This window comes from Methylobacterium sp. 2A, assembly GCF_009806555.1.
Taxonomy (GTDB): Bacteria; Pseudomonadota; Alphaproteobacteria; order Rhizobiales; family Beijerinckiaceae; genus Methylobacterium.
In genome coordinates, this window is the sequence record NZ_VUOK01000040.1 from 1 (window position 1) to 57,671 (window position 57,671).

The 57,671-nt window shown below is 70.0% G+C and carries 47 protein-coding genes (1 of these 47 running past the window's edge); 17 read left to right on the top strand and 30 right to left on the bottom strand.

Translation table 11 applies throughout. The features are described 5' to 3' along the window. Positions 1-712: 712 nt before the first annotated feature. Entirely contained in the window at positions 713-2,737 is a 2,025-nt protein-coding gene (locus tag FVE89_RS18500) for a M23 family metallopeptidase (RefSeq protein ID WP_160535498.1), read from the top strand. A 10-nt stretch (positions 2,738-2,747) separates the two neighbouring features. Here the strand turns inward: FVE89_RS18500 and gluQRS are convergent, their stop codons facing one another. Genes gluQRS through FVE89_RS18515 form a run of 3 tightly spaced genes read right to left on the bottom strand, consistent with a single transcriptional unit; the run spans position 2,748 to position 5,967 of the window. Next, the gene (gene gluQRS, locus FVE89_RS18505; protein ID WP_342389609.1) at positions 2,748-3,611 is read right to left on the bottom strand and encodes a tRNA glutamyl-Q(34) synthetase GluQRS; all 864 of its coding nucleotides are present in this window, start codon (positions 3,609-3,611) and stop codon (positions 2,748-2,750) included. Then, the gene (locus FVE89_RS18510; protein WP_160535502.1) at positions 3,608-3,889 is read right to left on the bottom strand and encodes a hypothetical protein; all 282 of its coding nucleotides are present in this window, start codon (positions 3,887-3,889) and stop codon (positions 3,608-3,610) included. Before FVE89_RS18510 ends, gluQRS begins: the two co-directional genes overlap by 4 nt. 41 nt (positions 3,890-3,930) lie before the next feature. After that, positions 3,931-5,967 carry an ATP-binding protein gene (locus FVE89_RS18515; RefSeq protein ID WP_160535503.1) on the bottom strand — a complete coding sequence of 679 codons (2,037 nt, stop codon included), beginning with the start codon at positions 5,965-5,967 and terminating at the stop codon, positions 3,931-3,933. 181 nt (positions 5,968-6,148) lie between these two features. Between FVE89_RS18515 and FVE89_RS18520 the strand changes: the two genes are divergently transcribed. Both FVE89_RS18520 and FVE89_RS18525 read left to right on the top strand, forming a co-directional pair. Continuing rightward, positions 6,149-7,792 (top strand): GMC family oxidoreductase, encoded by a 1,644-nt coding sequence (locus tag FVE89_RS18520; protein ID WP_160535505.1) that lies wholly within the window; start codon positions 6,149-6,151, stop codon positions 7,790-7,792. A gap of 779 nt (positions 7,793-8,571) precedes the next feature. Then, positions 8,572-9,510 (top strand): LysR family transcriptional regulator, encoded by a 939-nt coding sequence (locus FVE89_RS18525; protein WP_160535507.1) that lies wholly within the window; start codon positions 8,572-8,574, stop codon positions 9,508-9,510. 9 nt (positions 9,511-9,519) lie between these two features. On the opposite strand, the gene FVE89_RS18530 is transcribed toward FVE89_RS18525, so the two are convergent. Further along, entirely contained in the window at positions 9,520-11,001 is a 1,482-nt protein-coding gene (locus FVE89_RS18530; RefSeq protein WP_160535948.1) for a DUF2252 domain-containing protein, read from the bottom strand. Between the two features lie 238 nt (positions 11,002-11,239). Between FVE89_RS18530 and FVE89_RS18535 the strand changes: the two genes are divergently transcribed. From FVE89_RS18535 to FVE89_RS18560, 6 genes are all read left to right on the top strand, one after another. Continuing rightward, positions 11,240-12,892, top strand: a complete 1,653-nt coding sequence (locus tag FVE89_RS18535; protein WP_160535509.1) for an acetolactate synthase large subunit — start codon at positions 11,240-11,242, stop codon at positions 12,890-12,892. 43 nt (positions 12,893-12,935) lie between these two features. After that, positions 12,936-14,111, top strand: a complete 1,176-nt coding sequence (locus FVE89_RS18540) for an iron-containing alcohol dehydrogenase (protein ID WP_160535510.1) — start codon at positions 12,936-12,938, stop codon at positions 14,109-14,111. 178 nt (positions 14,112-14,289) lie between these two features. Continuing rightward, on the top strand, positions 14,290-15,120 hold the full coding sequence (locus tag FVE89_RS18545; RefSeq protein ID WP_160535512.1) for a poly(R)-hydroxyalkanoic acid synthase subunit PhaE: 831 nt from the start codon (positions 14,290-14,292) through the stop codon (positions 15,118-15,120). Continuing rightward, positions 15,113-16,243 carry a class III poly(R)-hydroxyalkanoic acid synthase subunit PhaC gene (gene phaC, locus FVE89_RS18550; RefSeq protein ID WP_160535514.1) on the top strand — a complete coding sequence of 377 codons (1,131 nt, stop codon included), beginning with the start codon at positions 15,113-15,115 and terminating at the stop codon, positions 16,241-16,243. Before FVE89_RS18545 ends, phaC begins: the two co-directional genes overlap by 8 nt. A 246-nt stretch (positions 16,244-16,489) precedes the next feature. After that, the gene (locus FVE89_RS18555) at positions 16,490-18,517 is read left to right on the top strand and encodes an acyl CoA:acetate/3-ketoacid CoA transferase (RefSeq protein ID WP_160535516.1); all 2,028 of its coding nucleotides are present in this window, start codon (positions 16,490-16,492) and stop codon (positions 18,515-18,517) included. Beyond that, a complete protein-coding gene (locus tag FVE89_RS18560) occupies positions 18,510-19,982 on the top strand; it encodes an NAD-dependent succinate-semialdehyde dehydrogenase (RefSeq protein WP_160535517.1) in 1,473 nt (490 codons plus the stop codon). Before FVE89_RS18555 ends, FVE89_RS18560 begins: the two co-directional genes overlap by 8 nt. A gap of 380 nt (positions 19,983-20,362) precedes the next feature. Here the strand turns inward: FVE89_RS18560 and FVE89_RS18565 are convergent, their stop codons facing one another. The 6 genes from FVE89_RS18565 to FVE89_RS18590 form a co-directional block, all read right to left on the bottom strand. Continuing rightward, a complete protein-coding gene (locus tag FVE89_RS18565) occupies positions 20,363-20,647 on the bottom strand; it encodes a hypothetical protein (protein WP_160535519.1) in 285 nt (94 codons plus the stop codon). Between the two features lie 58 nt (positions 20,648-20,705). After that, positions 20,706-21,662, bottom strand: coding sequence for an HlyD family secretion protein (locus tag FVE89_RS18570; protein WP_160535520.1), 957 nt, complete (start codon positions 21,660-21,662; stop codon positions 20,706-20,708). After that, positions 21,659-21,868 (bottom strand): DUF1656 domain-containing protein, encoded by a 210-nt coding sequence (locus FVE89_RS18575; protein ID WP_160535522.1) that lies wholly within the window; start codon positions 21,866-21,868, stop codon positions 21,659-21,661. The genes FVE89_RS18570 and FVE89_RS18575 overlap by 4 nt, the downstream gene beginning before the upstream one ends. Next, positions 21,865-23,898, bottom strand: a complete 2,034-nt coding sequence (locus tag FVE89_RS18580; protein WP_160535524.1) for an FUSC family protein — start codon at positions 23,896-23,898, stop codon at positions 21,865-21,867. The genes FVE89_RS18575 and FVE89_RS18580 overlap by 4 nt, the downstream gene beginning before the upstream one ends. Then, positions 23,895-24,404, bottom strand: coding sequence for a MarR family transcriptional regulator (locus FVE89_RS18585; RefSeq protein ID WP_160535526.1), 510 nt, complete (start codon positions 24,402-24,404; stop codon positions 23,895-23,897). Before FVE89_RS18585 ends, FVE89_RS18580 begins: the two co-directional genes overlap by 4 nt. A gap of 346 nt (positions 24,405-24,750) precedes the next feature. Continuing rightward, the gene (locus tag FVE89_RS18590) at positions 24,751-25,410 is read right to left on the bottom strand and encodes a response regulator transcription factor (protein ID WP_160535528.1); all 660 of its coding nucleotides are present in this window, start codon (positions 25,408-25,410) and stop codon (positions 24,751-24,753) included. Here FVE89_RS18590 and FVE89_RS18595 point away from each other — a divergent pair. Continuing rightward, entirely contained in the window at positions 25,384-25,743 is a 360-nt protein-coding gene (locus FVE89_RS18595) for a hypothetical protein (RefSeq protein ID WP_160535530.1), read from the top strand. The two genes, FVE89_RS18590 and FVE89_RS18595, sit on opposite strands and share 27 nt — an antisense overlap. Positions 25,744-25,777: 34 nt before the next feature. On the opposite strand, the gene FVE89_RS18600 is transcribed toward FVE89_RS18595, so the two are convergent. Together FVE89_RS18600 and FVE89_RS30770 are read right to left on the bottom strand one after the other, a co-directional pair. Beyond that, the gene (locus tag FVE89_RS18600; protein WP_160535532.1) at positions 25,778-27,244 is read right to left on the bottom strand and encodes a methyl-accepting chemotaxis protein; all 1,467 of its coding nucleotides are present in this window, start codon (positions 27,242-27,244) and stop codon (positions 25,778-25,780) included. Continuing rightward, positions 27,241-27,612 carry a hypothetical protein gene (locus FVE89_RS30770; RefSeq protein WP_210254063.1) on the bottom strand — a complete coding sequence of 124 codons (372 nt, stop codon included), beginning with the start codon at positions 27,610-27,612 and terminating at the stop codon, positions 27,241-27,243. The genes FVE89_RS18600 and FVE89_RS30770 overlap by 4 nt, the downstream gene beginning before the upstream one ends. A 518-nt stretch (positions 27,613-28,130) precedes the next feature. Here FVE89_RS30770 and FVE89_RS18610 point away from each other — a divergent pair. Continuing rightward, positions 28,131-29,285: a serine hydrolase gene (locus tag FVE89_RS18610; RefSeq protein ID WP_342389611.1), complete on the top strand. Its 1,155-nt coding sequence runs from the start codon at positions 28,131-28,133 to the stop codon at positions 29,283-29,285. Here the strand turns inward: FVE89_RS18610 and FVE89_RS18615 are convergent. Continuing rightward, a complete protein-coding gene (locus FVE89_RS18615) occupies positions 29,282-30,181 on the bottom strand; it encodes a LysR family transcriptional regulator (RefSeq protein WP_160535536.1) in 900 nt (299 codons plus the stop codon). The genes FVE89_RS18610 and FVE89_RS18615 overlap by 4 nt on opposite strands. A gap of 94 nt (positions 30,182-30,275) precedes the next feature. Here FVE89_RS18615 and FVE89_RS18620 point away from each other — a divergent pair, with 94 nt between their 5' ends. Continuing rightward, a complete protein-coding gene (locus tag FVE89_RS18620) occupies positions 30,276-31,271 on the top strand; it encodes an aldo/keto reductase (RefSeq protein WP_160535538.1) in 996 nt (331 codons plus the stop codon). A gap of 177 nt (positions 31,272-31,448) precedes the next feature. Here FVE89_RS18620 and FVE89_RS18625 read toward each other — a convergent pair whose 3' ends face one another. The 3 genes from FVE89_RS18625 to FVE89_RS18635 form a co-directional block, all read right to left on the bottom strand. Continuing rightward, positions 31,449-32,600 carry a M20 family metallopeptidase gene (locus FVE89_RS18625; RefSeq protein WP_160535540.1) on the bottom strand — a complete coding sequence of 384 codons (1,152 nt, stop codon included), beginning with the start codon at positions 32,598-32,600 and terminating at the stop codon, positions 31,449-31,451. 87 nt (positions 32,601-32,687) lie between these two features. Continuing rightward, on the bottom strand, positions 32,688-34,514 hold the full coding sequence (glmS, locus tag FVE89_RS18630) for a glutamine--fructose-6-phosphate transaminase (isomerizing) (protein ID WP_160535542.1): 1,827 nt from the start codon (positions 34,512-34,514) through the stop codon (positions 32,688-32,690). Positions 34,515-34,662: 148 nt separating this feature from the next. Beyond that, the gene (locus FVE89_RS18635; protein ID WP_160535544.1) at positions 34,663-35,595 is read right to left on the bottom strand and encodes a bile acid:sodium symporter family protein; all 933 of its coding nucleotides are present in this window, start codon (positions 35,593-35,595) and stop codon (positions 34,663-34,665) included. 483 nt (positions 35,596-36,078) lie between these two features. On the opposite strand from FVE89_RS18635, the gene FVE89_RS18640 reads away from it, so the two are divergent. After that, on the top strand, positions 36,079-38,436 hold the full coding sequence (locus FVE89_RS18640; RefSeq protein WP_160535546.1) for an EAL domain-containing protein: 2,358 nt from the start codon (positions 36,079-36,081) through the stop codon (positions 38,434-38,436). A 117-nt stretch (positions 38,437-38,553) separates the two neighbouring features. On the opposite strand, the gene glmU is transcribed toward FVE89_RS18640, so the two are convergent. Then, a complete protein-coding gene (gene glmU / locus FVE89_RS18645) occupies positions 38,554-39,930 on the bottom strand; it encodes a bifunctional UDP-N-acetylglucosamine diphosphorylase/glucosamine-1-phosphate N-acetyltransferase GlmU (protein ID WP_160535548.1) in 1,377 nt (458 codons plus the stop codon). 73 nt (positions 39,931-40,003) lie between these two features. After that, on the bottom strand, positions 40,004-41,575 hold the full coding sequence (rpoN, locus tag FVE89_RS18650; RefSeq protein WP_160535550.1) for an RNA polymerase factor sigma-54: 1,572 nt from the start codon (positions 41,573-41,575) through the stop codon (positions 40,004-40,006). 430 nt (positions 41,576-42,005) lie between these two features. Here rpoN and FVE89_RS18655 point away from each other — a divergent pair, with 430 nt between their 5' ends. Beyond that, positions 42,006-42,722 (top strand): Crp/Fnr family transcriptional regulator, encoded by a 717-nt coding sequence (locus tag FVE89_RS18655; RefSeq protein ID WP_160535551.1) that lies wholly within the window; start codon positions 42,006-42,008, stop codon positions 42,720-42,722. 673 nt (positions 42,723-43,395) lie between these two features. Then, positions 43,396-43,704 carry a hypothetical protein gene (locus FVE89_RS18660; RefSeq protein WP_160535553.1) on the top strand — a complete coding sequence of 103 codons (309 nt, stop codon included), beginning with the start codon at positions 43,396-43,398 and terminating at the stop codon, positions 43,702-43,704. Here the strand turns inward: FVE89_RS18660 and FVE89_RS18665 are convergent. The 4 genes from FVE89_RS18665 to FVE89_RS18680 form a co-directional block, all read right to left on the bottom strand. Continuing rightward, on the bottom strand, positions 43,674-44,036 hold the full coding sequence (locus FVE89_RS18665; RefSeq protein WP_160535555.1) for a hypothetical protein: 363 nt from the start codon (positions 44,034-44,036) through the stop codon (positions 43,674-43,676). The genes FVE89_RS18660 and FVE89_RS18665 overlap by 31 nt on opposite strands. Positions 44,037-44,040: 4 nt before the next feature. After that, a complete protein-coding gene (locus tag FVE89_RS18670; RefSeq protein ID WP_160535556.1) occupies positions 44,041-44,271 on the bottom strand; it encodes a hypothetical protein in 231 nt (76 codons plus the stop codon). Positions 44,272-44,370: 99 nt separating this feature from the next. Beyond that, positions 44,371-45,957: a glucan biosynthesis protein gene (locus tag FVE89_RS18675; protein ID WP_160535558.1), complete on the bottom strand. Its 1,587-nt coding sequence runs from the start codon at positions 45,955-45,957 to the stop codon at positions 44,371-44,373. 88 nt (positions 45,958-46,045) lie between these two features. Further along, the gene (locus tag FVE89_RS18680) at positions 46,046-46,711 is read right to left on the bottom strand and encodes an SCO family protein (RefSeq protein ID WP_160535560.1); all 666 of its coding nucleotides are present in this window, start codon (positions 46,709-46,711) and stop codon (positions 46,046-46,048) included. Positions 46,712-46,921: 210 nt separating this feature from the next. Here FVE89_RS18680 and FVE89_RS18685 point away from each other — a divergent pair, with 210 nt between their 5' ends. Then, a complete protein-coding gene (locus FVE89_RS18685) occupies positions 46,922-47,824 on the top strand; it encodes an MBL fold metallo-hydrolase (protein WP_160535561.1) in 903 nt (300 codons plus the stop codon). Between the two features lie 9 nt (positions 47,825-47,833). Here FVE89_RS18685 and FVE89_RS18690 read toward each other — a convergent pair whose 3' ends face one another. Continuing rightward, positions 47,834-48,232, bottom strand: a complete 399-nt coding sequence (locus FVE89_RS18690; RefSeq protein ID WP_160535563.1) for a helix-turn-helix domain-containing protein — start codon at positions 48,230-48,232, stop codon at positions 47,834-47,836. A 107-nt stretch (positions 48,233-48,339) separates the two neighbouring features. Between FVE89_RS18690 and FVE89_RS18695 the strand changes: the two genes are divergently transcribed. Then, positions 48,340-49,086, top strand: a complete 747-nt coding sequence (locus tag FVE89_RS18695; RefSeq protein WP_160535565.1) for a glucose 1-dehydrogenase — start codon at positions 48,340-48,342, stop codon at positions 49,084-49,086. Positions 49,087-49,144: 58 nt separating this feature from the next. Here the strand turns inward: FVE89_RS18695 and FVE89_RS18700 are convergent, their stop codons facing one another. The 7 genes from FVE89_RS18700 to FVE89_RS18730 all read right to left on the bottom strand — a co-directional run. Continuing rightward, entirely contained in the window at positions 49,145-50,734 is a 1,590-nt protein-coding gene (locus tag FVE89_RS18700; protein ID WP_160535567.1) for an EAL domain-containing protein, read from the bottom strand. A gap of 281 nt (positions 50,735-51,015) precedes the next feature. Further along, a complete protein-coding gene (locus FVE89_RS18705; RefSeq protein ID WP_160535569.1) occupies positions 51,016-51,978 on the bottom strand; it encodes an NAD(P)/FAD-dependent oxidoreductase in 963 nt (320 codons plus the stop codon). Positions 51,979-52,002: 24 nt separating this feature from the next. After that, positions 52,003-53,277 carry an O-antigen ligase family protein gene (locus tag FVE89_RS18710; RefSeq protein WP_246730992.1) on the bottom strand — a complete coding sequence of 425 codons (1,275 nt, stop codon included), beginning with the start codon at positions 53,275-53,277 and terminating at the stop codon, positions 52,003-52,005. Positions 53,278-53,371: 94 nt separating this feature from the next. Next, the gene (locus FVE89_RS18715; RefSeq protein ID WP_160535573.1) at positions 53,372-54,892 is read right to left on the bottom strand and encodes a lipopolysaccharide biosynthesis protein; all 1,521 of its coding nucleotides are present in this window, start codon (positions 54,890-54,892) and stop codon (positions 53,372-53,374) included. Then, complete coding sequence (locus FVE89_RS18720; RefSeq protein WP_202130925.1) at positions 54,889-56,112, bottom strand: glycosyltransferase family 4 protein; 1,224 nt, start codon at positions 56,110-56,112, stop codon at positions 54,889-54,891. Before FVE89_RS18720 ends, FVE89_RS18715 begins: the two co-directional genes overlap by 4 nt. A 110-nt stretch (positions 56,113-56,222) precedes the next feature. After that, on the bottom strand, positions 56,223-57,602 hold the full coding sequence (locus FVE89_RS18725; RefSeq protein WP_342389612.1) for a glycosyltransferase family 4 protein: 1,380 nt from the start codon (positions 57,600-57,602) through the stop codon (positions 56,223-56,225). Further along, positions 57,583-57,671, bottom strand: partial view of a glycosyltransferase family 1 protein gene (locus FVE89_RS18730; protein ID WP_160535576.1) — the final stretch only. It continues 1,048 nt past the right edge of the window; 89 of the gene's 1,137 nt are visible here — the last part of the coding sequence; the start codon falls outside the window, past its right edge; its stop codon occupies positions 57,583-57,585. The genes FVE89_RS18725 and FVE89_RS18730 overlap by 20 nt, the downstream gene beginning before the upstream one ends.

A 57,671-nucleotide genomic window follows, 5' to 3' on the forward strand; every position in this document is an offset into this window, starting at 1 on the left:
CCCAACGCTTCACAGCGCCAAAATACCCGTCGGTGAGCTCAAAAGAGAAACGACAGATCAGCACAAGTCTACTCACGCCAGGTCTCTCGACCCGGCCGCAAGGACAAACGCCGCCCGCGTCTCCCTTCCTCAATCACAACTTGTCAAAGAACGCCTCAGTCGCCCGAGGCTTGCGCCGGCAACAGATCATCCCGGCTTGCGCCTGAACCGACCCTTGCTCGACTGGAGGAACCGTGATACCGGACCGACCATTCGGTGGTCCGCCTCAGCGGTGGAGGGCGTCTAAAGCCCGCCGATCCCCCTGTCAACCCCGCCCCGGAACCGCCGAAGCGACCCGTCCGCGGAGCCGGCCTCAAACGACAAACAGACGATCGCCCGGCTACCCAGCCGGCCAATCCCGCTGCTTGTCAGAAGATGCCTCAGCGCCCGGTCCACTCTCGCGGCCGGCGCCGATGAACCGGGGTATACGGACCCGACTGATCCGCGTCAACTGCCTTTTTGCGGATTGTCGGTCGCACCCATCGCGCGCCGAACCGGCACCGTTTTTCCCAGGGCGCCTTGCCGTGGAATGGCGCGCGCCTCAATCTCGACATGCTGCGTCGTGAGATGGACGCGCCGGCCGCGCATACCGTTTCCGGTCCGGCAGAGCCCGGCTCGGATCCTCGGATCCCGCCCGGCGCGCCGTACGCCATCGTCTTCTCAGGGCCTGCGAGTGAAGCGCCAGCGACTCAAGATCGGCGATGTGGCCGCCTTCTCCGGGCGTGGATTCCAGGCGCCGCTCGATCAGCTCGGCTCGACCGCGACTCAGATCGACCGACGCGCGGTCAACCTGCGCTGGCTCTGCGCCAGCACCTTGACCGGCCTGACCGGGGCCGCGCTCATCGCGGCGGCCCTGCATGTCTCCCTTCAGGGGGACGCCTCCTTCGCGGCCATCCCGGAGCGCGCCACCGTCGTGCCTCGGCCGCAGCCGAGCGAGAGAGGGGCCAATCTCGCCCGCAAGGGCGACCGGCTGGTGCGCAACCTGATGATCGCCTCGGCCAAACAGAGCTTCCGGGCCCCGGTGACGGTCAGGCTGGGGGATCGCGAGATCATCAAGGCGAAGGCCTTCGTGCGCCTCACCACGCCGCTGTCGATGACGACCGGCGTCTATGCGGGCGAACCGCCGCGCTTCGATCCCATGAAGTTCGTGTCCGACGAGCCCCCCGAGCGCGCGCCCGATGCCGCTGCCGACGCGCCGGGCGCTGAGGTTACCGTCGTCAAACGCGACCTCACGGATGTCGCCGACGCCGCCACTGCACCCGCGCTCACCGACGACGACGTCACGGCGCAGGTCGAGGAGGAGCGCCGCATCGCCGCCGAGGCGGGCCGCCGGGCCGCGATCCCGATCGCGCCGCAGATCATGCTGTCGCGGACCCTCCAGCAGGGCGCCGCGGCCGATGGGGATGCGGCCGCGCCGAAGGAGGCCAATCCGTTCAAGTCCATCGAAGTGCTCGTCGTCCCGGAGAACGTCACCAAGGTCGCCAAGGTCGAGCTGAAGCCCAACGAGACGCCGCTCGTGGAAGAGCGCGATCTCGCGCTCAAGCGCGGCGAGTCCCTCGAGAGCACGCTCAAGGCCACCGGCTTCGCCGGTGACGACGCGATCCGCGGCATCGTGGCGGCGCTCGGCGGCAAGGCGCGTACCGCCGCCCTCAATGAGGGCCAGCCGATGCGCGTGCAGATCGCGCCCGGCCCCCGTCCCGGTGACCCGCGTCAGGTCACCCGCGTGGTGCTCTACGGCGAGGCCGGTATCGAGGGGATCGCCGCCTTGAACGACCGGGGCGCCTTCGTCTCGGTGGCGCCCCCCGCCGAGGAGGCCCCCTCCCCCAAGCCGCCGCCCCAGGCCGAGGCCGGCGACGACGAGGATGCCGATTCGGGCTCGGGGCCGCGCCTGTATCAGAGCCTCTACGAGACCGCCGCGCGCCACGGTCTGCCCCGGGCCACCGTCGAGGACCTCGTCCGGGTGTTCAGCTACGACCTCGATTTCCAGCGCCGCATCGTCAGCGGCGACGACATCGATGTGTTCTACAGCTACGACGACGACGCCAATGCCGACCGTCCGGATCTTCTCTATGCGGCGTTCACCCTCGGCGGCGACACCCATAAGGTCTACCGCTTCCAGTCCCCCGACGACGGCACGATCGATTACCTCGACGAGCAGGGACGGTCACTCAAGAAGTTCCTTCTGCGCAAGGCGATCGCTGACGGGATCATGCGCTCGGGCTTCGGCTATCGCCGTCATCCGATCCTGGGCTACGCGCGGCTCCATACCGGCGTCGACTGGGCCAATCCGATCGGCACGCCGATCATGGCCACGGGCAACGGCGTGGTCATCCGGGCCGAGATGACCTCCGGCGGTTACGGCAACCGCGTCGAGATCCAGCACATCAACGGCTACGTGACGACCTACAATCACATGCAGCGGTTCGGCCGCGGCATCCGGGAGGGCGTCAAGGTCCGGCAGGGCCAGATCATCGGCTATCTCGGCTCCACGGGGCTGTCGACCGGACCGCACCTCCACTACGAGGTGATCATCAACGGCCACTTCGTCGATCCGATGAAGATCCGCGTTCCCCGCGGCCGCGAACTCGACGGGCGCCTGCTGGCCGAATTCAAGCGGCAGCGCGAGCAGATCGACGCGACCATGCTGAAGTCGAAGAGCGCCACGGCGCTCGCTCAGCGCGACGCGATCGTGCGCTGAGGCCGGGCCGTCAGCCGAAGCCGAGCTGCGCGCGGATCTGGGCCGGCGTAATGCCGGATTCCCGGAGATCGGCGAGCGATTGCGAGCCCCGCGACTTGGCGAGTTTCTCGCCCGTGGCGTCGAGGAGCAGCGGGTGGTGCCGGTAGAGCGGCGTGGGCAGTCCGAGCAGCGCCTGCAGGAGCACGTGGAGGTCGGTGGCCGCCTCCAGGTCGCGGCCGCGGACCACATGGGTGATCCCCTCCCCCGCGTCGTCGGACACCACGGAGAGATGATAGCTCGTCGGGACGTCGCGGCGGGCGATCACCGCGTCGCCCCAGCGAGCGGGATCGGCGGCGATCCACCGCTCGCCGGTTTCGTCGAAGGCGATGTAGCCGTGATCCGGCCCGGCGCAGCGGAGCGCGGCTGCCATGTCGAGGCGCCACGTGTGCGGCTCGCCCCGGGCGAGGTTTTCGGAGACGCGGGCGGGGTCGAGGCTCCGGCAGGTGCCGGGATAGAGAGGCACGCCGTCCGGATCGCACGCGGTCCCGCCGCCTGACTCCACGCGGGCCCGGATCTGACCCCGCGAGCAGAAGCACGGATAGGCGAGCCCCCGATCGATCAGGCCGTCGCGGACCGCGCGATACGCCGCCATGTGTTCGGATTGGCGCCGGACGGGTTCGGGATAGCGCAGCCCGAGCCAGGCGAGATCCGCGACGATCGCCTCGATCAGCGCCGGCTTCGAGCGCTGCGGGTCGATATCCTCGATCCGCAGGCGGCAGATCCCGCCCATCCTTTCGGCGAGATCGGCGTTCAGCAGCGCCGAATAGGCGTGGCCGAGATGGAGACGTCCGTTCGGGCTCGGCGCGAAGCGGAGGACCGGGGCGCCCGCGCTCACCCGTCGGCGCGGCGCAGGCAGTGCGGCGCGGCGGGCTGGCAGGCGATGCCCGGGAGCGAGCAGGCCGGCCCCTCGGGAAGGCGCTGACAGACCTGACAGCCGTCGGTCCATTCGAGACAGGCCGGATCCTCGGCGACGGAGCGCGCCGGTGCCGGATGACGGGCCGGAAGAAGCGCGCCGAGCAGAACCGTTCCGACGACGAGGGCCGCGATGCCCCAGGCGGCGAGCGCGCCGCTCGACGCGCGCGGTTCGGGCGATGGATGCGTGGCTGCCGACATGGAATCCTGTTGGCGTGGGAGGGGCTGGCCTGTCAACGCGCTCACGCCGCCCGCGCCGTGCGGCGCTCCAGCAGGGCCGGAAGGAGCTTCAGGTTGAGCGGCTTGGCCAGGAACCCGTCGAACCCGGCGGCCCGGGCGGCGGCCTCGTCCTCGCGGCCGACATTGGCGGTGAGCGCGACCAGATGGAGCCGGCCGGTGCCGGCCGATTCGGCGGCGCGGATCCGGCGGGCCGTCTCGTGTCCGTCGAGGCGCGGCATGCGCACGTCGATCAGGGCGAGATCGAACGGGCCGTTCGTGTCGAGCTGTTCCAGCGCCGCGATCCCGTCGACCGCGTGGACCACCTCGGCACCGAGGCGCTCCAGGGCGCGGGTCGCCAGCAGGGCGTTGATCGGGTTGTCCTCGGCCAGCAGGACGCGCATCCCGACGCCTGCTTGCGGTGTTGCGGCCGGCGGGGCGGCCTGGATCTCGGCCGGATTTGGTGGCGCCAGCAGGCGCTCGATCAGGGACCGCTCGCGGACGGGCTTGATCAGGTATCCGTCGAAACCCGCCGCGCCCGGTGCGCCGAAGCCCCGCCGGTCGAAGGGCGAGAGCAGCACGAGGCTGCAGCCCACGCCGCAGGCGCGGGCCGCATCGGCGAGCTGCCGCACGGCGGCGTCACCGAGCGCACGATCGGCCAGCATGCCGTCGAAGGCGGCGCCCGACAGGGCGTCGAGGCCGGATTCCAGCGTGTCCACGATCACCGTGGCCGCGCCGGCCCGGGACAGGCATCGGGCGAGATAGGGCGCCTGAAACGGCGAATCGGCCACGATCAGGCAGCGCTGCCCATCGAGGCGCGGCAGCGGATCGGGACCCGATGACGCGATCGCCTCGACCTCCGGCAGCGGCAGCAGCACCCGGAAGGTCGTGCCCCGCCCGACCTGCGAGGCCGCCTCGATCCGGCCGCCCATCCGGGACACGAGGCGCCGGGTGATGGCGAGGCCGAGCCCCGTGCCCTCGTGGCTGCGGCTCGCGCTGCCATCCCCCTGCTCGAACTCCTCGAACAGGATCGGCAGACGCTCCTCCGGGATCCCCGGGCCGGTATCGGCGACGGCGAGAACCACCTCGCCGGGCCCGGTCTCGGCGCCCGAGAAGGCGAGGCTGACGCCGACCCCGCCCCGCTCCGTGAACTTGATGGCGTTGCCCGCCAGATTGATCAGGATCTGCCGCACCCGGTCGGCATCGCCCAGGAGGCGCGCGGGAAAGCCCTCGGCGACATCCAGGGCGATCTCGATCCCCTTGTCCTGGGCCCGGGGGGCCAGGAGTTCGACCACGCCTTCGGCCACCGACGGCAGGCTGAACGGCTCGGCGGCGAGGTCCAGGCGGCCGGCCTCGATCCGCGAGAAGTCGAGGACGCCGTCGATCAGGCCGAGCAGCGCCTGACCGCTCGTGCGCACCGCCTCGACATAGGTGCGCTGCTCCGGGTTGAGTTCCGTTCCGAGCACGAGGTCGGCCATCCCCAGGATGCCGTTGAGCGGCGTGCGCATCTCGTGGCTCACCGTCGCCAGGAAGCGGGATTTCGCGACGCTCGCCGATTCCGCCCGCTCCAGGGCGGCGTCGCGGCTGCGGATCGCCTCGACCCGGGCGGTCACGTCCCGGCCCGCGCGCAGCCAGTGCATCGCGTCGCCATGCGCCACCGGCATCTCCACGAAGGCGAACCAGCGGACGCGGCCGTCGACCGAGCGGACCTGCGCCTCCATGCGGCGCACCCCGTCCGCGCCGATCTCGACGTCGCTGCGGTCCAGGTATTCCAGATCGATCTGCGCGCCGAGCAATTCGATCGGTTCGCGCCCGAGGAGTTGGGCGTAATCCTCGTTGACATAGGTGATGCGGCCCCGGGCGTCGCGCTGCACGATCACCTCGGTGGTCGCCGCCACGAGGGCACGGTAGCGGTCCTCGCTCTCGCTGATCCGCCACAGGCGGTCGTGCATCCGCTCGGCTTCGCCCTCATCCGACGCGGCCCGCCGCCCGCGCCAGCGATCGGCCGCCAGGGCGGCGGCGACCACGAGCGCCAGAACCAGCGCGATGTCCTCGACGACCATCGATGCCTCCCCGGCAGGAGGCCGGTCCGTCGCAGGATCGCAGCCGAAGCTGAAGGCCGTGTTGGGAAATGCGCTTAACCGGCGGTTGCGGCGGTCGAGCAAGGGAAACGATGCCGCAGCGCGATCCGAACGGCCCGTCGCGAGTTGCCTGCCAGGATAACGGCCCGGACGGAGAGACCGCATGCCCGGTGAGCACTACGACGTCATCATCGTCGGATCCGGCCCCGGAGGCGGGACGATGGCGTGGCGCCTCGCCCAGACCGGCAAGCGCATCCTGCTGATCGAGCGCGGCGACTACCTCCTGCGCGAGCCGCGCAACTGGGACAGCCAGGCGGTGATCGTCGACGGGTACTACCAGGCCAAGGAGACGTGGTACTCCTCGGACGGCAAGAGCTTCCATCCCGGGCTGCATTACTACGTCGGCGGGAACTCGAAATTCTACGGCTCGATCCTCTTCCGCCTCCGCGAGAAGGACTTTTCCGACATTCGCCACGCGGACGGGATCGCGCCGGCCTGGCCGGTCGGCTACGACGAATTCGAGCCCTATTACCAAGCCGCCGAGGAGCTGTTCCACGTCCATGGCCTGCGCGGCGAGGACCCGACCGAGCCCTGGTCGAAGAAGCCCTACGCCCATCCGCCGGTGGCGAACGAGCCGCGGATCCAGGAGCTGTTCGACAACCTGAAGCGGGCCGGCCACCATCCGTTCCACCTGCCGGTGGGCGTGCGCCTCGTGGAGAAGGACGGCCGCGCCATCTCGACCTCGCCCTGCATCAAGTGCGAATCCTTCGACGGCTTCCCCTGCCCGACCAACGGCAAATCCGACGCGCAGACCATGGTGGTCGATCCGGCCCTGCGGGATTGCCCGAACCTGACGCTGCTCACCCGGACCTATATCGAGCGCCTCGTCACCGATCCGGCCGGCCGGACCGTCACCGGCGTGGTCGGGACCCGCGACGACGCGCCCTTCGAGGCCTCGGCCGACCTCGTGGTCGTGGCCTGCGGCGCCCTCTCGTCCGCGCTTCTGATGCTCCGCTCGGCGAGCGACCGGCATCCGACCGGCCTCGCCAACGGCTCCGATCAGGTCGGGCGCAACTACATGCGCCACAACAACTCGACCGTCCTGGCGATCTCGAAGACGCCGAACCCGACCAAGTTCCAGAAGACCCTTGGAGTCAACGACTTCTATTTCGGCGACCCGGATCCGAAGGACGACTGGGATTTCCCGCTCGGCCATATCCAGATGGTCGGCAAGTCCGACGGCGCCCAGATCCACGGCGAGGGCCTGCCCGGCTTCCTGCAATGGTTTCCCAACAAGCCGTTCGACTGGATCGCCAAGCACTCGGTCGATTTCTGGCTGACCTCCGAGGATATCCCGCTCGCGCAGAACCGGATCTTCTACAAGGACGGGAAGGTCCATCTCGACCTCACCGAGACCAACGTGGAGGCGCACAAGCGGCTGCGGCAGAAGCTGCAGGAGATCTGCAGCTTCACCGACATCCACCCGCACCTGTTCGACCGCTCGCTCTACCTCGGCAAGAACGTGCCGATCGGCGGCACGGCCCATCAGGCCGGAACGCTGCGCTTCGGCGACGACCCGGCGACCTCGGTCCTGGACCGGAACTGCAAGGCGCATCAGCTCGACAACCTGTACGTGACGGATGCGAGCTTCTTCCCGTCGATCGGCGCCGTGAACCCGACGCTCACGATCATCGCCAACGCCCTGCGGGTCGCCGACCATCTCGTGGCGCGGATGGGGGCCAAGGACGAGATTCCCGCGCCGCGCCTCTACGACTACACCGAGCCGCGGGAGCCGATGCCGGCGTGATCGGATCCGCGCGTCCGGACATGCGTCATGGTCCCCGCGCGCCTGCGGCGCCGGGGGCATGGCCCAGGAAGCAAACCACACGAGGGACGCGGGACGCCGCGGGAACCCAGGTGGTGACATGACGCGCGGGATCCGGTCCCCGCGGCGTCCCGCGGCATCGACCGGGCGTGGTCCCCGACCGCTGCCGTCTTGTCGTCGCGGTGTCTGTGCGACGGTCCCGACCCTGCGACATCCCGGAAGACGGTCTCGGACGCGGTGACACGCACCGCCGGAACCCGCAAAGGATCGTGGCCTTCCAGCCAGTGCCCGCCTCTTGGTGGGCGGGTCCGCAGGAGACTCAGGGTCGGCCCAGAAGCGGGTCGGCGCGGAGGGCATTTCCTCCCCCCGCCGGGCGAGGCCCGGTGTTTCTCACGCCCGCATCCGAGGCACGCCCCGTATCGGTCCGCCGCCCGGGGCGATGGCGGCTGAGAGCCACCGACGCGGGCACCGCCCTGTCCGGCACGCCCGCCCGGTCAGCCACCGGGCGGACCCCCGAAGAGCGGTGCCGGATCACCCCGAAGGGTCACCCCGGCAGCGCCGCGGACAGGTGGCGGCTAATGAGCACAAAATAGGAACATTGTCAAGGGATGGGCGGCGCCGCGCGCCTCCCTCCCCCGCAAAGGGGGAGGGAGAGCGGCGGTGCCCTTCGTGCGCATCCTCCACCAGGACAAGGATCGCAAGACACCAATCCCGGTGGATCTTGCTATAGCGCGACACGACGCCAACAGACCGATTCGCCCGTGGCCATCGACCATATCGACCTCAGCCGGATCGACCTGAACCTGCTGGTCGCCCTCGACGCGCTCCTCGACGAGCGCAGCGTCACCCGCGCGGCCGCCCGGGTCGGCATCGGCCAGTCGGCGATGAGTTCGAGCCTGGCCCGGCTGCGCCGCCTGTTCGATGACGAACTCCTGACCCGCGCCCCGGACGGGATGCGCCCGACGCCCCGGGCGCTCAAGATCGCCGAGCCCCTGCGCGCCACCCTCCGGCAGGTCCAGGCCCTGGTCCACCGCGAGGAGCGGTTCGATCCGGCGACCGTCGCGCGCAGCTTCACGATCAGCCTGCCCGACAGCGTCGAGGTGCTGCTCGGGCCCCGCCTCATCGCGCAGCTGCGCCGGGAGGCGCCCGGGATCCGGCTGCTGCTGCGCTCGGTCGAGCGGTCGCGGATCCTCGACGAGCTCGACGCCGACCAAGTGGACATCGCCATCGGGTTGTTCTCGGAGGGACAGATCCACCACAAGCAGCGGCTGCTCTATCGCGACAGCTACGTCGTGCTGTTCAACGCCGAGCTGATCGGCCTGGAGCCGCCGATCGGCCTCGACGATTATCTGCGCTTCCCCCACGTCCTGACCTCCCTGAAGGAGACCGCCCACGGGGTGGTGGACGACGCGCTCGCGCTGATCGGCCGGTCGCGGACGCTCGCGGTGACCACGCCGCGCTTCCTGGTCGTTCCCTTCCTGGTGCGCGCCGCGCCGGTGATCGCCACGATGCATGCGCGGCTCGCCACCTCCTTCGCCAACGCGCTGGCGCTGAGTGTCAGCCCGGTCCCGGTGGCGCTGGAGGATGTCGCCGTCTCGATGCTCTGGCACGCCTCCTACGACAACGACCCGGCCCATCGCTGGCTGCGGGACCTGCTGGTGCGGCTGGCCCACGAGCCGCCGCCGCCCGGCATCATCTGACCACCCACCTCACAGGCACGGATCCGCTGCGGCCTCCAGCCGGCCGCTGGCGATCGCGGCGCGGAAGAGATCGAAATCGGCGGCGTTGCGCTCCGCATAGGCCGCCGCCCAGTCGGCGATGGCGCTGCCGAGATGGTCGTTCTTGCCGCTGCCGCAATAGCCGGTGATCGCCGCCGCGTCGCCGGTGCGGGCATGGGCGCGGGCGAGCAGCGTCCCGTAGGCGTACGAGAAGGTCAGGAGCGAGGCGCCCGACATCCGGGCCAGCGGGATCGCGCCCTTCAGGTTCTTCATCTGGCGCACGTAGAACGGGCGGCCCGCGATGCTGGTCCAGCCGAGCAGCGGATCGCCCACCGCCTGGAGCAGGCGCTGGCCGTAGATCACCCGCTCGCCCTCGTGCCCGGCGTAAGGATCGGGCATCCCCGGGAGATACGGCGCGTGGGCCGGGCGGACCGCCTCCTTGACCTGGAGGAAGAGCGCGTCCGCGTCGGAATTGCCGAACAGCAGCGCGAGATAGGCCCGGGTCCCGACGCTGCCCACGCCCACGACCCGGTGGGCCACGTCCACCACGTGGTAGCGGTCGAGCATGAAGCGGCGCTCGCGCGGGAGGGTCTCGGCGTAGCGCTCCAGCCCGGTGACGACGCCCTCCCGCGTGGCCTCGTCCACCGGCGTCAGGATCGGCGCGTCCGTCTTGAGGCGCCAGCTTCCGTCGGTGCGCCGCTCGGCCACCTGCGACAGCAGGCTCCGGTTGTTCCGCCGCCGGGCCTTGTCCACCGCCCGCCGGACCACGGCCCGGGCCTCGGCATCGAGCCGCAGGCTGGAGATATGCGGCGTGTCGACCCGCGTGGTCTGGTACCAGACGTCGAGCGAGCCCTGGGGCGCCAGCCGCCGCATCGTCTGCTGATAGCCGCAGACCGCCTCCATCACGGCCTCGCGGGACATGCGCGCGGATGCGCCGGCCTCCGCGGTCGCCACCGCGAGGCCGGCCGCGAGGCGCTTCAGGTCCCATTCCCACGGGCCGATCGTCACCTCGTCGAAATCGTTGAGGTCGAGGACGATGTCCTGCTGGGGCGTGCCGAACAGGCCGAAATTGTCGGTGTGGGCATCGCCGTTCATCACCACGTCGATGCCGCTGCGCGGCCCGCGCGACAGGTCCCAGGCCATGACATGCGCGGCCCCCCGCAGGAACGCGAAGGGCGAGGTCGCCATCCGCGCGACCCGCAGCGGGATCAGGTGGGGCTGGCGCCCCTCATGGGCCGCCTCGATCAGGGCGATCGGATCGGGCCGGTCCGGATCGGCCGCGAAGGTCCCCTGGCCCGCATGGGGAATCGCCTCCCGGAGCTTCTTCCCGGCATGGCGGCGCTTGTCCCACGATTCGACGCCCGCCCGCAGATCGATGCGCGGGAAATCCGCGATCGGCGTCAGCACCGGATCCGCGTCCGGCCGGGTCGACCCGGAGGCTTCGTCCGCCGCCGGATCCTGCTCGATGACCATCCGTTCCATGAATTCAAACGTCCCCGATCCCACGACAACCTTGACCGTGCCGCCACGTTCCGCGGTGCGGCAAGTCCTGCGGGGATATCGTGCAGAATACCATTGCGCCGCCTCTGTGACTGTTCGGGTGCGGACCGGCCTTGACCACTTCCGATAGCGGCCCTCTAACCAGCCGACGCGCCGTCAGGACGTCCTTCGCCGAGCGACGCGGGTACGCCGCGCATCAGCGAGACTCCGCATGCCCAAGGGTTCAGATCTCCTCGTCGCAGCCCTCGAGAATGAAGGTGTCGACCGCATCTTCGGCATTCCCGGCGAGGAGAATCTCGACGTCGTCGAATCCCTGCGCAACTCCAGGATCGAGCTGGTCCTGACCCGCCACGAGCAGGCGGCGAGCTTCATGGCGGCGACCCACGGGCGCCTCACCGGCAAGCCCGGCGTCTGCCTCTCGACGCTGGGTCCCGGCGCCCTGAACTTCTCCACCGGCGCGGCCTACGCGCATCTCGGCGCGATGCCGATGATCATCATCACCGGCCAGAAGGGCATCCTGTCCTCCCGGCAGGCGAAGTTCCAGATCGTCGACGTGATCTCGTCGATGAAGCCGATCACCAAGATGGCGCGCCAGATCGTCTCGGCCTCCTCGATCCCGACCATCGTGCGCGACGCCTTCCGGGTCGCCACCGAGGAACGGCCCGGCCCGGTCCTTCTGGAACTGCCGGAGGACATCGCCTCGGAAGAAGCCGAGGCCGACCTCGTACCCTCGCACCCGATCGATATCCCGGTCGCCCACCCGGCCGCCATCGAGCGCGCCGCCGCCATGATCCTGCAGGCCAAGCGCCCGCTGGTCATGCTGGGCGCCGCCGCGAGCCGCCCCCGGGCCACGGGCGAACTCGGCGGCTTCGTGCAGCGCACGCAGATCCCGTTCTTCACCACCCAGATGGGCAAGGGCACGGTGGCGAGCGGCACCAACCTCTACATGGGCACGGCGGCGCTCTCGGAGCGCGACTACGTCCACGAGGCGATCGACCGGGCCGACCTGATCATCGCCATCGGCCACGACACGGTGGAGAAGCCGCCCTTCTTCATGGGCCAGCCGGACCAGAAGGTCATCCACATCGGCTACATGCCGGCCAATGTCGAGCAGGTCTACTATCCCGATGCCGAGGTGGTGGGCGATCTCGGGCCGACCCTGAAGCTGCTGGCCGAGAAGCTGGAGGGCAAGCTCCCGAACGCGGGCGCGCTGCTGCCCCTGCGCGAGCACATCCTCAACCGGGTCGGCGACCGGGCGGGCGAGGACCGCTTCCCGGTCACGCCGCAGCGCCTGGTGCGCGACGTGCGCCGGGTGATCCCCGAGGACGGGATCGTCTGCCTCGACAACGGGATGTACAAGATCTGGTTCGCCCGGAACTACCGGACCTACGTGGCCAACACGCTGCTCCTCGACAACGCGCTCGCCACGATGGGCGCCGGCCTGCCCTCGGCCATGATGGCGGCGATGCTCTACCCGAACCGGCGCGTGATGGCGGTGTGCGGCGACGGCGGCTTCATGATGAACAGCCAGGAGCTGGAGACCGCCGTGCGGTTGAAGCTCAACCTCGTGGTGCTGGTGCTCGACGACTCGGCCTACGGGATGATCCGCTGGAAGCAGGCGGTCGACAAGTTCGCCGATTACGGCATGACCTTCAACAACCCGGACTTCGTGCTCTACGCCAAGTCCTACGGCGCCACCGGCCACCGGGTGGAATCGGTCAACGACCTCGTGCCGACGCTCGACCGGGCCTTCGCGGCGGGCGGCGTGCATCTCGTGGCGGTGCCGATCGACTATTCCGAGAACACCCGCGTGCTGGTCGACGAGCTGCGCGCCAAGGTGAAGGATTTCGAGCCCGCCGAGTGAGTTCGGCGTCGCAATCGGGTCGGGACCAAGACAGGGCAGCGCGATGAACCCGTTCACCTTCCAGACCACGCCGAACGTGCTGTTCGAGGCCGGCGCCTCCAGCAAGCTGCCCGAGATCGTCGGCAGTTTCGGGGCCAAGCGCGTCCTGCTGGTCACCGACAGGGGCGTGCGCGGCGCCGGGCTGACCCGGGCCGCCGAGACGGCGCTCAAGGCCGCCGGCCTCACCCTCGACGTCTACGAGGACGTGGTCGCCGACCCGCCCTCCACGGTGATCGAGGCGGCGGCCAAGCGCGCCCGGGAGCTCGGGACCGACCTCGTCCTGTCGATCGGCGGCGGCTCGGCGCTCGATACCGCCAAGCTGGTCGCCTACCTGGTCAAGTCCGACGAGCCGTTGGATTCGATCTACGGCGTCGGCCTCGCCAAGGGCGACCGCCTGCCGCTGATCCTCGTGCCGACCACGGCCGGCACCGGCTCGGAGGTGACGCCGATCTCGATCGTCACCACGCCGACCACCGAGAAGAAGGGCGTCGTCGCGCCGAAGCTGCTGCCGGACTGGGCGGTGCTCGACCCGGAGTTGACGCTGGGCCTGCCGTCGCACGTCACGGCGGCGACCGGCATCGACGCCATGGTCCACGCGATCGAGGCCTTCACCAGCAAGAACAGGAAGAACCCGATCTCCGACCAGCTCGCCAAGCAGGCTTTGGCCTTGCTCTCGGCCAACATCCGCACGGCCTGCACGGACGGCAAGAATCTGGAGGCGCGCTCCGGCATGCTGCTCGGCTCGATGCTGGCCGGCATGGCCTTCGCCAACGCGCCGGTGGCGGCGGTCCACGCCCTCGCCTATCCGGTCGGCGCGATCTTCCACGTGCCGCACGGGCTCTCGAACGCCCTGGTGCTGATGGGGGTGATGCGCTTCAACCTCTCGCACGCGGAGGCGCTCTACGCGGAACTCGCGCCGATCCTCGATCCCGCGGCCGCCGATCTGCCTCAGCCCGAGGCCGCCAAGCGCTTCGTCGACAGCCTCGACGCGATCTGCCGCGACTGCAAGGTGCCGGCCTCGCTGGCCGAGGTCGGGGTCGGCCGGCAGGATCTGGAGCGGATGGCCTCCGACGCGATGAAGCAGACCCGGCTCCTCGTGAACAACCCGCGCGAGCTCACCTATGACGACGCCTTCCGGATCTACGCCGAGGCGCTCGGGGAGGCGCGGCCGGCGGCGTGAACCATCGCTCGACCCGAGACGTCCCACCCTCCCCCCTCATCCTGAGGCCTCCGCTTCGCTGCGGCATCTCAGGATGAGGGGTTTGGGTTGGAGACCCGGGGGCTCGCGGTCGGGTCGGTGAGCTGACGACAGGCTTCGCGGTCGCGCGGAGCCCAACAAGGCCGGGAGAAACGCCAGCATGGACCAGTTCGACGCGTTCCGGGCGATGGGCGAGTTCTGGACGCGGGCGGCCGCGGGCTTCCTCGCACCCGGCTTCGGGAGAACCACGCCCGCCTTCGGCTGGTCGGACTTTCAGAGCCCCGATCTCGCCGGGCTCGCCGCCGCGCAGGCCAAGCTGACCGAGGCCTGGAATGCCGCGACCGCCCTGTCGCAGGCCCTGACCAAGTCGCTCCAGGGCGGCCCCGACGCGCCGGACCCGACCGCCGGGGCGGTGCTCGCCCGGATCTTCGATCCGCAGGCCTGGCTCGGCGGCACAGCCGAGTTCGATGCCGCGCTGACCCGCATGGCCGAGGGGCCGCAACTCGCCGACCTGTGGCAGACCGAGCGGCGCTACGCCGCCCTGTTCACCGCCTGGGCGGCGCTCCGGCGGGCGCAGGGCGAGCATCAGGCCGTGATGCTGGAGGCCTGGACGCGCGCGGCCGGGACCTTCGCCCAGGAAGCCAATGCCCGCGCCGAAAACGGCGAGAGTTTCGCCTCCGCCCGCGAGATGATGAGCCGGTGGATCGAGACCGCCAACGCGGTCCTGCTGGAGGTCCAGCGCTCGGAGAAATTTTTGGCCTCGCAGCGGGCCGTGCTGCGCGCCTCCACCGATCTGCGCCTCGCCCAGCAGGATGTGGCGGCTTTCCTGTCCGAGTTCTACGGCCAGCCGACCCGGGCCGAGCTCGACGACGTGCACAAGAGCCTGACCGAGCTGCGCCGGGAGGTCCGGGCGCTGCGCCGCGAGCGCCGGCAGGCCGGCAGGCTCGCGAAGGCAAGCGGCTCACAGGTCGGGGAGGACGCCCATGGCTGATCAGGAAAGCCCGAAGGGGCCGGCCGCGCCGCTGAACCTCACCCCGGCCGCGTTGCTGGCCGAGGTCGGCACCCTCGGCCGCCGCCTGAGCGCGGGCGCCAAGCTGTTCGCCGATGTCAGCGACGCGGATGTCGAGATCGCCACCACGCCGAAGGATCTGGTCTGGAGCCAGGACAAGGTCAGCCTCTACCGCTATCGGTCGCTCGCCGAGAGCAAGGGCCTGCCGCCGGTGCTGATCGTCTACGGGCTGATCGGCCGCTACACGATGGCCGATCTGCAGGAGGACCGCTCCCTCGTCCGCAACCTGCTGAACCTCGGCCTCGACCTCTACGTGGTCGACTGGGGCAATCCGGGCCGGGCCGACCGCTACGTCACCATCGACGATTACGTGGACGGCTACCTCGCGGAGGCCGTCGCCGTCATCCAGGAGGCGGCCGGACGGGAGAAAGTCAGCCTGCTCGGCATCTGCGAGGGCGGCGTGTTCACCACCTGCTACGCGGCGCTCTACCCCGAGACCGTCAACGCGATGGTGCTGACCATCACGCCGATCGACTTCCACGCCGACACCCGGGAGAACCGGGCCGGCCACGGCTTCATCAACGTCTGGACGCGCTCGCTCACGCCCGAGGACATCGACCGGCTGATCGAGGCTCAGGGGTCGCTGCCCGGGGCCTTCATGGGCTCGGTGTTCTCGATGATGACGCCGATGCGCACCATGACGAAGTACAACCTCGACCTGCTCGACGCCCTCGACGACAAGAAGAAGTTTTTGAATTTCCTCCGCATGGAGAAGTGGATCGCGGACCGGCCGGATCATCCCGGCGAGGCGGCCAAGCAGTGGCTGAAGGATCTCTACCAGGACAACAAGCTGGTCCAGAGCGCCTTCGTGCTCGGCGGCCGGCGGGTGGATCTGAAGGCCGTCACCTGCCCGGTGCTGAACGTGTTCGCGCAGGACGACCACATCATCCCGCCCGCCACCTCGCAGGCGCTGAGGGATAAGATCGGGACGAGCGATTACACCGAGATGGGCCTGCCCGGGGGGCATGTCGGCGTGTTCGTCGGCGGCAAGGCGCAGAAGTTGCTGGGCTCGGGCATCGCCGACTGGCTCGGCCAGCGGGGGTAGGATGATCTCGCGACGGTTTTCGACGAGCGCGACACCCCTCCCCTCCCCCCTTTGCGGGGGAGGGTGGCCCCTGCGTCAGCAGGGGTCGGGAGAGGGGAGCGCGGCTTCCGGAAAGGACGCGACCTTCATGAAGGCAAGCGCGCTTTTCTGCACCGTCGTTCCCCTCTCCCGCCCCCCTGCGGGGGCCACCCTCCCCCGCAGAGGGGGGAGGGAAAGGCGCGCGGTGCGGCCGCCGAGGATCACCCCATGGCCAGCCTGAAGAACAAGATCGTCAGCGCCGACGAGGCCGCCGCCATCCTGCAGGACGGCGACATGGTCGCGGTCTCCGGCTTCGTCGGCATCGGCACGCCCGACGAGCTGATCCTCGCGCTCGCCCGCCGTTTCGAATCCGGCAGCGGCCCGCACGGGATCGGCCTGATGTTCGCCGCCGCCCCCGGCGACGGCAAGGAACGCGGCCTCAACCGCCTCGCGATCCCGGGTCTCGTCAAGCGCGTCGTCGGCGGCCATTGGGCGCTGGTGCCGAAGCTCGGCGCCCTGGCGGTCGAGGGCCAGATCGAGGCCTACAACCTGCCGCTCGGCGTCGTCTCGCACCTCTACCGGGAGATCGCCGCCCACACGCCGGGCCACATCACCAGGGTGGGCCTGCGCACCTTCGTGGATCCGCGGCTCGAAGGCGGCAAGCTCAACGCCGTCACCCAGGAAGACCTCGTCAGCGTGGTCGAGCTCGGCGGCGAATCCTGGCTCCACTACAAGGCGTTCCCGGTCAACGTCGCGCTGATCCGCGGCACCACGGCCGATCCCGCCGGCAACATCACCATGGAGCGCGAGGCGCTGACGCTGGACAACCTCGCCGCCGCCATGGCGGCCAAGAACTCGGGCGGCTTCGTGATCGCGCAGGTCGAGCGGCTGGCCGAGGCCGGCTCGCTGAATCCGCGGGAGGTGCAGGTTCCGGGCATCCTGGTCGATTGCGTGGTGCTCAGCCAGCCGGAGAACCACCGCCAGACCTACGGCACGCCCTACAACCACGCCTTCACGGGCCGCCAGCGCGTGCCGCTCGACCGGATTCCGCCGATGGCGCTGGATGCCAGAAAAGTCGTGGCCCGGCGCTGCGCCTTCGAGTTGCCCCCCGGCGGCGTGGTCAATCTCGGCATCGGCATGCCGGAAGGCGTGGCTGCCGTCGCCGCCGAGGAGCGGGTTCTGAAGTACCTCACGCTCACCGCCGAGCCTGGCGTGATCGGCGGCCTGCCGCAGGGCGGGCTCGATTTCGGCGCCGCCCTGAACCCGGCCGCGGTGCTGCACCAGAACCAGCAATTCGACTTCTACGACGGCGGCGGCCTCGACCTCGCCTGCCTCGGCCTCGCCCAGTGCGATGCGGAGGGCAACGTCAACGTCAGCCGCTTCGGCAAGCGGCTCGCGGGCGCGGGCGGCTTCATCAACATCTCGCAGAACGCCAAGAGCCTGGTCTTCGCCGGCACGTTCACGGCGGATGGCCTCAAGGTCGCGGTCGAGGGCGACCGCATCCGCATCCTCAGCGAGGGCCGCTCGCAAAAGTTCATCGCGGCGGTCGAGCAGGTGACCTTTTCGGGGGCCTACGCGGCCGAGCGCGGCCAGCCGGTGCTCTACGTGACCGAGCGCTGCGTCTTCCGCCGGACCCGCGCCGGCATGGAACTCGTGGAGGTCGCGCCGGGCGTCGATATCGAACGCGACATCCTCGGCCAGATGGGTTTCGCGCCGATCGTGCGCGACCCGAAGCCGATGGATCCGCGCCTGTTCCGCGACGCCGTGATGGGGCTGGAGCCGTGGCTGCTCGGCCTCTCCATGGCGGAGCGGATCAGCTACGATCCGGAGCGCAACATCCTGTTCTCGAACCTCGAAGGCTTTCAGGTCCGGACCATCGAGGATGTCGAGCTGGTGCGCCGGGAATACGAGCGCGCCTGCCAGGAGATCGGCCGCAAGGTCGACCTGATCGCCAATTACGACGGGTTCGAGATCGACCCGACGGTGAGCGATGCCTATTTCTCGGCGATCGCCTATCTGGAAAAGCGGTATTACGAGACGGCGTCGCGCTACACGACGAGCGCGTTCCTGCGATTGAAACTCGGCGCCTCGCTGGCGAGCCGCGATCTGGCTCCCCACGTATTCGAGACAAGAGCCGAGGCCCAGGCGAGGAATACGGCCCAGGGCGTGACCCTCAAGCCGCGGGCTGCGATGTCGGAGCCCGAGGGATCGGAGCCAGACCTGCCGCAGCCGCCGAAGGAACCGTTGGATGCCTGAGACCGAGATTCCCACCCTGAAGGATCGCGCCCTGCTGGTCGAGTCCTGCCTCGTCGGCGGCGCCTGGACCAGGGCCGGCTCCGGCAGCATCGACGTCACCAACCCGGCGACCGGTGCGCTGATCGCCCGGGTGCCGAATGCCGGCGCCGAGGAGACGCGGGCTGCGATCCAGGCGGCGCATGCGGCCTATCCGGCGTGGCGCGCCAGGACCGCCAACGAGCGCGCCGTGCTGCTGCGCAAGCTCGCGGCGCTCGTGACCGAGCATCAGGAGGATCTGGCGCAGATCCTCACCGCGGAGCAGGGCAAGTCGCTGACCGAATCCCGCGGCGAGGTCGCCATGTCGGCCGCCTACGTGCTCTGGTTCGCGGAAGAGGCGCGGCGCGTCTACGGCGACGTGATCCCCTCCCCCTGGGGCGACCGCAAGATCCTCGTCACCAAGGAGCCGGTCGGCGTGGTGGCGGCGATCACGCCGTGGAACTTCCCGTCCTCGATGATCGCCCGCAAGATCGCCCCGGCGCTCGCTGCCGGATGCCCGATCGTGATCAAGCCCGCTTCGCAGACCCCGCTCTCGGGGCTGGCCTGGGGCGTGCTGTGCGAGCGCGCGGGCTTCCCGGCCGGAATCGTCTCGATCCTCACCGGCTCGGCCCGGGCCATCGGGGCCGAGATGACCGGCAATCCCTTGGTCAAAAAAATCACGTTCACCGGCTCGACCGAGGTCGGCAAGGTGCTGCTGGAGCAGGCCGCGCACACGGTGAAGAAGGTCTCGATGGAACTCGGCGGCAACGCGCCGTTCATCGTGTTCGACGACGCCGATCTCGACCGGGCGGTGGCCGGCGCGATGCTCGCCAAGTACCGCAATTCCGGCCAGACCTGCATCTGCACCAACCGCTTCCTGGTGCAGGACGGGATTTACGACGCCTTCGCGGAGAAGATGGCCGAGGCCGCCAACCGCCTGAAGGTCGGCAACGGCCTCGAGGAGGGCGTCGCCCAGGGCCCGCTGATCGACATGGCCGCCGTGGAGAAGACCGAGGCGCATATCCGCGACGCCGTCGAGAAGGGCGGCCGGGTGATCGCGGGCGGCCATCGCCATGCGCTGGGCGGCCAGTTCTTCGAGCCGACCGTCATCACTGGCGCGACCCCCGCCATGGCGGTGGCCCGCGAGGAGACGTTCGGGCCGCTGGCGCCGCTGTTCCGCTTCCGCGACGAGGCGGAGGCGATCCGCATGGCCAACGACACGGAGTACGGGCTCGCCTGCTATTTCTACACCCGCGACCTCGGCCGGACTTTCCGGGTGGCCGAGGCGCTGGAATACGGCATGGTCGGGATCAACGAGGGGATCATCACCACCGAGGTGGCGCCCTTCGGCGGCGTGAAGGAATCGGGCCTCGGCCGCGAGGGCTCGTATCAGGGCATCGAGGATTACCTGAACACGAAGTACCTGTGCGTGGGCGGGCTGGGGGCGTAGGGCTCGGCTGGCATGGATCCTGGACCACCTTGGACGGGCATCCCCTCCCCCTTTGCGGGGGAGGGTGGCCCCCGAAGGCGGTCGGGAGAGGGGAGCGACGGTGCAGAACAGGGCTCTGTGCTGCGTGAAGGTTGCGCCCTTTCCTGAACCCGGGTTCCCCTCTCCCGACCCGGCCTGACGGCCGGCCCACCCTCCCCCGCAGAGGGGAGAGAGACGCGGCGGCGTTCGCGCCTGTTCTCTGATCAGGATGTGGGAAACCGCAAGCCCGTGTGCGGAGGGGCTCGGGCGGGGGCGGATCAAGCGCCCCGGTGCCTTCTGCACCACCTCCAACTCCTCCCCACAAGGGGGAGGAGGGAGCGTCGCGCCCCAGCAGCGTAGCCCTACCGCCCGCTCGGCGCCGCGCCGCTGCCGGTGGTGCCGTTGCCCATGCTGCTGCCGGCCGGCGCGCCCGGGGTGCTCACGCGCGGCCCGCCGCTCGTGCCGGGCGCCATGCCGGCACCCGTCGAGCCGGTGCGCTCCATGGCCCCGGATCCGGCGCCGCCCACGGCACCGGACTTGTTGACGTTGCCCCGATCGGCGCCCCCCGTCTGGGGCGCCTGCGCGAGGGCGGCGCCGGACGTGGCGAGCACGAGGGATGTTGCGAGGGCGAGGATCGTTTTCGACATGGGGACTCCTGCATCGGCGTTGCGTCGTCCCAGGCCAACCCCAGGCCCGCGGGAATGTTCAGCGGGCGAGCGCCTCCCGCCATCCCTTCCAGGGCCAGCGCAGGGCGTCCCGGCCCAGGACGTTCCAGCCCACGGCCGTCTCGCCCTCCGCCGACGCGATCGACACGGTCGCGGTGCGGCCGCTCACCAGCCGCGGATCCGCGGTCCCGCTATCGAGCTCGATCCGCACGGGGATGCGCTGGGCGAGGCGCACCCACTGGAAGGTCGGGTTGACGTTGGCGAGCAGGTTCGTCGCCTCGCTGCGGCCGGTCTCGCCGATGCCGCCGGCGATGCTGACGACCCGGCCCTTGAGGACCTCGTCCTCGCCCATCAGCTGCACGGTCGCGGCGTCGCCGACCTTGATCCGCGGCAGCTTGGTCTCCTCGAAATAACCCTCGATGCGGAGCGTATCGCTGTCGATCAGCGCCATCACGCCGTGGCCGGTGGTGACGTAGGCGCCGGGGCGCAACTCCATGTTGGTGATCCGGCCGTTGACCGCGGCCCGCACCGCGGAGCGCTCCAGGTTGAGCTTGGCGAGGTCGCGGTCGGCCAGGGCCTGCTCGTAGGCGGCCTTGGCCGAGAGATCGGCCGCCAAGGCGGCCTCCACCTTCTGCTGCGACACCGCGGCGTCGCTGAGCTTGGAATAGCGGGCATAGTCGGACGCGGCCTGCTCGGCCGTGGCCTTGCGGCCCTCCACCACCGCCTCCGCCTGACGCAGGCCGAGGCGGAACCGGTCCGGATCGATGCGGAACAGCACGTCGCCCTTCCGGACGACCTGATTGTCCTCGACCAGCACCTCGGTCACGAGACCCGGGACGTCGGGGGCCACCGCCACCACGTCGGCGCGCACCCGCCCGTCCCGGGTCCAGGGCGCATTGATGTAGTAATCCCAGAGCGACAGGCCGACGACCAGCGCCACCGCCACCATGCCGAGGGTGACGAAGAGGCGGCCGATGAGGGAAAGGAGGGCAGTCATGGTAGGGTCCGGTGGGCGAGGGTGACGACGCCGCCCAGCAGGGCGACGTAGACGGCGAGGTCGAAGAGCGGCCGGTGCCAGACGAACCGGTAGAAGCCTATCGCGGCGAACAGGCGACGGACCGGCAGGCTCAGCGCGAAGGCAATCACCATCCAGACGGCGAGCCCCGGGACGAACACCCCGTAGAGGTCGATCTCGCCCATCATGCCGCCAGCTCCTGGTCGTTCGGCAGGTGTGACGCGTCCCGGTAGGGGGACGCCTCGGGAAACAGGCCGCGGCGCAGGCCCGTCAGGCCGATCAGGGCGGCGCGGCGCTCCGGCGTCGGCGCGGCGCGGCCGACGGCGTCGAGGGCGTCGTCCAGCGCGCCGAGAAGATCGGGGCCGTCCCGGCCGCGCAGCCGGCGCGCCGCCAGAGCCAGGGCCTCGTCGACGGAGATGCGCGCCCGCCCCGTGAGGCGTCTGCGGACCCGGCGCAGCTCCACGAGGTTGATGCCGACGCGCACGTCGCCCAGGAGGTCGCCGAAAGCCTCAGCCTCCCCCTGGGGCAGCATCGCGAGGCGCGGGGCGATCAGGCCGACGCGGTCGAGCATCAGGGCGGCGAGTTCCAGCCCGTGCCCGGTGCCGCGCCCGGCCGCGGCGGCCGTGAGGCTGCGGCGGTTGATCCGGACCAGACGGCGGGCGCTCCAGGCCGCCCCCACCGAGCGGATCAGCCGGGTCACCACCGCGCCGACCCACATCCCCACCACCGAGGCGATCACCCCGTTGGCGAAGGGCGCGAACTCGCCGCTGTAGCTGCTCTGGAGCGCCAGCAGCGTCGCGCCGTTGAGCGCCGCGCCCATGCCTATCAAGGCGGTGCGCGGCCGCGTCATCGCCAGCCCGCAGAGGATCAGGGCCGGTGCGAGGGCGAGCGCCAGCATCTCGAAGGAGGTGGCGATCGGCAGGATCGCGAACAGGTAGATGCCCGCTCCCACGGCGCCGATCAGGGCGGAGTTCGAGAAGCCGAGGATCTGCGGGGCCGGATCGTCCTGGGTGGCGAACAGGCAGCAGGCGACCGCCCCCATCATCGGCGCGGACGATCCGTCCGGCCAGCCGGTGGCGATCCAGATCGCGCAGCAGGTCAGCAGGCTGACGAACACGCCGAAGGCCGAGAACGCCGCCAGCCCATGATCCCGGTGGCGGATGCGCGTGACCCGCGCCGTATAGGCGAAGGCGAGCGGTGCATCCGGCGCCGTCCCGGCCTGGAGATGGCCGCGGAGCACCCGCAGATCCTGACGCAGATCGATGATGTCGCGCAGGCGTGCCGCGAGGCTCGCGAGCAGAAGATTGGTCCAGCTCGGATCCCGGTCCAGGTTCGGATCGATGTCGGCGATGCGCTGGCGCAGCCGGGCCGCGCCGTCCGGATCGTCCTCCGCCGAGAGCCACAGGGCGAGATCCGACAGGATCGCGCGGACGCGGATCGGCAGGGCGCCGGCCTGTTCCAGGGCGGCCACGCGGTCGGAGAGGGTCGCGACGATCGGCAGGACCATCAGCATGTGCTGGCGCAGCGGCGCGAAGGCCGCGGCCGCCCGCTTCGCACCGCTGGCCTCGTTGCGCAGGGCGAGGCCGAGGGCGTCGAGGGCCAGCGCGTCCGAGGCGAGACGCAGGCGCTGGCCGGTCTCGTCGGCCTGAGACGTGCGGGTTCGCCGGAGCGCGGCCAGCGTCCAGGATCGGGCCTCGGCCACCCAGGATTCGAGCCGTGCCACGATGACCGGCGCCGCGGATTGCGGCAGCACCAATGTCGCCGCGAGGCTCGCGCAGACGATCCCGAGCCCGATCTCCTCGGACCGCGCCACGGCGGTGTCGAAGATCGCGCCCGGGTCGTCGACCGCCGGGAATCCGATCAGGGCCGCCGTGTAGCCCGCCAGCATCGGCAGGTAGCTCGCGGGCGTGCGATCGAGGAGCGAGATGTAGAGGCAGAGCGCGACCCAGAGCGCCACCGCGAGGCTGAGCAGCACGGGGGCGTCGATCAGATTGGGCACGAGCGCCACGCTCACGGCCGCGCCGAGCGCCGTCCCGCAGATGCGATAGATGGCCTTCGAGCGGGTCGCGCCCGACAGAACCTGGCTGGTGATGTAAACGGTGCCCAGCGCCCAGTAGGGCCGCGGCAGGTCGATCCAGAGCGCGAGGAACAGGGCGAGCATCGCCGCCGCGTAGGTCCTCACCGCGAAGGCCCAGTCACGCCATCCCGGCAGGGTCATGGCGCGGCCTCCAAGACGGGCGCAGGCTTCAAGGCCGGCGCGGCCTCGTCGGCCGCGCGGCCATAGCGCTGAAGCGCCGCGAACACCCGGAGGCTCGCTTCGAGGTCCGCGTCATCGATCTCCGCGAAGACGCATGTCCGCAGGGTGGAGAGCGCGGCCTCGATCTGCTCGAAGACGCAGCGCCCCTCGGGCGTCAGGCCCAGCACCTTGGCCCGGCGGTCGGAGGGATCCTCCCGGCGCACAACCAGCCCGGCGGCCGCAAGCTGATCGAGGAGGCGGACCAGGGACGGCCCCTCGATGCCGACGGCCTCCGCCAGGACGTTCTGCCGGGGCTCCTCCTCCATGCGGCCGATGATGACCAGCGGATGGGCGGTGGCGTCCGACAGGCCGTGCGCTTCCGCGACGTTGTTCGCGGCCCGGCGCCAGTGGCGGCCGGTGGTCAGGATGGCGTGGGTGACGGCCTGCTGCAGCCTCTCCCGGGGTAGTGCATGTTCGGTGTAGGGCACGGTCTGGAATCCGTCACGGTGGCGATCCGGCAGGTGCCCGATCCCTCAGCTCGCCAACCAATAGATAGCATCATATCTTTTCGAATACGTATCTTTTGCGTGATGCCACGGTTGCATACAGTGCATGAAATTGGCTCTCGACAACTCCACCCAGACGCTTGGCGCATCGGCGGAATGCGGCGTGGGATCCGGCACCGGAGGTCGCGCGGCGTCCATCGGGATCGCCACGGGCGGCTTTGCGGTGCATCCTGTGCGGGATCGCGGTTTGCCTCCCGCCGCGTTCCGGGCCTCCAGGACAGGGGGCGCGCGTCCCGTGCCGCCGGATCGGACGACAAGCGCCGCGCTGTCAGGCCGGATGCGCGTTGTGGATCTGGTCGAAGTCGAGCGACGCCGTATCGATCACGATCTGCGTCCGGCTGATCACTTCCAGCTTGCGCAGGATCTCGGAGACATGGGCCTTCACGGTCGAATCGCCGACCTGAAGCTCGTGGGCGATCTGCTTGTTGAGCTTGCCCTGCCGGATCATCATCAGCACCCGCAATTGCTGCGGCGTCAGCCGGGCGAGGCGTTCGGGCAGCGGTGCCTTCTTGGAGCGTGGCGAAGGAGCGTTCGCTTCGGCGAGGCCCGGCGGCAGGAACAGTGCGCCGCTCAGCACCTCGGTGATCGCCCGCGTCAGCGTGGCCTTGTCCATGGCTTTCGGCACGAAGCCGGCCGCGCCGTGCTGCAGCGCCTCGCGCACGATGCGCGGATCCTCATGGCCGGAGACGATCAGGATCGGGATGCGCGGAAAATTCGCCCGGATCGTGATCAGCCCGTCGAAGCCGGAGGTGCCGCGCATCGACAGGTCGAGGAGCGTCAGGTCGATGCTCCGGTTGGCGGCGAGCACCGCGCAGGCCGCCTCGATGCCGTCGGCCTCGTGCAGCACCGCGTCCGGATGCGCGAGGCGGATCGTGGCCGCCAGAGCGTCCCGGAAGAGCGGATGGTCGTCGACGATCAGGAGATGCACGGACAACGCGGTCCTTCGCTCGGGATCCCCCCGGGGATCCGTCGGAAACTGATCGAAGCGGCCCCGGGGCGCAAGCGGGTGTCGAGGGGCCTGCCCGCACTTCGAGGCCTGGGCGTGCCGGTTCGCTCCCCGGTGATCGGCGAGGCGACCGGGCTGGTGCCGAAACAGATGAAATCCGGTCTCCGGTTCGGCGGTGCCGCCGAGCCGCCCGGTGCCGCTGAACGTTTGGATCTCGCCGGGCCGGGACTCGGTCACCGTATCCGTCATGGCCGAGGGCTCGCCGAGATGGCCTGCGATCACGCCGGTGATGACGACGCGGTCCGCGCGGCCTGACGCGCACCGCACCGGGCCGGGCGCCGCGGCTTGCTCAGGCCGCGCGCACGGAGGCGAGGAAGCGGTCGACCTCCCGACCGAGCGCGTCGAACTCGACCGATAGGTCCGAGGCGGAGGCCAGGAGGCTTCCCGCAGTCGTTCCGGTCGCCTCCACGGCGTCGGCCACGGTCGTGACGGTGGTGCTCACGGCGCCGGTGCCGGCCGCCGCCTCCGCGACGGTGCGGACGATGCGCTCGGCGGCGGCACCCTGGTCGCGCACGGCAACGGTGATCTGCGTGGCGAGGTCGTTCATGTCGCGGATGTGGACCGTGATCCCGTTCACGGCGGTGACCGCCCGCTGCGTCGAGCTCTGGATTTGCGCGACCTGGGCCGCGATGTCCTCGGTCGCCTTGGCGGTCTGGCCCGCCAGCTCCTTCACCTCGGCGGCGACGACCGCGAAGCCGCGGCCCGCCTCGCCGGCCCGGGCGGCTTCGATCGTGGCGTTCAGGGCCAGCAGGTTGGTCTGGGCCGCCACCGTCGAGATCAGCGCCACCACGTCGCCGATCCGCTCGGCGGCCGCGCTCAACTCCTGAACGAGCGGCACGGCATCGGCCGCCTCCGCGGCGGTCCGGCTGGCGAGGTCGGCCGAGCCGCTCACCTGCCGCTCGATCTCGCTGAGCGACGCGCCGAGCTGGGCGGTCGCCTCTGCGGCCGTCTCGGCCGCGCGCGCCGCGGCCCCGGCCGAGGAGGCCACGTCCGAAGACCGGCGCGCCGAATCGCTCGCGGTCTCCGACATGTCGGCGGCCGCACTGCGCAGGCTCGCCGCCGCGCCGGACACATGTTCCAGAATCCCGCCGACCGTCGTCTCGAAGGTCCGGGCGAGCTGCTCGGTCGTGTTCCGCCGCTCTTCCTCCAGGGCGGACTGGGCCTCCGCGGCTTCCCGTTCCAGAAGCTGGGCACGGGCCAGCTGCGCCTGGGCCTCCCTCTCGGATTGTCCGAGCGCCCGGAACGAGTCGACCGTGGTCCGGCAGACCCAGATCAGGACCGAGGATTCCACCACCACGATCACCGCATGCACGGCAACGCGGCCGATGTCGGTCGCCGCATCCGGGAAGACCAGCGCCGGAACCGCCAGATCGAGCGCGAGGTGATGCACCGCGGTGGCAATGGTCGCCGCCAGGATCACGCGCCAGTCGCACCAGCCGACCAGCACCGCGAGGCAGGCGAAGAAGTACATGTGCAGATCGATCTGCCAGGGATGCCCGGCGAAGACGACCACGAAGATCGCCGCCATGCCGATCAGCGCCACGCCGCTGACGATGCGCGTGGCCGTGCCGATCGGATCCATCCACCAGAACAGCGTCGCCGTTCCGGCCAGGACCGCGACGGCCGCGATCGGGCCCCAGGTCGGCAGGCCGCCGGTCAGCGCGGCCTCCGCCCCCGCAACGACGAGCATGTGCACCCACAGGATCGCGATGAGCGAGCGGCCGAACTTGAGCCGGAGAGCATCGAGGTGATTCATCGTTGCGCGGGTCCGAAAACGGGATGTGACGTGCGGGTGGGGGCGTCGGCTCGGTCGGTGTGGCCGCAGCCGCCGGCCAGGCCGCCATCGAGGACGAGCCGGGCGCCCGCCGCGTAGAGGCGGGCGACGAAGCCGGCGCTGTCGGAGCGGGCGATCACGACGTCCGGTCGGCCGCCGACGTTCAGGATCGATCCGCCCGCCTCGGCGACCATGCGGACGACGTCAGCGCTGCCGGATCCCGCGCCGCCGACGAGGGCTACGGTATCGGACTGGGGGGCCGCCAGGAGCGCCAGCGGTGTGATCAGGGCGACGGCACAACCGAGCGCGCCGAGTAAAATCTGAAATCGTATTCGCGCAAGGATCCGCAAAGACTCAGAATTCGCTATTGCAGTCATGCGTGCCTGCGACCCCGCTCCAAGATTGAATATTTATCGGAATTTTAGTATATCACGACTTCCATGATGGTCGCGATCGTGAGGGCGAATCTATCGTCTCTGACGTCGCATAATATGGCTGCCAAATCCATTGCGCAAGCAATACACGGATCGTTCCGATCAAATTTTAAACAAAATATCCAATCTTACCGTCATAAAAATTTATGCGAAATGATCGGGTCTTGTAGAATGAGAGGAAGATCTAGAATATATTGATTGAGCAGAAAGTACATTTTTCGATAAGCGCATTCCGGCGGCAACGCCTGCTTCGACACCGGAAGAGGACCCGGCCGCCCCGGCGGCACAGCCCGCAGGCCGGGATCGCTTCGTCATGCGTGCCGCGCGGCGCAAGGCATGCTTCCACCTTCGATCCGCGCCGGCGGGCGGGGCGTGATCGCGTGACCGGCCCGCGACAGATGAGGCGGTCCGCGCCTGGACGGTGGAGGTCGTGTGTGAGGCAGGAAATGGCGCCGTCGTGGCCGCGGGAGACATGGCGGGAGACATGGCGGGAGACATGGGAAGAGGTCGATCCCGCAGCGGCCGGCTTCGATCCCGTCCGCCTCGCGGAGACGGTGGGGTATGCCGAGGCGCACGAGAGTCCGTGGCCGCGCAGCCTGTATCACCCGGATGGCCGCTATGTCGGGATCGTCGAGTGGAACGAGACCGGGCCGTGGAGCGCCGTCACGGGTCCGGTTCGGGACCGGGGCGGCCCGGCCGGCGTGATCCTGCGGGGCGGCCGTCGGGTCGCCGCCTGGGGCGACACGGCCCGTCCGGACATGACCTTCTCGATCGCCAAGAGCTACCTCGCGGTGCTGGCGGGCCTCGCCCACGATGACGGGCTGATCCCCGACGTGGACGCCCCGGTGCGCGACAGCGTGCCGGACCCGCTCCTCGACGGGCCGCATAACGGCGCGATCACGTGGCGCCACCTGCTGCAGCAATCGAGCGAGTGGCAGGGGACGCTGTTCGGCAAGTCCGATCAGGTCGATCATTTCCGGCAGATCGGCCCGGGCGCCGACAACAGCCGCAAGGGCGAGCGGCGGGCGCTGAACCCGCCCGGCACCCACTACGAGTACAACGACGTGCGGGTGAACCTGCTGTCCTACTGCCTGATGCGGCTGTTCGGCCGCGCCCTGCCGGAAGTGCTGCGCGAACGGATCATGGACCCGATCGGAGCCTCCCGCGACTGGGCGTGGCACGGCTACGCGGATGCCTGGGTCGAAATCGAGGGTGCCCGGATTCAATCCATCCCCGGGGGCGGCCATTGGGGCGGCGGCCTGTTCATCGGCGCCGACGACCACGCCCGGTTCGGGCTGCTCATCGCCCGCGGCGGCGCCTGGGATGGGCGTCGGCTCCTGTCCGAGCGCTGGATCCGCGCCATGCTGACCCCCTCCCCGACCCTGGAGAGCTACGGCTATCTCTGGTGGCTGAACCGGGGGGCGGCCGCCAAGCCGCAGCTCCCCGCCGCATCGTTCAGCGCGCTCGGCGCCGGCAACAACGTCATCTGGTGCGATCCGGACCACGACCTCGTGGCGGTGCTGCGCTGGATCGACAAGGGCGCCGTCGACGGGTTCCTGCTGCGCCTCGTCGGGGCTCTGCGGGATTAATCCGCGGCGGCGGCGGTCTGGATGAAGTCGATGAAGGCGCGCAGCACCGGCCGCATCAGCCGGCGGCTGGGATAGTAGAGGAAGAAGCCGGGGAAGCGCGGGCACCAATCCTCCAGCACCCGGACCAGCCGGCCGGCCGCGAGGTCGGCCGCCACCTGCGCCTCGAAGAGGTAGGCGAGCCCGGCGCCGTTCCGCGCCGCCTCGGCGATCAGCCCGTTATCGTCGAGGATGAGCGGCCCGGAGACGGACACGGCCTGCTCGGCGCCGTCCTTCTCGAACTCCCACTGGTAGAGCGCACCGCCCGCGAAGCGGCGGCGGATGCAGAGGTGGGCGTGCAGATCCTGCGGCGTCGCCGGGCGGGGACGCCCCGCGAGATAACCCGGCGCCGCCACGATGGCGGCGCGCTGCGGAGGCCCGAGGGGCAAAGCGATCATGTCCTGCTCCAGGCTCTCGGACAGGCGGATGCCGGCGTCAAAACCCTCGGCCACGATGTCGCGCAACCCGTCCTGCGCCCGGATCTCGATCTCGACCCCGGGATGCGCCCGGATGAACGCGGTGGCGAGCGGGACCAGCACCATCTCGGCCGCCGAGCGCGCCGCCGAGACGCGCAGAATCCCCGAGAGCCGCTGCTGCGCGGCGGTGGCGGCCTCGACCGCCTCGGCGATGGCCGCCAGGGCGGGTTCGAGACCTTCGAGCAGGCGCTGCCCGGCCTCCGTCGGCGCGACGCTGCGCGTCGTGCGGGCCAGCAGGCGTATGCCGAGATGATCCTCAAGGCCGTTGATCGCGTGGCTGACCGCCGAGACCGACAGGCCGAGATCGCGGGCCGCGCCGCGAAAGCTCCGGCGCGCCGCGACGGCGGCGAAGATCGACAGGGCGGGCAGGTCGGCGCGTCTCACTGTTGAGCCGGATAGAACACCCTGCTGCGCGGTTCACCGGTTATCGGCGGGCGCCGGATATGCAGAGTGCGGCCTGCTGCATCGGGAGGCTTTCGTGCAACAGCGTCGACTCGGTTCCGAACTCACCGTCTCCGCCCTCGGCCTCGGCTGCATGGGCATGAGCTTCGCCTATGGCGGCCAGCCCGAGGCCGAGGCGATCGACACCCTGCGCCGGGCGGTCGATCTCGGCATCACCTTCTTCGACACGGCCGAGATGTACGGGCCGTTCGAGAACGAGAAGCTCGTGGGCAAGGCGCTCGCGCCGTTCCGCGACCGGGTGGTCATCGCCACCAAATTCGGCTTCAAGATCGCCGAGACCGGTGAGGGCCGCGAGCGGATCGTCGGCGTCGACAGCCGGCCCGAGCATGTCCGCGCGGTCTGCGACGCCTCGCTCCAGCGCCTCGGGGTCGAGGTGATCGACCTGTTCTACCAGCACCGGGTCGATCCGGCGGTGCCGATCGAGGACACGGTCGGCGCGATGGCGGATCTGGTGCGCGCCGGCAAGGTCCGGGCGCTGGGGCTCTCGGAGGCGGGCGCGGCCACGATCCGGCGCGCCCATGCGGTCCATCCGATCACCGCCGTCCAGAGCGAGTACTCCCTGTGGAGCCGCGAGCCGGAGGCGGCGGTGCTGCCGACCTGCATCGAACTCGGCATCGGCTTCGTGCCCTACAGCCCGCTCGGGCGCGGTCTGCTCACCGGCGCGATCCAGGACCGCGCCAGTCTCGCGGCCGACGATTATCGCCTGACCATGCCGCGCTTCGAGGCCGAGAATCTCGCCGCCAATCAGCGCCTGCTCGACACGCTCGCCGCCCTGGCGCGCGACAAGGGCGTCACCCCCGCGCAGCTCGCCCTCGCCTGGGTGCTGAGCCGGGGCGACTTCATCGTGCCGATCCCGGGTGCCCGGAAGATCCGCCATCTGGAGGAGAACGCGGCGGCGGCCGATCTCGTGCTGTCGGCGGCCGATCTCCAGGCGATCGCGGACGCGATGCCGACCGAGGCGGTCAAGGGCGGGCGCTACGGCGAGGCCGGGCTCGCCATGGTCGATCTCTGAGCCTCGGCGCCTGTAGAGCACGGCCTTTTCCCCTCCCCGCAAGGGGGAGGAGAGCGCACTAGGCCAGTATCCCGGTGATCCCTCACATACTTTGAGAGCGATGGGTTGAGACCCTTCGAACACACGAAGGGTTCGATTCTCGACGCCGACCGTCGTGGGCTCGCGGCGGACAGGCTCTCACAGGGCCGCGATGGTCTGCGCCATCGCGCGCGCCCGCGGCACGAGGCTTCCCACCTCCAAGTACTCCTCAGGCGAATGCGCCTTGCCGCCGACCGGGCCGACGGCGCAGAGCGTCGGGCAGCCGACGCTGGCGGTGAAGCCGGAATCGGCGCAGCCGCCCGCGAACTCGCCCTCGACCGGCCGGCCCAGCCCGGCGCTCGCCCGGGCGTAGGTCTCGAACAGCGCCCGGGCGCCTTCATCCTGCACGAGGGGCAGGAACTCGCCCTTGATGGTCAGGTGCGCGGTGGTGTCGGGCACGGTTGAGGCCGCCACGATCGCGGCGATCCGGTCCATGGCCTCCGTGCGGTCCGGCGGGGTGACGTAGCGCAGGTCGATCTCGCAGGTCGCCCGGGGCGCCACGGTGTTCACCGACTGACCGCCCGAGACCAGCCCGACATTCACCGTGATGCCGCGCGCGAGATCGGTGATCGCGTGGAACGCCACCGTCTTGTGGGCCAGTTCCAGGATGGCGCTGCGGCCGTCCGCGTAGTTGCCGCCGGAATGGGCCGCCTTGCCCAGAACCTCCAGCTGCATGAACACGCCGCCCTTGCGGCCGGTGACGACGTTGCCGGTCGGCCGCCCCGGCTCGGAATTCAGCACCGCCCGGGCGCCGCGGGCGGTCTCCTCGATGATCGGCCGGCAGGCCGGCGAGCCGATCTCCTCGTCGCTGGTGAACAGGCCGACGAGGGGCACCGGCGCGCCGCCGGCCCGGTGATAGGCCGCGAGCACGAAGGCGTTCATCACGAGTCCGGCCTTCATGTCGGCGACGCCCGGCCCGTAGGCGCGGCCGTCCGCCACGTGGAACGGCCGGCGCGCCACCTCGCCCTTCGGGAAGACCGTGTCGCGGTGGCCCATCAGCACCACCGGCCGGTTGCCGCCGCCGGAGCCCGCGACCTCGGCCTTCAGCGCGTCGCCGTAGCCCTCCACCGGGATCGTGGTGACCGGGATGCCCTCGCCCGCGAGGAACGCCGCGATGCGGGTGCCGACCGCATCGACGCCCGGCTTGTCGTAGGAGCCGGAATCGATGTTCACGAGCTCTTCGAGGAGCGCCAGCATCGCCCCCTCCTGCCCGTCGAGCCAGCGGAGGGCTTCGGCGTCCTTTGCGGTCATTGGCTTCCTCGTACCGGGATCTACGGGATCGCGCGCTCGCATAGACCGCGCCGCTTTCGAACCAGACGCGGATGCACTCGGCCGCGGCTATTCCACCGTCACCGACTTCGCCAGATTCCGCGGCTGGTCCACGTCTTTCCCCATGAACACCGCCGTGTGGTAGGCGAGGAGCTGGATCGGCACCGCGTAGACGATCGGCGCCACGGTGGCGTCCAGCGCCGGCATGGTGAAGGTCGCGAGCGTCTCCAGCCCGTGCTCGGCCGCGCCCTTGGCGTCGCCGATCAGCACGATCCGCCCGCCGCGGGCCGCCACCTCCTGCATGTTCGACACCGTCTTCTCGAACACCGCATCGTGCGGCGCGATCACGATCACCGGCACGCTCTCGTCGATCAGCGCGATCGGCCCGTGCTTCAGCTCGCCCGCCGCGTAGCCCTCGGCGTGGATGTAGCTGATCTCCTTGAGCTTCAGCGCGCCTTCCAGCGCCATCGGATAGCTGGTGCCGCGGCCAAGATAGAGCACGTCCCGCGCCTTCGCGACCTCGCGGGCCAAGCCTTCGATAGCCCCTTCGTAAGTCAGCGCCTCCGCCATCAGGCCCGGCGCCTTGATCAGCGCGTCGACCAGCCGCCGCTCGCCCGCCGCATCGAGGGTGCCCCGCGCCCGGCCGGCCGCGATGGCGAGGCAGAGCAGCACGGTGAGCTGGCAGGAGAAGGCCTTGGTCGAGGCCACGCCGATCTCCGGCCCGGCCAAAGTCGGCATCACCACGGAGGATTCCCGCGCGATGGTCGAGGTCGGCACGTTGACGACGCTCAGCGTGTGCTGGCCTTGGGCTTTGGCGTAGCGCAGCGAGGCCAGCGTGTCGGCGGTCTCGCCCGATTGCGAGATGACCAGCGTCAGCCCGTCCTTCTCGAGCGGCGCCTCGCGGTAGCGGGCCTCGGAGGCGACGTCGATCTCAACCGGCAGCCGCGCCACCTGCTCGAACCAGTAGCGGGCGACGAGGCCCGCGTAATAGGCCGTGCCGCAGGCCGTGATGTAGACGCGGCTGAGCTTGGCGAAGTCGAAGGGCAACGCCTCCGGCAGCATCACCCGGCCGTTCGCCATGTCGACGTAGTGGGCGAGCGTGCGGCCCACGACCTCGGGTTGCTCGTGGATCTCCTTGGCCATGAAGTGGCGGTATTCGCCCTTGTCGATCCGATAGGCCTGCGTGGCGATTTTTTGCCGGGGGCGCTCCACGGTCGCGCCCGACGCGTCGCGGATCTCGGCGCCGTCGCGGGTCAGGATCGCCCAATCGCCCTCGTCGAGATAGGTGAGCGCGTCGGTGAACGGGGCGAGCGCCAGGGCGTCGGAGCCGAGATAGGTCTCGCCCTCGCCGAAGCCGACGGCCAGCGGCGCGCCGTGGCGGGCGCCGATCAGCAGGTTCTCCTCGCCGGCGAACAGGAAGCCCAGCGCGAAGGCGCCGCGCAGCCGCGGCAGGGCGGCGGCCACCGCCTCGACCGGACCCATCTGCCGGTCCATGTTGCGGCTGACGAGCTGGGCGACGACCTCGGTGTCGGTCTCGGTCTCGAAGACGACGCCGTCGGCCTCAAGCTCCTGCTTCAGCTCGCGAAAATTCTCGATGATGCCGTTATGCACCACCGCCAGCCGCCTGGTGGCGTGCGGGTGGGCGTTGGTCTCGTTCGGCCGGCCGTGGGTCGCCCAGCGGGTGTGGCCGATGCCGATCGTGCCGGTGAGCGGCTCGCGCGCCAGCCGCGCCTCCAGGTTGACGAGCTTGCCGGAGGCCCGGCGCCGCTCCAGCCTGCCATGCTCCAGGGTGGCGATGCCGGCGGAATCGTAGCCGCGGTATTCGAGCCGCCGCAGGGCCTCGATCACCTGCCCCGCCACCGCGTCGCGCCCGACGATGCCGACGATGCCGCACATGGGATGTCTCTCGCTCCGAGGCCGGAATCGCTGCGCGGACGCGCCGCACAAGGTCCGGGCCGTTCGCTCAGGCCTTGGCCAAGCGTGACTTCTACCGGATCAGGGCCGCGCAGGGCCAGCCCCGGCCGAATCAATGCGCGCGGTCCTGCTAGGAGGGCGCGGTCCCGCGCGCAACGACGACGGGGACCCGGCTCGACCAGTAGCCGGCGAGCACCGAGCCCGACAGGTTGTGCCACACGGAAAAAACCGCCCCCGGCAGGGCGGCCAGCGGCGAGAAATAGAGCTTGCCGAGCGCCGCTGCGAGGCCGGAATTCTGCATGCCGACTTCGAGCGCCAGGGTGCGACAGGTGCCCTCATCGAAGCCGAGCAGGCGCCCGCTCCAGTAGCCGCAGACCAGACCGGTCGCGTTGTGCAGCACCACCGCCAGCAGCACGAGCGGTCCGACCGCGGCGATGCTCGCCCGGCTGCCGGCCACGACGGCGCCGATGATCAGCAGGATGGCGGCCATCGATACGGCGGGCAGCGCGCGCTCGAAGCGTTCGACGAGGCGCGGCGCGACCCGGTTGAGAGCCAGACCCAGGGCCACCGGCGCGGCCACGATCTCCACGAGGCTGGCGAGCAGCCCCGCCACATCCACCGGCACGCTGGCATCGACGTAGAGGCGCACGAGGAGCGGCGTCGCCACGAGGCCCACCAGCGTCGAGGCCGTGGCGATCGTCACCGACAGGGCGACATCGCCGCCGGCGATGTAGACCATCAGGGTGGAGCTCGTGCCGCTGGCGACGCTGCCGACCAGGACCATGCCGGTGGTGAGGTCCGTACCCATACCGAGGGCGTGGGCGATGGCCCAGGCGGCGGCGGGCATCACGAGGTAATGGACGACGACACCAGCCGCGACCGGCGCGGGCCGGGCCAGGATCCGGCCGAAATCGGCGGGCGTGAGCGTCACGCCGAGGGCGAACATGATCACGGCCAGCAGGACGGCGACGTGCGGCAGCACCGGGAGGAACACGCCCGGCGCGCCATAGGCGAGGGCCGCGGCCAGGATGGCGCAGACGGGAAACAGGCGGTTGAGCAGCATCGCGGGCCTATGTCCGGGGAGGCGGCCGTGTCCCAGCTGGGCCGAGGTGCGTCAAGCGTGGTCGTGCCCGCAGGTATCTGCCTCGGACCCGTGCCGGAGTGCCGGCAGTCTTCCTTCGGTCAGCCGAAAGGTGGTTTTCGGGACGTGAGGACGACCGTTCGTAGGGCTGGCATAGGCCGGATGCCGAATGGCCGCTGCGGGTATTTTCCGGCCCGTCCGCATCGAGACTTCGGCTGCCTGAAAGCCGGCATAGCCGCAGGAGACGCCCACGATCCAGGCCGCCGTTTCAGAGCCTCTCACAAAACTCCCGCTGCGCTGTCGCGGCCAAGGGAAATGTCCGGTGCCCGGGAGTTTTGTGAGGAGCTCTCAAAAGCGACAGGCGTCGTCACGCAAATGTGAGGTTCGAGGCCGGCCTCGATATGAACTGTATTTTCATCGTCTTCTTTCATACCAGTTTCAGAGGCAGGCACGTACAGACAAGTCATGATTTATAGTGCTGCCGATCTAGCCACCAACCATTCGCTTGGGTTTGTATTAACTGCTCTTGCTATCTGCCTCGTGGCGGGGTGGCTTGTCGCCGCTCTGATGCGGACGGTTAGCGATGCCGATCCGGCGCACCGATGCCGCTGGCTGGCGGGAACGGCCGTCGTATGCGGCTTGGGCGTCTGGACGACCCACTTCGTCGCCATGCTGGGCTACCGGCCCGATATGGTGCTGGGCTTCGACAACACGACCACCATCTTCTCGGCGCTGATCGCCATCCCGGTCGTCGGCCTGCCGCTGGCGCTGGCGAGGCTTTTTCCTTCGTGGCGTATCCAAGCCCTGGCTGGCGCGGTAGCCGGATTTGGTATCGGCGCGATGCATTACGCCGGCATGGCGGCGATTGAGGGATGCCGGCAGACCCATTCACCGCTCGTGCATGTTCTGGCCGCCGGTATCGGTGCTTGCAGCCTCGCGCTGGCTTGTGGCCTGCCGCGACGCTGGGCGGCACCTTGGGTGGTGTGTGCTCTTTTCACCCTGGCGGTCACCGGTACGCACTTCGTCGCGATTGCCGGCACGACGCTGGTCCGCACCCAGGGCCATAGCGGCTTCCCGCAAGAACATATCGTGCTCAGCATCTTCACCACCGTCGGAGCGGCTGTCCTATTCCTCGGGGCCTTCCTGACGATCCTCGCGGCACGACGCTTCGACGCCCAGGAGCGCGCCCATTCGGCGGTTCTGAGAACCGCTCTCGACAATATGTCGAACGGGTTGCTCTATCTGGATGCGTCCGAACGCGTGCGCCTGTACAATCGGCGTTACCTTGAGATCTATCACATGCCTGTCGATGTCGATCTGACCGGCATGACCGTTGACCAGATCATGGACGCAGTCGGCGATCGCCATCGCTGGACCGCGGAGCGGAGAGAGACGGCGCGCCGGCGGATTCATGAATGGCGGACCATCGAAACCGCCAAGATGATCGACTACCCGCTGGAGGACGGCCGCATTCTACAGGTCGAGATCCGACCTATCGCGGAAGGCGGTAACGTCGTCACCCTCGACGACGTTACCAGAGAGCGCGAGGCACAGCGCCGGATCACGGAACTGGCCTACTGCGATCCCCTGACCAAGCTCGCCAATCGGCGCGCGCTCAGTGCGCGGCTGGAGCGCGATTTCATGCCCAAGCGGGTCGTCAAGCTCCTGCTGATCGATCTCGATCGCTTCAAGCAGGTCAACGATACCTACGGTCACGTGGTCGGCGATCAGCTCCTGATTCAAGTCGCCAACAGGCTGAGGACGATCGCGGGACCGGACGGTTTCGTAGCCCGGCTCGGCGGCGACGAGATGGCGGTGCTGATCTACGGCGATCAGACCCAGGCCATGGCTGTCGCCGCCGCGGTGATCGAGGCGCTTGCCGTGCCGTACGGGATCGATGACCTCACGGTGTCGATCGGCTGCAGCATCGGCATGTGCTGCACGGATGATGCGCACGATCCGATCGAACTCATGCAGTTCTCGGACATCGCGCTCTATGAATCGAAGCGCCGGGGCCGAGGTCGAACGAGCTTGTACACGCGCGACATGCTGCAAATTGTCGCCGATCGGGTTCAGCTCGAAACAGACATGCGGACTGCGATCGAACGTGGGGAGATGCACCTGGCCTTTCAGCCGGTGATCACCCTCGTTGACGACCGGATCATCGGCTACGAGGCGCTGCTCCGCTGGGATCACCCGACGCTCGGGGCCGTGTCTCCGGCCCGGTTCATCCCGTTGGCGGAGGAGACCGGGCAGATCATCCCGATCGGAGCTTGGGTGTTGCGGGAGGCCTGCCGACAGGCCGTGCGGTTGCCGGACGATGTCTATGTCGCGGTGAACGTTTCACCGGTCCAGTTCCGCTCTCCTCAGCTCCTGTCCGATCTCACGCAGGCTCTCGCCAGGAGTGGGCTGCCGGCGACGCGTTTGGAGATCGAGCTGACGGAAACAGCGATCGTCGAAGACGGCCGTCAGATTGCCAAGATCCTGGACGCCGTCCGCGGCCTCGGCGTGACGGTGGCGATGGATGATTTTGGCACGGGGTACTCGTCGCTCGCCCATCTGCGCGACCTGCCGCTCGACCGTATCAAGGTGGACCGTTCCTTCGTGACAACGGCCGAGACGGACCGTCACTCGTTGGCGGTTCTGAAAGGCATCACCCATATCGCCCGCGCGCTGAATGTCGTGCTTCAAGCGGAAGGCGTAGAGACGCCATCGCAACTCGCCCTCATGCGCGAGATTGGATGCGACGCAATCCAGGGCTACCTGATCGGTCGGCCTCAGCGATTGGCAGAGAGCACCGTGCCCATGGCTCTGTCGGCCTAGCGTCGAGACCGCCTCCTGAACGGCCGCTTCGGAAATGCGTAGGCGGCGGTCGGGTCGGGTCGCGACCGGCCATCGCTCCATCAAGATGCTCGCGAAAAGACCTCGGATCCCCGCGCCTCAACGCCCCCCGCGCAGAGCCTTCTCGGCGAGCAACGCGGCCCGCTTCAGCTTGGCCCAGCCGGGCTTGACCGCCTGCCGGCCGCGGGCGACCGCCATGGCATCGGCCGGCACGTCGTCGGTGATCACCGAGCCGGAGGCGACATAGGCCCCCTCCCCCACGGTGACGGGGGCCACCAGCGCGGAGTTCGAGCCGATGAAGGCGTGGGCGCCGATCGTGGTGCGGTGCTTGAGCACCCCGTCGTAATTGCAGGTGATCGTGCCGGCGCCGATATTGGCCTTCGCGCCGATCTCCGCGTCGCCGAGATAGGTCAGGTGTGCGGCCTTGGCGCCGGCGCCCATCCGGGCATTCTTCAGCTCGACGAAGTTCCCGAGTTCGGCGCCGCTCTCCAGCACCGCGTGGCCGCGCAGGCGCACGAACGGCCCGATCCGCACGCCCGCCTGCAACTCGGTCTCGGTGAGATGCGCGAAGGCCCGTACGGTACAGCCGTCGCCCACCCGCACGCCGGGGCCGAACACGACATTGGGCTCGACGATCACATCGCGCCCGAGCACCGTGTCGTAGCTCAGGAACACCGTCTCGGGGGCGACCAGGGTGGCGCCGCCCAGCATCGCGTTGCGCCGGAGCCGCTCCTGGATCGCCGCCTCGGCGACGCTGAGCTGCACCCGGTCGTTGACGCCCTGCGCCTCGGCCTCCTCCACCGGCACGGTGGTGACCGACAACCCGTCCGCCACCGCGAGCGCCACGGCATCCGGCAGGTAATATTCGCCGGCGGCGTTGTCGTTGCCGATGCGGGTGAGCAGCGACAGGGCGTGTTGTCCCGACAGCGCCATCAGCCCGGCATTGCACAGGGTCACGGCCCGCTCGGCCGCGCTCGCATCCTTCTCCTCGCGGATCGCCAGGACGCGGCTGCCCTCGGTCAGCACCCGGCCGTAGCCCGTGGGCGACGGGCTCTCGAAGGCGAGGACCGCCACCGCGGCGCCCTCCGCGAGGGGCGCGCGGAGCCTCAGAAACGTCTCGGCGGTGACGAGCGGCGTGTCGCCGAAGGCGATGACCACGTCGTCGTCGGGCTCCGTGAGCACGTCCCGGGCGGCCAGCACCGCGTGCGCCGTGCCGAGGCGCTCCGCCTGCGGGAAGACCTGTGCGCCGGGGGCGGCCTTGGCGATCTCGGCGGCGACATCGTCGCGCCCGGGCTCGACCACCACGGCGATCCGGCCCGCGCCCGCCGCCTGCACGGAAGCCAGGACGTGACCGAGCAGGCTCCGCCCGGCGATCCGGTGGAGCACCTTCGGCAGGTCCGAGCGCATCCGCGTGCCCTTCCCGGCCGCGAGCACGATGGCGGTGAGGCTGCGCTTGGGGGTCGCGGAAGATGTCATCTTGGGTCCGGGCGTCGGGATTCGGCGCCACCGATGGGCCGGACCGGCGCGCCGCGCAAGCCCGGCCGTGATCTCAGCGCAGCGCCAACGCGGCGTGGTGGGACGAGCCGTGGGCGAAATGCTCCCGGCGGCGCTCGATCGAACTCGGGATCCGAAGCGACTCCCGATACTTGGCCACCGTCCGCCGGGCGATGTCGATGCCCTCCCCGCGCAGCTTCTGCACGAGGGCGTCGTCCGAGAGCACATCGTCCGGCGTCTCGCCGTCGACGAGCTGCTTGATCCGGTGGCGCACGGCCTCCGAGGAATGGGCCGCCGCGCCCGCCGCCCCCGGGATCGCCGCGGTGAAGAAGTACTTCATCTCCAGCGTGCCGCGGCTGGTGCCGATCGCCTTGTTGGAGGTGACCCGCGAGACGGTCGATTCGTGCATGCCGATCGCCTCCGCCACCGTCTTCAGGTTGAGCGGACGCAGATGCGTCACGCCGTACATGAAGAACCCGTCCTGCTGGCGCACGATCTCGGTGGCGACCTTCAGGATCGTGCGGGCGCGCTGCTCCAGGGAGCGGGTCAGCCAGTTGGCGTTCTGCAGCGCCTCCGACAGGAAGGCCTTGTCGCCCTCGGCGGTCGCGCCGCGCACGACCCGGGCATAGTAGCTCTGGTTCACCAGGACCCGCGGCAGCGCCTCGCTGTTCAGCTCGACCAGCCAGGACCCGTCCGGCGCCGCGCGCACGAACACGTCGGGGATCAGGGTCTCCACGGCGCTCGACCCGAAGGCCCGGCCGGGCTTGGGATCGAGCCGGCGGATCTCGCCCAGCATGTCGACGAGATCCTCGTCGTCCACGCCGCAGAGGCGTCGCAAAGCCCCGAAATCGCGCTTGGCCACGAGGTCGAGGCGCGAGACCAGCGCCTGCATGGCCGGATCGAACCGGTCGCGCTCGCGCAGCTGGATCGCCAGACATTCCGCGAGATCGCGGGCGGCGATTCCGGGCGGGTCGAAGGTCTGCACGAGGCTCAGGACCCGCGCGACGACGGCCGGCTCGGCGCCGAGGCGCTCGGCCACGCCCTCGATCGATTCGCGCAGATAGCCGGCTTCGTCCACCGCATCGATCAGGAAGCCGCCGATCAACCGCTCCTTCGGGTCTCGCGTGGCGAGTTCGAGCTGACCCACGAGGTGGTCCCGCAGGGAGGTCTCCGCCGTGAGCGTGGCCTCGAAATCGGGCGCCTCGGAATCGAAGCTGCCGCCGGTGCTGCCGTAGGGCGGCGGCGTCAGCGAGAGCATGTCGCCGCCGCCGACCTCCCGCGCCTGGATCGGCACCTCGTCGGGGAAGACGTTGTCGAGGCGCGTGTCGAAATCGCTCTCGATCTCGCCGCGGCTCGGGTTAAGCTCCGCCGAAAGCCACGAGTCGGGCTCGGCCGCCTCGAAGCCGTCGGCGCCGCCGTCATCGAGGTAGGCGGGCTCGGCCGTCTCATTGGTGCCGGACGGTTCGGCCTCGGCTCGTTCGAGGAGGGGGTTTCGCTCCAGTTCGGCCTCGACATAGGCGGCGAGGTCGAGCTGCGAGAGTTGGAGTAGCTTGATCGCTTGCAGGAGCTGCGGCGTCATCACCAGGGCCTGGCCCTGACGCACTTCCAGCCGTTGCACCAAACTCATGCGAGGCCCCGATGCCTTCCTGCGCGGTTCGCCGGCGGCCGCCGAAGGATTGGCGGCATGAATCTTGCTTGGGTTCGTTTGTCCTCTCTAGACCGATCGGGGCTGCGCGTCAAAGCGTGTGCACACCGAAGTCGCGCTGCAATGCGTCGTGGACGGAAACGCGTGGCCGAACAGGCACATCCAGCGTTATCGCGGTCAACCTGAAGGTTTCCCATTAACGAAGCTTTACGGGGCGCTCGTGGCGTCGATCCCGAAGTTCTGCAGAGGTTATCCCCATCTCGATCGCTCGAAATTTGTCTGATTGCAGACGCTTTTGCCGACGGACCCACTATCCGCTCGCATTCGCGAAACGATACGAGCATGGCTCGGCCGGTGCCGCGAATCGCGCAGGTGAGTCGGCGGCAGCGTGTCTCGTTCTGCGTACGTCTTGATGGACCGACAGAACTTTCTTCTGGCGATGCTGTCCGGTCCGGACCTCGCGCTGCTCGAACCACATCTTGAAGCCGTCGAGCTTCCCGTCGGCTTGGTGCTGGCCGAGCCTGCAACCACCATCTCTCATGCGGTCTTCATCGACGTCGGTCTGTGCTCCGTGGTTTCGAGCCTTGCGGAGGCCGGGCGTATCGAAGTCGGTCTGTTCGGTCGCGACGGGATGGCGATCCCGGCTCTGGTGCTGGGCTCCGACACGACACCATTTCAGATGTTCATGCAGGTCGGCGGTCGCGGCCGGCAAATCCCGGTGCCGGCCCTGCGCGCGGCGGTCGCCGCAAGTCCCAGCTTGCGGGATCTGCTGCTGCGCTATGCCCAGACCTTCCTCGTCCAGGTCGCTCAGACCGCCATCGCCAATGCCGGAGCGACGGCCGAGGAGCGGCTCGCGCGCTGGCTCCTCATGTACCACGACCGACAGGACGGCGATGATCTCTCGGTGACCCACGAGTTCCTGGCGATCATGCTCGGCGTGCGCCGGCCGACGGTCACGGTGGCGATCCACACCCTGGAGGGCGTGGGCCTGATCCGGGCGCGCCGCGGACGGATTCGCGTCCTGAGCCGCGCGCGTCTCGAAGAGGTCGCGGGCCGGAGCTACGGCCCCGCTGAGGCGGAATATGAGCGCCTGATCGGGCCGCTGCGCGGTTCTCAGTCTGCGGTGTGACGCGCCCTCGCGCGCCGAACGGCTATCCCCTCGGCGGAGAGCGCCTCACAGGATGCTGGCGTACGGCACCTCGGCGACCAGCGCGCCCGCCTCATCGGTGATGACGAACGTGTTGGCCCGCCACCGGCGCGGGGGCCCGTAGATGTGCGGAAGACGCCGCATGTCGTGCAGGATCGCGTGCGCGAGCGTCTTCGCGGCGGCCCGATCCGGCAGGTCATCGCCTTCCTCGTCGCGGATCAGCGTGCCGCGCTGGCGGACGTTCAGGAAAAAGCGGGGCAGATCGCACCTCCGCGCTCATGGCCGCATACGGGTCGACCGGGAATCCCTGGGCACGTCCGCGCCGAGCCTGCGTCATCCATCACGGCTGTCCGTCCCGCATCGGGAACGGGTTCAGATGTATCCACCGCATGGGAGCAGGACGGCCTGAGTGTCATCAGCCTAGAAGAGGGGCGTCTCATCACCCATCGTACTTTCGGGTAGATCCTCTCCCGCCGGACTGCCGACGCCACGAAGTGTATGGATTCGGACATTTCCTTGACGCTTCTCCGTCCGCCGTGGTGAAGTTTGGCCTCGGCCGCGCGGGGCTCGTTGTGAGGCGGATCGCCCCGGCCCCGCGGGGCTGACGGTCAACGGCCTGGGTCCGGACCCAGGTTCGCACACGAGGCTGAGGGCCGTGCGCTACTACACCGACTTCATCGACGGTCGAGGGCTCTGCTTCGACGAGGACGGGCTGAGCTTCGCGGACCCTCGGGAGGCCTGCCACTCGGCCGCCGAAGCCTTGGTCGAAGCCGTGCACGACCTGTTGCGGGACAGGTCCAACCGGCTACAGCCGGGCGAACCCGTCGCGTTCAGCCTGGAGGCGCTCGTCCGGGATGAGACCGGGAGCGTCGTGTTCCGCGGTCGCCTCGCCCTCGATCTGGAATGGCCGCCGTCGCCGCGCCTGCCGGCCGCTCACCAGCCGCAATTGGGAACCGGCGGCTGAGCCTTCGCGAGGGCCGACGTCTCGATCTGCACCAGGGCGCCCCAGGCGTATTTCTGCGCATAGGGCGTGACGTTGGTGAACAGGCAGCCGAGCTGGAAATGCGTCGCGCCCATCTCGCCGGAGAAGGCCATGCAATCCGTATACGTCCACGTCTTGGGGACCGGGGTCATCGAGCGCCAGCGCGGCATCGCCACCGGCGAGCAGACCTTCACGGCGCCGGTCGCCTCATCGGCGTTGAGGGCGTCCCCGGGCGCCTGAGCGGCCGCGCGCCCCATAGCCAGGGCGAGCGGGAGCAGCGCAGCGCAGGCGCGGAAACGGCCGTATCGCATCATCGGGTCAGTGCATCGTCCGCCAGAGGGTCGCGAGGATCGCGAAGCCGACGAGGTTATAGAGGATCGCCCAGAGCCAGACACCCAGCACGGCGCGGCTCGGCTCGCGCGGCCTCTGGGGGCCGAGGCGCAGACGGTGCCGATCCTCCGGCGTCGGCCAGATCGCGCTCTTGGGCGCGTGAAGCAGGCGCGTCAGCGTCTCGGGCAGGTTCGGGCCGGGCGGTCGTTCGCCGTTCATGACGGCCTCGGATGCGACGGGCGGGCCATGTCCGTGGCCCATGCAGGGCTTCTACGGGGCGCGGCCCTGTCCGGCAATGCAGCCCGAGCCGCCGGTCGGTTAGAGGACCGTGCCCGGCGCCTCCGGATCATAGCGGTAGGCCCAGGTCTCGGAGAGCAGCCTGTCGCCCGCCTTCAGCTGCAACCGCATCTCGACCGGCTCCGGACCCTCGGCATAGATTTTGAAAAAAACCCGCCAGGGGATCGGCTTGCCGTAGGGCGCCCAGGTGGCGCCGACTTCCTCGGCGCTGCCGCGCGCGAGCGTCAGCGCGACCGTCGCCTTCTCGGGATCGAGGCCCGCGAGGGCCGCGCCCTCGAATTCCAGCACGAATTGCCGCACGAGGTTGGCCCGGCCCGGGCGGCGATCCGCCTCGGCGAGCCAGGAGGCCTTGGTCGCCCGGGTGGCGACGCAGCGTGCGAGATCGGTCGCGACCGGCTCCTGCACGGTCCAGCGCAGGCGGTAGGCGAAGCTGCGCGCCTCGCCGGCCTTCGGCGGATCGGCCGGCACCCATAGCGCGCCGATATTGTCGTCGGTCTCCTGATGGGTCGGGATCTCGATGAGCTGGACGCTGCCCGGCCCCCAATCCCCCTGCGGCTCGACCCAGATGTCCGGCCGGTTCTCCTCGAACCCGTCGTCGATGTAATGGTCGAAGGCGCGGTCGCGCTGGAGCAGGCCGAAACCCTTCGGCGCGTGATCCGCGAAGGCGCTGACGCTGAGCTTCGGCGGGTTGTTGAGCGGGCGCCAGATCAGCTCGCCGGCCCCGGTCTGCATCAGCAGCCCGTCGGAATCGTGGACCTCGGGCCGCCAGTCGCTGGCGACGAACCGGCTCATCCCCTCCGAGTACCAGAGCATCGAGGTGAGCGGCGCCACGCCGAAGCGTTCGACGCTCTTGCGCATGTAGAGCGTGCAGGCGACGTCGATCACGACATGCGGCGCCTTGCGGGCGACGAACCGGTAGGCGCCGGTCAGGCTCGGCCCCTCCAGCAGGGCCAGCACCGTGACCGCGCCGTCGGAGGCCGGGCTGACGTAGAAGCGCGTGAAGACCGGAAACTCTTCCGTCTTGCCGGGACTCGGCGCCGTGTCGATGGCGATGCCCCGGGCCGAGGCGCCGTATTGCTCGCCGTCGCCCGCGGCGCGGAAATAGGAGGCCCCCAGGAAGGCCAGCCAGTCGCCGTCGTCGCCCGGCTGGCCGGCCGGGAATTTCTGATAGCGGAAGCCCGCGAAGCCGGCGCCGTCGGGTACGTCCTTGGCGGGGTTGCCGGGCGGGTAGGTGAACAGGTCGTGGCTGTAGAGCACCGGGCGGGCCTGTCCGCCTTCGAGTGCGTAGACCTGCACCGGGTGCCGGAAGAAGTTGCCGAGGTGGAAGAAGGTCACCGGATACGGGCTGTCGGCGTAGAGGGCGCGGGCAGGCGGATAGCGGATCTCCTGAAGCGGCCCGTAGGTCAGGGCGTCGAGCGCCTTCGAGGCGGGTGCCTCCGGCGGCGGGGCGTAGGGCCGGTCGCGCAGGCTCCGGGCGAGGTCCTTCAGCCTGTCGAGATCCATCGGCTCGGGCGGCCCCAGGCGCGGCCCGGCGGCGGCGAGCGCGGCCTTCGAGAATGGCGCGAGGGCGAGGAGCCCGAGGGCGGTCAGGACGCGACGCGTGATCAAGCGGGAGCCTCGGCGATTCGACCGGCTTTCGCGGCCGGAGCCGCCGTCTAGCCAGGGCGGCGCGAAGGCGCAATTTCCCGGCCGCGACTCAGCTCCGCGGCCCGCAGGTGCCGGTGGCCCCGTCCGTCGACCAGAGGTCGGCCCCGCCCCCGGGGGCGCATTGGCCGGGCAGCGCCAGGGTGATCAGCTTGGACAGCGCCCGGTCCTCGTCCTCGCCGTAGCCGATCTCGCCGACCATGCGGCCGGTCTTGTCGAACAGCGCGACGGTCGCCGAATGCTCCATCGTGTAGTCGCCGTTCTTCGTCGGCACGCGCCGGTAGGCGACATGGTAGGTATCGGCCATGCGGGCGACCTGATCCGGCGTGCCGACGAAGCCCCGGATGCGGGAATCGAAGGCGGTGAGATAGTCGCGCAGCGATTCGGGGGTGTCCCGCTCCGGGTCGAGGGTGACGAAGACCACGTTGAGCCGGTCCGCGTCCTTGCCCATCCGGGCGAGCGCTGCCGACAGGGTCGCGAGCGTCGTCGGGCAGACCTCCGGACAATGGGTGAAGCCGAAGAACAGGGCGGTCGGCTTGCCGAGGAGATCGGCCTGACCGACCGGATGCCCGTCGAGATCCGCCATCGCGAAGGGGCCGCCGACCCTGCGCGGATGGCTGAACTGCGAGCCCTGCTGCAGGACGATCGCGCCGGTTCCAACGGCGACGGCGCCGAACAGGGCTGCGGAGGCGATGAGGGCGGTCGGGCTCGGTGCCATGCTGTGACCTGCGACGGCGCGTCGATGGCCACCATATGGGGTTTCGGGCGACCGGCGCGATGCCGTGCGGGGTTGCAACCGGGGAATGCGCCGGGAAACTCGCGGGGAACACGCGGAGAGCCGGCCGGTTGGCCGGTCGAGAGCCGGTGCCGCAGCCTTGCCGGCTCCAGCCCGCTGCCCTCCCCTCGCCCATTCCATGCAGGAGCCGCCATGGCCCAGCAGATTCCGATCGACCCGAAGGCCCGGGCCGACGATCCGCGGCGCGACGCCGAGCGGGACGATGCCACGCACGAAATCACCGCCGACCTCGCCTATCGCCGTCTCGTCCTCGTCAACGTGGTGTTCGTCGGCGAGCCCGGGGCCGGGGATCGCGGCTGGGTCCTGGTCGATGCGGGCGTGATGGGCGGCAAGCGCGCCATCACGGCCGCCGCCGAGGCGCGCTTCGGTGCCGGCGCGCGGCCTTCCGCGATCGTCCTGACCCACGGCCATTTCGATCATGTCGGCGTGCTGGAGGATCTCGCGTCGGAGTGGGATGTCCCGGTCTACGCGCACGCGCTGGAACGGCCCTATCTCGATGGCAGTGCGGCCTATCCGACGCCCGATCCGAGTGTCGGCGGCGGGCTGCTCGGCCGGATATCGCCGCTCTACCCGACCAAGCCGGTGGACGTGTCCGGACGCCTGCTGGATCTGCCGCAGGACGGCTCGGTCCCGCCCCTGCCCGGCTGGCGCTGGATCCATACGCCGGGCCACGCGCCCGGTCATGTCTCGTTGTGGCGCGAGGCGGACCGCTCGCTGATCGTCGGCGACGCCTTCGTCACGGTGGCGCAGGAATCGGCCTACGCGGTGGCGGTCCAGGAGCCGGAACTGCACGGCCCGCCCATGTACCTGACGATCGACTGGGACGCGGCCCGCACCTCCGTGCGGGAACTGGCCGCCCTCGAACCCGAGCGGGTGATCACCGGCCACGGCCGCCCGCTCCAGGGTCCCGAGATGCGCCGCGCGCTCCAGGCCCTGGCGGCGGATTTCGACCGGGTCGCGGTGCCGGAGCACGGGCGCTTCGTGGAGCAGCCGCTCCGCGCCGAGGACGGCTCGGCCTATCGCGCGCCGCGCTGAGAGGGGGCCTCACGGTTCGGATCCGCCCGGACCCGTTGCGGCGCCTTCGGTGGCCCGGAGCGGGGACGGCGGGACCTCTCCGCTCAGGCAACGCGCATAGGCGTTCATGATCGCGGTCAGAAGGCCCGGAAAACGCGCCTCCACCTCGGCGATCCGCGAGTGGTTGCGCATCTCGATACCGTGGCGTTCGCACCGGATCAGGCCGGCCTCGCGCAGCACCTTGAAGTGGCTGGACAGCGACGATTTCGGGATGACCCTGTCGCCCAGCGCCGCGACGGCCGAGCAGGCCTCGACGCAGCCTTCCCGCGTGATGCGCGCGAAGATCGCCGCGCGCGACGGGTCCGACAGCGCGTGCAGGATCGATGCCGGCTGGATGTCCTCGATCGCAGGATGAAACAGGGGCCTCATGTTTCCTCCATACGGCGCTTGACGCCAAGTCCCATAGTTCCGAAATCATGAACTATGGGATCGCGGCCCGCACGAGGGGCCGGCCCGTGGAGAGAAGGTCGGCACACATGTCAAAGCTCGACGGAAAGGTTGCCGTGGTGACCGGGGCCTCGAAGGGGATCGGTGCGGCGATTGCGAGGACGCTGGCGAAAAACGGGGCGGCCGTGGTGGTCAATTACGCGTCCAGCAAGGCAGGCGCGGACGCCGTGGTCGAGGCGATCACCGCGGCGGGCGGCCGAGCCATCGCCGTGCCGGGCGACGTCTCCAACGCCGCGCAGGCGGATGGGCTGATCGCGGCCGCCGTCGAACGGTTCGGCCGGCTCGATATCGTGGTCAACAATTCCGGCGTCTACGAATTCGCCGCCATCGAAGACGTCACGGAGGAGCAGTACCGCCGCCTCTTCGACATCAACGTGCTGGGCGTCCTGCTGGTGACGCGGGCGGCGGCGAAGCATCTCGGTGACGGCGGCAGCATCGTCAATATCTCGTCGGTCGTCACGAGCGTCAACATGCCGACCTCGGCGGTCTATACCGGGACGAAGGGCGCCGTGAACGCGATCTCGGGCGTCCTCGCCAACGAGCTGGCTCCGCGCAGGATCCGGGTCAACGTGGTCAGCCCCGGCTACGTGGTCACCGAGGGCACCCAGACGGCGGGCGTCACCGGCTCGGAGATGGAGACCGGGTTGATCGCGCAGACGCCGCTCGGCCGGGCCGGCCAGCCGGACGACATCGCCGACGTGGTGGCGTTCCTCGCCTCCGACGCAGCGCGCTGGGTGACCGGGGAGGTGATCGCGGCCGGCGGTGGGGTTCGCTGAACCGGGCGCGAACCCGGAGGCTTGCCCGTGCCCGATCGCGGAGCGGTCGGGCGCGGGATCAGGATGCCCGCGCCAGCGCGTCGGCCTGCGGCAACACGTATGACCCCTCGTTGGCCGCGCACAGGATGTGGTCCATCTCGGCCTTGGGCATCGCGCGCCCGAACAGGTAGCCCTGGCCGAAATGGCAGCCCTGGTCGGAGAGCCAGTCGAGGCTGGCATCGGTCTCGATGCCCTCCGCGGTCGTGGTGAGGCCGAGGCTCGTGCCGAGCTTGATGATCGCGTCGACGAGCTTGGCGCGCTCATCGCTCATCGTGATGGCGTCGACGTAGCTGCGATCGATCTTCAGCTTGTCGAACTTCAGCTCGCGCAGATGGTAGAGGCTCGAATAGCCGGTGCCGAAATCGTCGAGCGCGATGCGCACGCCGAGCTGCCGCAGCGACAGGAGCGTCGCGCGCGTCGCTTCCAGATCCTGGATCAGGGCGCTCTCGGTGATCTCGACCTCGAGCCGATGCGGCGGGAAGCCGGTCTCGGTCAGGATCGCCAGGATGCGCTGGGCCAGCCACGCGTCCTGGAACTGGTGCGGCGCGATGTTGACCGCCAGGATCAGGTGGGATGGCCAGGCCTTGGCATCGAGGCAGGCGCGCCGGATCAGGCTGTAGCTCAGATCGGCGATCATCCCGGTCTCCTCGGCGACGGGGATGAAGTCCGAAGGGCCGATCAGGCCGCGCTCCGGATGACGCCAGCGCGCCAGCACCTCGACGCCGACGATGTCCTTCTCGGGCAGCGAGACCACCGGCTGATAGAACGGCTCGATCGCCCCGGTCTCGATCGCGACCCGCAGCTCCGACTCGGTCCGGGCCCGGGCGCGCAGTTCCTCGTCCATGGTGCTGCGGAAGAACCGGTAATTGCCGCGCCCTTCCTTCTTGCCCTGGTACATGGCGAGATCGGCCGCGTGCAGCACCGCGTCAGAATCCGCGTGCTCCGCGGCCACCACCGCGACGCCGACGGTCGCGCCGACCTTCAGGTCGTTCTGGTTCCACGAGACCGGCTCGGAGATGGCGGCGATGACCGCCTGGGCGAGGCGCGTCAGCCCCTCGCTGCCGTGCTCGACCGGCACCAGCATCGCGAACTCGTCGCCGCCGAGCCGGGCCGCCACACCGCCCGCGGGCAGGAACTGCTGCAACCGCTCGGCGACGGCGCAGAGCACCGCGTTGCCGGCGGCATGGCTGTAAAGATCGTTGACCGGCTTGAACCGATCGAGATCGATCAGCAGGACGGCCGCGGACGGCTCGGTTCCGACCGTGGCATGCGCCCGCGTGACCGCGTCGATGAAGCGGCGTCGATTGGCCAGCCCCGTGAGGCCGTCGTGGCGGGCGATCGCCTCGGCCTGCGCGGCCGCCGCGTCGCGTTCCAGCATCAGCCGACGCAGGAGGATCGATTTGCGGATGACCGCGCCGCACAGGGCCACGCCCATGCAGGCGGCCAGCATCAGGAGATCGTTCAGCCGGTACTCGGAGATGAGGTTGCTGAGGGAATCGAAGGTCCCGAGATTCACGCCGACGATCCAGATCCCGGCGCCGATCACGAGCAGACACAGGGTCTCGTACAGCTCGCCCCGGCCCCACGCGTTCGACGTTTCGCTCGGCATGTTGTGCGTCCAAACTACGACGCGCCGAGAGAGCATGGGAAATGCTAAGAGGATGTGAATCCAGTGATCGTCAAGTCATGACCTCTGATTAAGGACGATCGGTATTTCCTTTGACGCCGGATCGACCATAGCCTCCACGGCGTCGCGATGGCCTGTTGCCTGTAAGTCCGGATCGAGCGCACGCTCCTGAGGTGAACCCGGTTCGCACCGGCGCGGGCCGGGGACACGGTGGGACCGCACCCGAGGCCGGCGCGAACGGGTTGGTCCGGATCCCGCCCCGATCAGGCCGTTCCGCCGGCCTCATCTTCCGTCGGCAACGCGCAGCGATTGTGGATATCGGTCGCGGCCACGGCCCCGTGCGCCATGGCGACCACCACCTGATCGAGGCCGCGCACCACGCCGCCCGCCGCGTAGAGCCCCGGCACGCTCGTGCGGTTATGGGCATCCACCACGATCGCCCCGGCGTCGTCGTGCTCGGCGCCGAGATCGACCGCCAGCCCGGAGCGCAGTGTCAGGCCGAGGGCCGAATAGAGCACCGCGAAACGATGCCGCGCGCCGTCCGCGGTGTTGAGCACGGTGATCCGGTCATCCTCCACGTCGATCCGCGTCACCGGCTCTTGGACGAGCGCGATGCCGTGCCGTCTTGCCCGCCCCTGCTCGTGTGCGCCGAGCGGGCAGCCGAGGGTGAGCAGCGTCACGTCCGGCGTATAGGTGCGCGCCAGGAACTCCGCCTCGCCGAGGCCGCGGGCGCCGTGGCCGATCACCGCGATGCGCTGGTTGCGCGCCTCGTAGCCGTCGCAGATCGGGCAGTAGCGCACGAGCCCGCGCCGGATCGCGTCCGGCAGGTCGGGGAAGTCCGGCTCCACATCCTCGGCCCCGGTGGCGAGGAGGACGTGCCGGGCCTCGACCGGATCAGGGGAATTCCCGTCCGGCGTGCGGATGGCAGCGCGGAAGCCACCCGGAATTCGGGCGAGATGCGTGATGTCGCCGGCGACCATCCGTCCGCCGTAGCGGGCGACATGGGCGCGCTGCCGGCTCAGGATTTCGGCGCCCGAGATGCCGTCGGCGAAGAGCGGGATGTTGTGGCTCACCGGGATCCAGCCGGCGCGGGACCGGCCCGCATCGACCAGCAGCGCGGAGCGTCCGAAGCGCGCGAGGTAGAGAGCGCCGGTCAGACCGCCCGGTCCGCCGCCGACGATCAGGCAATCGAGCGGCTCTGTTTGTGACGATCCGGGCTGCTGCATGGCTCACCCGATCCTCCGGCCGCGTCACGGGCGGGGAACCCGCGCCGGGCCGGATCGGATCCGGGCCGACGGATCACCGGGCGGGCGTGCCGGCTCCCGATCGGGCGACCGGGCGAGCGAGGCCAGGACGAACGCCATGAAGAACAGGAAGTACTGGTTGACCGAGAGTTCCTCGAACATCATCGACGGGATGAGGAACAGGGCGCTGTAGAACAGGAACGGGCCGAACCGTCGCGGCGCCGACAGGATCCGCACCAGCCCGGCGATCAGCAGCAGCGCCACCGCGACGCCGTTCTGAAGGGCCAGCGAGACGAAGCCGTTATGCGGCGTCACGAGGCCGGTCAGTGCCTTGAGCTCCTCGCGGCGGGCGATCTCGCCGACGCCGAACGGGTAGGCCACGACGAGGCGCAGGGCCGTGATGCCGGAGAGGAACCGCTCGTCGAAATTCTCCGACACGTTGTGATCGTCCGCGAACCGCCGCTCGATCGCCTGCGCCAGCGTGGTGGGCAGCGGGATCTCCCCCGTCAGCGACCATCCGACGAGGAGGATTCCGAGGAGTCCCAGCACGCTCAGCACCATGGACGCCCTGAGGTTGCGCCACATCAGCAGGGCGAAGACGATGAGCGGCATGAACAGGCCGGCCCGGTTGTTGGTCAGCGGGAAGCTCGCCAGCAGGGCGACGAAATAGGCGACGTAAATGGCCTTGAGCCGATAGCGCAGGCTCAGGATCAGGGCCGCGACGCCGCCGAGCGCGAAGACGTGGCCGGTCTCGTTGCCGGAGGTCCAGAGGCCGCCGAGCTTGTCCTCGACGAAGAGCTTCAGTTCGTCGTCGAATCCGTCGGTCGGGACAGCGAGGCCGAAGCGTTCCAGCGGCAGGCCGGAGGAGGTGAGGAGCAGGACCGCGAGCGACGCCAGCAGGCCCGCCAGCAGCCCCATGCAGAACGCGTCCTCGAAACGGTGGTCCTCGAACAGGACCAGCAGGATGTAGGCCTGCACGGTGTAGAGCAGCAGGACGAGGGTCAGGTAGATGTCGCCCGCCTGCTTGTGCGCCTTGAGCACCATCGAGACCCCGACGAGGGCCAGGATCCCGGCCAGGGGCGCCGCGTTGCGCAGGGCTTGCGCGATGACGGCCCGGCGCAGCCCGAGCCAGGGGATCAGGAGGAACGGCAGCAGGTCGGACAGGCGCTGGAACGGCAGCCCGAAGCTCGACGTCAGCACGTTGAACTGGAGGGCGGCCCCGAGCAGGAAGACGGCGGCGCGCTGCGCCCCGGCGGAGACCGCCGGGGGACCCGCTGCCATCGGTACCGCCTGTCCCGCCATGGTGCCGATCCGTTCAGAGCGCGCCGATCCCCGGCCGCCATCCTCGCGCAGAAAGGTTGGCGGAGGGTGGAGATCAGGCGGTCCGGCGCAGGAAGAAGCCCAGCGCGCTGCGGACCGTGTCGGCCATGAAGACCTGCGCGAGGCCCGCATAGGCCAGGATGCCGACACCCACCGCGGCGAACAGGCCGATCCGGTCGCCGAGCGCCGCGTGGATCGGATCCTGAACGAGCAGCACGAGGGCCGCCATCGCCGCGGAGCAGGCGGTGACGGGTAGGAGCGCCCGCACGAGCCGGCCGTTGCTCACGGGGACGACCCGGCCTGCCGCCGACACGATGACCGGGGTGAACAGGTAGGCCCGGGCCACGTGGCCGGCGACGAGGGCGACGAGGCCGAGCGGCGCTGTCACGACGGCCGCCACGGCGCCGAGGCCGAACTGGGTGCCGGCCAGCCGCAACGCCGTGCCGTTGCGCCCCAGCGCCGTGAAGATCATCCATAGCATCGAGGTCGCGACGAATTCGGGCGCCAGCAGCGCCAGGATCCGCAGCACCGGGGCCGCCTCGTGCCACTGATCGCCGAACAGGAACGGGATCAGCGTCGGCGCGACCGCCGCCATGCCGAAGAAGGCCGGCACCGCCACGAAGGACGAGGCCACCGTGAAGGTCTCGAAGGCGGCGGCCAGCGCGTCCGGGCGGTCCTGGAGCCGGGCATAGGTGGTCAGGCCCACCGTCGTCAGCGGGATCACCGCCACTTGGCTCACGAGGTCGATGCAGCGCCACGCGAGGCGCAGGTAGCCGATATCGGCGGCCGACAGGAAATAGGCGGCGATCACCTCCTGGCTGCGGATCGAGAGGACGAGCAGCAGGTAGGTGCAGAACACCCGCGAGCCGAAGGCGATCTGGCTTCGCGCCGCCGCGAGGTCGAGGCGGCGGGCCGGCACCCAGCGGGAGGCCGCCCAGGTGAGGAGCGTCGTGGCGGTGGCGGCGACGAGGCGCTGCACCACGAGGCTCCAGACGCCGTAGCCGGCATAGGCCAGCGCGAGCGCCACCGCCCCGCCGACGAGGTTGGCGCCGAGCGCCCGCAGCGCGAGCTTGCGGAAGCCGAAGCTGCGCTGGAGGCGGGCCTCGTGGATCGCCCCGGCGGCCGTGATGACGAAGCAGGCCGAGAGCGCGCGCAGGACCGGGCGCAGCTCCGGCAGATCGAAGATCCAGGCGATCGGGCCGGCCGAGGCCGCGAGCGCCACCGCGCAGAGGACGCCCGTGCCGAGCATCACCCAGAAGGCGGTGGCGGCGAAATCCTCGTCGAGGTCGGCCCGCTGCACCACCGCGTCCGGCAGGCCGCAGCGCGCCACGATCTGCAGGATGTCGATGAAGACGGCGGCGATCGCCACCATGCCGAACTCGGCCGGCGCGATCAGCCGGGCGAGCACGAGGAACACGCCGAAACTCAGAACGACGTTGCCCACGGAGGCGAGCGCGACCCAGCGCGCCGCCGCGAAGGAACGCCCGGTCACCTCCGCGCCGGTCGGGCCCGGAACGATGTCGGTTGCGTCGGCCGCCGCGGCGGCCTCGGTGAGCGTCGGCGTGCCGGCGGTCACGACCGGGCCGCCCGACGCTCGGCCACGAGCTCGGCGTAGAGGGCGAGGTATTTTTCGGCGACGCGTTCCGAGGTCGATTCTTGGATCACGTGCTGGAAGCTGCGCTCGTCCGGCAGGTCGCCCCGGCCGCGGGCCATGACGGTCGTCAGGCGCGCGGCGAGGTCGGCATCGTCGCCCGGGGTGAACAGCCAATCGGCATTGTCCGCGCCGATCAGCTCGGGGATTCCGCCCGAGGCCGCGCCGATCACCGGCACGCCCATCGTGTAGGCCTCGTAGATCGTCCGCGGCGAGGGCTCGGCCCAGAACGAGGGCACGACGAGCACGTCGATCGCGCTGAGGAAGTCGGCGGGCTTGGCCCAGCCGACGAACTCCACCGGCAGGCCCGCGGCCTGGGCCTTGAAGCGCTCGATCGAGTCGTCCATCGCGTGGCCCGCCACGAGGCAGCGCCAATTGCCGGGGCCGATCCGCCTGAAGGCGTCGATCAGCGTGCCGACGCCCTTCTCGGTGTTGATCCGGCCGAGATAGCCGAAGGTCATCGGCTGGCCGGTCCGGTCGATCCGGCGGCGGGCCTCGGGGTCACCCTCGGGGACGGTGCAGGAATAGAAGATGACCCGGCGGCGTTCCGGCGCGAGATGCGTGAACAGGCCGTGATCGACATGCGTCTTCAGGATCTCGGTGCCGACGCTGACGACGGCGTCCACCGCGCGGTTGGTGATCTGCTTTCCCGCATTGACCACCTTGCAGCCGAGATGCCAGCGCTCGCAGGGTTTGCCGTCCTTGAACATGGCGGCGTTGCCGCAGATCAGGTCGTACTCGCAGACCGTGTGGACGATCGGGATGCCGCGCTTGGCGGCCTCGCGCCAGACCAGGGTCGAGACGTCGAGCAGCGAGTGAGTGTTGACGATGTCGGGCTTGAAGTCGTCGAGGACCCCGCCGAACTCGGCCGCGACGGCGAAATTCCACTGCTGCTTGAGCTTCGCCCAGGCCCGGCCGAAGCGGCTCGCCTTGGGCCAGTCTTCCAGCCAGAAATCGTTGTGGTGCGCCATCCGGTAGACGGTGACGCCGCCGCGCACGGTCTTCGGTTCGGGCTCCCGGGCGATGCAGGCCGCCGCCACCGTATGGCCGGCCGCGACCAGCTCCTCGGCGAGGTGTTCCACCGAGCGCTCGGCCCCGCCCACGATGTAGGGCGGATAGAGGGCGCTGAGGTGGAGGATGCGCAGGGGGCCGGTCGCGGCGCGCAGGGCCGTGGCGTCCGGTGCCCGGTCGCGGGGGGTGTCGGCCGCAGCTTCGGGCAGGACCCGGGCGTAGGCGGGGGACAGGCTCGGGGTGATCATGGGCGGCACTCGCTGAGCTCTGGGCGCTCCGCGGGGGCGGGGCTGCCGGATTCGCGTTTCCCCTCCCCCTTGTGGGGAGGGGGCAGGGGTGGGGGTGGTTCAGAGCCGGGCGCGGCGGTGCCATCTGCACCATCACCTCCAGCTCCTCCCCAAAAGGGGGAGGAGCGCGCGTCGCGGGTCGGCAAGGAGAGCGCGTCACGGGTCGCCGCGTAGAGGTCGAGATAGGCGTTCGCCACGGCGGCGGGGTCGGTCCCGGCGCGGATCGCGGCGGCGCGGGCGAGCCCCTCCGCGAGGTGGCCGGGCTCCGCGACGATCCGGGCCATGGCGCCGGCCAGCGCGGCTGCATCCCCCGGCGGGACCAGCCAGGGGCCGGGTCCGATCTGCTCGCCGATGCCGCCGATGGCGGTCCCCATCACCGGGACGCCGCGGGCATAGGCTTCCGCCACGGTGCGGCCGAAGGGTTCGGGCCAGATCGGCGGGACCACGAGGCAGTCGATGCCGTCGAGGAAGGCGTCGCGCTCGGCGAAGCCCGGGAAGGCGACGGGCATCCCCTCGGTCATCGGCCGGTAGCGGTCGAGCCCGTCCACGGCGCGCCCGGCGACGGTCAGGCTCCAACCCTGGGACGGCAACAGGCGGCAGGCCGCGAACAGGATGTCGGCGCCCTTGGAGGGCTCGATGCGGCCGAGATAGCCGAACCGCACCGGCTCACCGGGCGTCCGCGTCCGCCGTGCCAGGGGAGCGCCCGCCGGGATCGGATTCCAGATGACCCGCCGCAGGGAAGGCGGCACCGCTTCGAAGAAGCCGGCGGCCAGATGCCGGTTCAGGAGGTCCGTCCCCACGGCGGCGACGGCGGAGACCGCGCGCTGGCAGCGCCGATGCGGCGCCGCGTAGAGCCGGCACTTCAGGTGCTGACCCGCGCAGGCCGTCCCGTTCCGGGCCATCGCGCCGTTGGTGCAGAGGCTGGTGAAGTCGTGGAGCGTGTGCACCACCGGCACGCCGCGCTTGGCCAGCATCGGCCAGAGCCCCGGCGGCAGCTCCGAGAGCGAGTGCGTGTTCACGACGTCCGGCGCGAAGTCCCGGACCGCCGCCGCCATTCGGACGAGAATGGCCGGGTTCCACTGGGTCGCGAGCTTGTAGCGCAGGCGGTCGAGGCGCCCGTGCTGCGGCCAGTCGAGGATGTGGAACGGCGTGCCGTAGCCGGTCCGATAGACCGTCACGCCATCCTGCACGGCCGGCGGCGCCGCCTCGCGCGCCGCGCAGGCGACCGCGACGGCGTGGCCGAGGCCGGCCTGTGTCCGGGCCAGCGTCTCGACCATCAGCTCGGCGCCGCCGACCTGCTCGGGCGGGTAGAGCGAGCTAAGGTGCAGGATGCGCACGGGGCACCTCCTGCGCGGCCCTGTCGCGCGCGGTATCGCGGAGCGCGTCGAGCATCAGCGCCTCGTAGC

Coding starts and splice junctions, on each gene's coding strand:
- FVE89_RS18535 (WP_160535509.1), top strand. CDS start 11,240: ATGCCCAAGGGTTCAGATCTCCTCGTCGCAGCCCTCGAGAATGAAGGT.
- FVE89_RS18540 (WP_160535510.1), top strand. CDS start 12,936: ATGAACCCGTTCACCTTCCAGACCACGCCGAACGTGCTGTTCGAGGCC.
- FVE89_RS18680 (WP_160535560.1), bottom strand. CDS start 46,711: ATGGCACCGAGCCCGACCGCCCTCATCGCCTCCGCAGCCCTGTTCGGC.
- FVE89_RS18510 (WP_160535502.1), bottom strand. CDS start 3,889: ATGTCGGCAGCCACGCATCCATCGCCCGAACCGCGCGCGTCGAGCGGC.
- FVE89_RS18575 (WP_160535522.1), bottom strand. CDS start 21,868: ATGATGGGCGAGATCGACCTCTACGGGGTGTTCGTCCCGGGGCTCGCC.
- glmU (WP_160535548.1), bottom strand. CDS start 39,930: ATGACATCTTCCGCGACCCCCAAGCGCAGCCTCACCGCCATCGTGCTC.
- FVE89_RS18695 (WP_160535565.1), top strand. CDS start 48,340: ATGTCAAAGCTCGACGGAAAGGTTGCCGTGGTGACCGGGGCCTCGAAG.
- FVE89_RS18685 (WP_160535561.1), top strand. CDS start 46,922: ATGGCCCAGCAGATTCCGATCGACCCGAAGGCCCGGGCCGACGATCCG.
- FVE89_RS18570 (WP_160535520.1), bottom strand. CDS start 21,662: ATGACTGCCCTCCTTTCCCTCATCGGCCGCCTCTTCGTCACCCTCGGC.
- FVE89_RS18530 (WP_160535948.1), bottom strand. CDS start 11,001: ATGGTCATCGAGCAGGATCCGGCGGCGGACGAAGCCTCCGGGTCGACC.
- FVE89_RS18705 (WP_160535569.1), bottom strand. CDS start 51,978: ATGCAGCAGCCCGGATCGTCACAAACAGAGCCGCTCGATTGCCTGATC.
- FVE89_RS18625 (WP_160535540.1), bottom strand. CDS start 32,600: ATGACCGCAAAGGACGCCGAAGCCCTCCGCTGGCTCGACGGGCAGGAG.
- FVE89_RS18700 (WP_160535567.1), bottom strand. CDS start 50,734: ATGCCGAGCGAAACGTCGAACGCGTGGGGCCGGGGCGAGCTGTACGAG.
- FVE89_RS18580 (WP_160535524.1), bottom strand. CDS start 23,898: ATGACCCTGCCGGGATGGCGTGACTGGGCCTTCGCGGTGAGGACCTAC.
- FVE89_RS18655 (WP_160535551.1), top strand. CDS start 42,006: ATGGACCGACAGAACTTTCTTCTGGCGATGCTGTCCGGTCCGGACCTC.
- FVE89_RS18520 (WP_160535505.1), top strand. CDS start 6,149: ATGCCCGGTGAGCACTACGACGTCATCATCGTCGGATCCGGCCCCGGA.
- phaC (WP_160535514.1), top strand. CDS start 15,113: ATGGCTGATCAGGAAAGCCCGAAGGGGCCGGCCGCGCCGCTGAACCTC.
- FVE89_RS18710 (WP_246730992.1), bottom strand. CDS start 53,277: ATGGCAGCGGGTCCCCCGGCGGTCTCCGCCGGGGCGCAGCGCGCCGCC.
- FVE89_RS18555 (WP_160535516.1), top strand. CDS start 16,490: ATGGCCAGCCTGAAGAACAAGATCGTCAGCGCCGACGAGGCCGCCGCC.
- FVE89_RS18635 (WP_160535544.1), bottom strand. CDS start 35,595: ATGCTGCTCAACCGCCTGTTTCCCGTCTGCGCCATCCTGGCCGCGGCC.
- FVE89_RS18665 (WP_160535555.1), bottom strand. CDS start 44,036: ATGATGCGATACGGCCGTTTCCGCGCCTGCGCTGCGCTGCTCCCGCTC.
- FVE89_RS18545 (WP_160535512.1), top strand. CDS start 14,290: ATGGACCAGTTCGACGCGTTCCGGGCGATGGGCGAGTTCTGGACGCGG.
- FVE89_RS18595 (WP_160535530.1), top strand. CDS start 25,384: ATGGTCGTCGACGATCAGGAGATGCACGGACAACGCGGTCCTTCGCTC.
- FVE89_RS18565 (WP_160535519.1), bottom strand. CDS start 20,647: ATGTCGAAAACGATCCTCGCCCTCGCAACATCCCTCGTGCTCGCCACG.
- FVE89_RS18640 (WP_160535546.1), top strand. CDS start 36,079: ATGATTTATAGTGCTGCCGATCTAGCCACCAACCATTCGCTTGGGTTT.
- rpoN (WP_160535550.1), bottom strand. CDS start 41,575: ATGAGTTTGGTGCAACGGCTGGAAGTGCGTCAGGGCCAGGCCCTGGTG.
- FVE89_RS18560 (WP_160535517.1), top strand. CDS start 18,510: ATGCCTGAGACCGAGATTCCCACCCTGAAGGATCGCGCCCTGCTGGTC.
- FVE89_RS18670 (WP_160535556.1), bottom strand. CDS start 44,271: ATGAACGGCGAACGACCGCCCGGCCCGAACCTGCCCGAGACGCTGACG.
- FVE89_RS18690 (WP_160535563.1), bottom strand. CDS start 48,232: ATGAGGCCCCTGTTTCATCCTGCGATCGAGGACATCCAGCCGGCATCG.
- glmS (WP_160535542.1), bottom strand. CDS start 34,514: ATGTGCGGCATCGTCGGCATCGTCGGGCGCGACGCGGTGGCGGGGCAG.
- FVE89_RS18600 (WP_160535532.1), bottom strand. CDS start 27,244: ATGAATCACCTCGATGCTCTCCGGCTCAAGTTCGGCCGCTCGCTCATC.
- FVE89_RS18515 (WP_160535503.1), bottom strand. CDS start 5,967: ATGGTCGTCGAGGACATCGCGCTGGTTCTGGCGCTCGTGGTCGCCGCC.